The sequence below is a fragment of the Flavobacterium hercynium genome (assembly GCF_002217285.1).
GTDB classification, from domain to species: Bacteria; Bacteroidota; Bacteroidia; order Flavobacteriales; family Flavobacteriaceae; genus Flavobacterium; species Flavobacterium hercynium.
In genome coordinates, this window is record NZ_MUGW01000050.1 from 1 (window position 1) to 57,671 (window position 57,671).

The 57,671-nt window shown below is 33.8% G+C and carries 40 protein-coding genes and 1 other RNA gene (1 of these 41 running past the window's edge); 26 read left to right on the forward strand and 15 right to left on the reverse strand.

Annotated features, from left to right (window positions below):
- Nucleotides 1–136: 136 nt before the first annotated feature.
- From B0A66_RS19230 to tsaD, 4 genes are read right to left on the reverse strand one after another with little or no spacing between them, the layout of a single operon-like run.
- A complete protein-coding gene (locus B0A66_RS19230) occupies nt 137–634 on the reverse strand; it encodes a TrmH family RNA methyltransferase (RefSeq protein WP_089051489.1) in 498 nt (165 codons plus the stop codon).
- A gap of 10 nt (nt 635–644) precedes the next feature.
- Nucleotides 645–1,283: a DUF4159 domain-containing protein gene (locus B0A66_RS19235; RefSeq protein ID WP_089051490.1), complete on the reverse strand. Its 639-nt coding sequence runs from the start codon at nt 1,281–1,283 to the stop codon at nt 645–647.
- Nucleotides 1,284–1,304: 21 nt separating this feature from the next.
- Nucleotides 1,305–2,015, reverse strand: a complete 711-nt coding sequence (locus B0A66_RS19240) for a 16S rRNA (uracil(1498)-N(3))-methyltransferase (protein WP_089051491.1) — start codon at nt 2,013–2,015, stop codon at nt 1,305–1,307.
- Between the two features lie 2 nt (nt 2,016–2,017).
- The gene (tsaD, locus tag B0A66_RS19245) at nt 2,018–3,040 is read right to left on the reverse strand and encodes a tRNA (adenosine(37)-N6)-threonylcarbamoyltransferase complex transferase subunit TsaD (RefSeq protein WP_089051492.1); all 1,023 of its coding nucleotides are present in this window, start codon (nt 3,038–3,040) and stop codon (nt 2,018–2,020) included.
- A 206-nt stretch (nt 3,041–3,246) separates the two neighbouring features.
- Between tsaD and B0A66_RS19250 the strand changes: the two genes are divergently transcribed.
- The 5 genes from B0A66_RS19250 to B0A66_RS19270 all read left to right on the forward strand — a co-directional run bounded on the left by B0A66_RS19250 (nt 3,247) and on the right by B0A66_RS19270 (nt 11,507).
- On the forward strand, nt 3,247–7,749 hold the full coding sequence (locus B0A66_RS19250; protein ID WP_244283549.1) for a translocation/assembly module TamB domain-containing protein: 4,503 nt from the start codon (nt 3,247–3,249) through the stop codon (nt 7,747–7,749).
- A 309-nt stretch (nt 7,750–8,058) separates the two neighbouring features.
- On the forward strand, nt 8,059–9,045 hold the full coding sequence (gene pfkA, locus B0A66_RS19255; protein ID WP_089051493.1) for a 6-phosphofructokinase: 987 nt from the start codon (nt 8,059–8,061) through the stop codon (nt 9,043–9,045).
- An 88-nt stretch (nt 9,046–9,133) separates the two neighbouring features.
- A complete protein-coding gene (gene gap, locus B0A66_RS19260) occupies nt 9,134–10,138 on the forward strand; it encodes a type I glyceraldehyde-3-phosphate dehydrogenase (protein WP_065450328.1) in 1,005 nt (334 codons plus the stop codon).
- A gap of 134 nt (nt 10,139–10,272) precedes the next feature.
- Nucleotides 10,273–11,124: an N-acetylglucosamine kinase gene (locus B0A66_RS19265; RefSeq protein ID WP_089051494.1), complete on the forward strand. Its 852-nt coding sequence runs from the start codon at nt 10,273–10,275 to the stop codon at nt 11,122–11,124.
- An 8-nt stretch (nt 11,125–11,132) separates the two neighbouring features.
- Nucleotides 11,133–11,507 carry a methylglyoxal synthase gene (locus B0A66_RS19270; RefSeq protein WP_089051495.1) on the forward strand — a complete coding sequence of 125 codons (375 nt, stop codon included), beginning with the start codon at nt 11,133–11,135 and terminating at the stop codon, nt 11,505–11,507.
- 177 nt (nt 11,508–11,684) lie between these two features.
- On the opposite strand, the gene B0A66_RS19275 is transcribed toward B0A66_RS19270, so the two are convergent.
- Both B0A66_RS19275 and B0A66_RS19280 read right to left on the reverse strand, forming a co-directional pair.
- Nucleotides 11,685–12,065, reverse strand: a complete 381-nt coding sequence (locus B0A66_RS19275; RefSeq protein ID WP_089051496.1) for a RidA family protein — start codon at nt 12,063–12,065, stop codon at nt 11,685–11,687.
- A 115-nt stretch (nt 12,066–12,180) separates the two neighbouring features.
- The gene (locus tag B0A66_RS19280) at nt 12,181–14,925 is read right to left on the reverse strand and encodes a putative LPS assembly protein LptD (RefSeq protein ID WP_089051497.1); all 2,745 of its coding nucleotides are present in this window, start codon (nt 14,923–14,925) and stop codon (nt 12,181–12,183) included.
- Nucleotides 14,926–14,974: 49 nt separating this feature from the next.
- Between B0A66_RS19280 and B0A66_RS19285 the strand changes: the two genes are divergently transcribed.
- The 7 genes from B0A66_RS19285 to B0A66_RS19315 all read left to right on the forward strand — a co-directional run bounded on the left by B0A66_RS19285 (nt 14,975) and on the right by B0A66_RS19315 (nt 22,177).
- Nucleotides 14,975–16,093: an N-acetylmuramoyl-L-alanine amidase family protein gene (locus B0A66_RS19285; protein WP_089051498.1), complete on the forward strand. Its 1,119-nt coding sequence runs from the start codon at nt 14,975–14,977 to the stop codon at nt 16,091–16,093.
- 51 nt (nt 16,094–16,144) lie between these two features.
- A complete protein-coding gene (locus B0A66_RS19290) occupies nt 16,145–17,107 on the forward strand; it encodes an MlaD family protein (RefSeq protein ID WP_089051499.1) in 963 nt (320 codons plus the stop codon).
- A 6-nt stretch (nt 17,108–17,113) separates the two neighbouring features.
- On the forward strand, nt 17,114–18,448 hold the full coding sequence (locus tag B0A66_RS19295; RefSeq protein ID WP_089051500.1) for a (Fe-S)-binding protein: 1,335 nt from the start codon (nt 17,114–17,116) through the stop codon (nt 18,446–18,448).
- Between the two features lie 418 nt (nt 18,449–18,866).
- Nucleotides 18,867–19,658 carry a (Fe-S)-binding protein gene (locus tag B0A66_RS19300; protein ID WP_089051501.1) on the forward strand — a complete coding sequence of 264 codons (792 nt, stop codon included), beginning with the start codon at nt 18,867–18,869 and terminating at the stop codon, nt 19,656–19,658.
- Between the two features lie 132 nt (nt 19,659–19,790).
- Nucleotides 19,791–20,273 carry an ABC transporter ATPase gene (locus B0A66_RS19305; protein ID WP_089051502.1) on the forward strand — a complete coding sequence of 161 codons (483 nt, stop codon included), beginning with the start codon at nt 19,791–19,793 and terminating at the stop codon, nt 20,271–20,273.
- Nucleotides 20,274–20,588: 315 nt separating this feature from the next.
- Complete coding sequence (gene bshA / locus B0A66_RS19310; protein WP_089051503.1) at nt 20,589–21,725, forward strand: N-acetyl-alpha-D-glucosaminyl L-malate synthase BshA; 1,137 nt, start codon at nt 20,589–20,591, stop codon at nt 21,723–21,725.
- Between the two features lie 26 nt (nt 21,726–21,751).
- On the forward strand, nt 21,752–22,177 hold the full coding sequence (locus B0A66_RS19315) for a protease complex subunit PrcB family protein (protein WP_089051504.1): 426 nt from the start codon (nt 21,752–21,754) through the stop codon (nt 22,175–22,177).
- A gap of 81 nt (nt 22,178–22,258) precedes the next feature.
- Here the strand turns inward: B0A66_RS19315 and B0A66_RS19320 are convergent, their stop codons facing one another.
- Nucleotides 22,259–22,756 (reverse strand): hypothetical protein, encoded by a 498-nt coding sequence (locus B0A66_RS19320; protein WP_089051505.1) that lies wholly within the window; start codon nt 22,754–22,756, stop codon nt 22,259–22,261.
- Nucleotides 22,757–22,917: 161 nt separating this feature from the next.
- Nucleotides 22,918–23,742, reverse strand: a complete 825-nt coding sequence (locus tag B0A66_RS19325) for a UDP-2,3-diacylglucosamine diphosphatase (protein ID WP_089051506.1) — start codon at nt 23,740–23,742, stop codon at nt 22,918–22,920.
- Between the two features lie 188 nt (nt 23,743–23,930).
- Between B0A66_RS19325 and aroC the strand changes: the two genes are divergently transcribed.
- The 3 genes from aroC (at nt 23,931) to B0A66_RS19340 (ending at nt 28,639) form a co-directional block, all read left to right on the forward strand.
- The gene (gene aroC / locus B0A66_RS19330; protein ID WP_089051507.1) at nt 23,931–24,989 is read left to right on the forward strand and encodes a chorismate synthase; all 1,059 of its coding nucleotides are present in this window, start codon (nt 23,931–23,933) and stop codon (nt 24,987–24,989) included.
- A gap of 55 nt (nt 24,990–25,044) precedes the next feature.
- Nucleotides 25,045–26,334 (forward strand): dicarboxylate/amino acid:cation symporter, encoded by a 1,290-nt coding sequence (locus B0A66_RS19335; RefSeq protein ID WP_089051508.1) that lies wholly within the window; start codon nt 25,045–25,047, stop codon nt 26,332–26,334.
- 166 nt (nt 26,335–26,500) lie between these two features.
- Nucleotides 26,501–28,639 (forward strand): response regulator, encoded by a 2,139-nt coding sequence (locus B0A66_RS19340; protein WP_244283551.1) that lies wholly within the window; start codon nt 26,501–26,503, stop codon nt 28,637–28,639.
- On the opposite strand, the gene B0A66_RS19345 is transcribed toward B0A66_RS19340, so the two are convergent.
- Both B0A66_RS19345 and B0A66_RS19350 read right to left on the reverse strand, forming a co-directional pair.
- The gene (locus B0A66_RS19345; protein WP_089051510.1) at nt 28,636–29,886 is read right to left on the reverse strand and encodes a DEAD/DEAH box helicase; all 1,251 of its coding nucleotides are present in this window, start codon (nt 29,884–29,886) and stop codon (nt 28,636–28,638) included. The genes B0A66_RS19340 and B0A66_RS19345 overlap by 4 nt on opposite strands.
- 136 nt (nt 29,887–30,022) lie before the next feature.
- Complete coding sequence (locus B0A66_RS19350; protein ID WP_089051511.1) at nt 30,023–31,060, reverse strand: formimidoylglutamase; 1,038 nt, start codon at nt 31,058–31,060, stop codon at nt 30,023–30,025.
- A 96-nt stretch (nt 31,061–31,156) separates the two neighbouring features.
- On the opposite strand from B0A66_RS19350, the gene B0A66_RS19355 reads away from it, so the two are divergent.
- On the forward strand, nt 31,157–32,035 hold the full coding sequence (locus B0A66_RS19355; RefSeq protein WP_089051512.1) for a hypothetical protein: 879 nt from the start codon (nt 31,157–31,159) through the stop codon (nt 32,033–32,035).
- A gap of 52 nt (nt 32,036–32,087) precedes the next feature.
- Here B0A66_RS19355 and hutI read toward each other — a convergent pair whose 3' ends face one another.
- Together hutI and B0A66_RS19365 are read right to left on the reverse strand one after the other, a co-directional pair.
- The gene (gene hutI, locus B0A66_RS19360) at nt 32,088–33,326 is read right to left on the reverse strand and encodes an imidazolonepropionase (protein WP_089051513.1); all 1,239 of its coding nucleotides are present in this window, start codon (nt 33,324–33,326) and stop codon (nt 32,088–32,090) included.
- Between the two features lie 89 nt (nt 33,327–33,415).
- Complete coding sequence (locus B0A66_RS19365; protein WP_089051514.1) at nt 33,416–34,468, reverse strand: glutaminyl-peptide cyclotransferase; 1,053 nt, start codon at nt 34,466–34,468, stop codon at nt 33,416–33,418.
- An 88-nt stretch (nt 34,469–34,556) separates the two neighbouring features.
- On the opposite strand from B0A66_RS19365, the gene ffs reads away from it, so the two are divergent.
- From ffs to fsa, 3 genes are all read left to right on the forward strand, one after another.
- Nucleotides 34,557–34,654, forward strand: an RNA gene (ffs, locus tag B0A66_RS19370) — signal recognition particle sRNA small type.
- Nucleotides 34,655–34,939: 285 nt separating this feature from the next.
- A complete protein-coding gene (locus tag B0A66_RS19375; protein WP_089051515.1) occupies nt 34,940–35,743 on the forward strand; it encodes an SDR family oxidoreductase in 804 nt (267 codons plus the stop codon).
- 134 nt (nt 35,744–35,877) lie between these two features.
- Nucleotides 35,878–36,534, forward strand: coding sequence for a fructose-6-phosphate aldolase (gene fsa, locus B0A66_RS19380; RefSeq protein ID WP_089051516.1), 657 nt, complete (start codon nt 35,878–35,880; stop codon nt 36,532–36,534).
- Nucleotides 36,535–36,665: 131 nt separating this feature from the next.
- Here the strand turns inward: fsa and B0A66_RS19385 are convergent, their stop codons facing one another.
- From B0A66_RS19385 to B0A66_RS19395, 3 genes are all read right to left on the reverse strand, one after another.
- The gene (locus B0A66_RS19385) at nt 36,666–38,102 is read right to left on the reverse strand and encodes an MFS transporter (protein ID WP_089051517.1); all 1,437 of its coding nucleotides are present in this window, start codon (nt 38,100–38,102) and stop codon (nt 36,666–36,668) included.
- A gap of 174 nt (nt 38,103–38,276) precedes the next feature.
- Entirely contained in the window at nt 38,277–38,978 is a 702-nt protein-coding gene (locus tag B0A66_RS19390) for a LytR/AlgR family response regulator transcription factor (protein WP_089051518.1), read from the reverse strand.
- On the reverse strand, nt 38,968–40,020 hold the full coding sequence (locus B0A66_RS19395) for a sensor histidine kinase (protein ID WP_089051519.1): 1,053 nt from the start codon (nt 40,018–40,020) through the stop codon (nt 38,968–38,970). The genes B0A66_RS19390 and B0A66_RS19395 overlap by 11 nt, the downstream gene beginning before the upstream one ends.
- A gap of 263 nt (nt 40,021–40,283) precedes the next feature.
- Between B0A66_RS19395 and B0A66_RS19400 the strand changes: the two genes are divergently transcribed.
- The 7 genes from B0A66_RS19400 to B0A66_RS19430 all read left to right on the forward strand — a co-directional run.
- Nucleotides 40,284–43,301, forward strand: coding sequence for a SusC/RagA family TonB-linked outer membrane protein (locus tag B0A66_RS19400; protein WP_089051520.1), 3,018 nt, complete (start codon nt 40,284–40,286; stop codon nt 43,299–43,301).
- Nucleotides 43,302–43,311: 10 nt separating this feature from the next.
- Nucleotides 43,312–44,892, forward strand: a complete 1,581-nt coding sequence (locus B0A66_RS19405) for a RagB/SusD family nutrient uptake outer membrane protein (protein ID WP_089051521.1) — start codon at nt 43,312–43,314, stop codon at nt 44,890–44,892.
- Nucleotides 44,893–45,003: 111 nt separating this feature from the next.
- Nucleotides 45,004–46,941: a glucosamine-6-phosphate deaminase gene (nagB, locus tag B0A66_RS19410; RefSeq protein ID WP_089051522.1), complete on the forward strand. Its 1,938-nt coding sequence runs from the start codon at nt 45,004–45,006 to the stop codon at nt 46,939–46,941.
- 158 nt (nt 46,942–47,099) lie between these two features.
- Entirely contained in the window at nt 47,100–49,166 is a 2,067-nt protein-coding gene (locus B0A66_RS19415) for a beta-N-acetylhexosaminidase (RefSeq protein WP_089051523.1), read from the forward strand.
- Nucleotides 49,167–49,701: 535 nt separating this feature from the next.
- Entirely contained in the window at nt 49,702–54,420 is a 4,719-nt protein-coding gene (gene chiA / locus B0A66_RS19420) for a T9SS-translocated chitinase ChiA (RefSeq protein ID WP_089051524.1), read from the forward strand.
- A 496-nt stretch (nt 54,421–54,916) separates the two neighbouring features.
- The gene (locus B0A66_RS19425; protein WP_089051525.1) at nt 54,917–55,687 is read left to right on the forward strand and encodes a TlpA family protein disulfide reductase; all 771 of its coding nucleotides are present in this window, start codon (nt 54,917–54,919) and stop codon (nt 55,685–55,687) included.
- Between the two features lie 672 nt (nt 55,688–56,359).
- Nucleotides 56,360–57,671, forward strand: the 5' portion of a protein-coding gene (locus B0A66_RS19430) for an ABC-F family ATP-binding cassette domain-containing protein (protein ID WP_089051526.1). It continues 308 nt past the right edge of the window; the window shows 1,312 of its 1,620 coding nt (coding positions 1–1,312); its start codon is at nt 56,360–56,362; its stop codon lies beyond the right edge, outside the window.

Here is a 57,671-nt window from a genome sequence, read left to right on the forward strand (position 1 = left end):
TTCTTACAATTGAATATTTCGGACTTTAATTTTGATTCAATATATGGTTTTTCTTAAATTATTTTTTACGATGTAAGCTAAGTTGTAAAAAATATGTTAAAACATTGTAAAGTGTCACGTAAATTTACGTAAGAAATTAAGAGGATGTTAACTCGTATAAAGCAATACTTGCAGCTTGTACGACATTCATACTGCTATTTTTTCCAAACATATCGATGTGAACAATCTGATGTGAAATTTTAAGAAGCTCTTCTGAAATGCCATCAATTTCGCTTCCTATCAAAAGTGCTATTTTTTTATCGTTTGGTATAGTAACTTCTTTCAGAGGTTTGCTATTGCTTGTTATCTCTAACGCAATAATTTCGAAATTATTTTGAAGTAGGTATTCGGCAAGATCATTTGTTTTTTCTATCGTTGAATGTGGTACATGCAAATGTGTGCTCCTCGACGTTTTATTTATTTTCCGTGGCGTTAATGGAATATCTTTACCTAAAAAAAAAATATTTTCTACACCAAAAGCCTCACTAATTCTAAAAATGGAACCTATGTTTTGCTGAAAATAAATATTGTCGCAAACAACAGTTATCGGAAATGTTTTTCGCTGAAACTGATTTTCTTCGTGAGTAAGCTGCACTGTTTAAATTTTAATTGGTAAAAATATAGTTGATAATGTTAGCACCCATTTTTAAGGCTTTATCTCTCGCAACAAGTGGATCGTTGTGCACTTCTGCATCTTCCCATCCATCACCTAAATCACATTCGTAGGTATAAAGTAAAACGAGTTTGTTTTCAATGAAAATTCCAAAAGCCTGAGCGCGTGTTCCATCATGTTCGTGAATTTTTGGTAATCCGTTAGGGAACGAAAATGGTTTTTGGAAGATAGGATGATTGGCAGGAATTTCGACTAAATTATTATTAGGAAATATCTTTTTGATCTCTTTTCGGATGTACTGATCCATTCCGTAATTATCATCAATGTGCAAAAAGCCGCCACCATTTAAATAATTTCTAAGATTACTTACATCAGCATCGCTAAAAACAACATTTCCGTGTCCGGTCATGTGTACAAACGGATACGAAAGCAAATCAGGATTACTTGGTTCTACAGTTGATGGTTTTGCTTTTATTCGCGTGTTAATTGTCGAATTGCAATAGCGTATTAAATTGGGTAATGAAGTAGGATTTGCATACCAATCGCCTCCGCCACTATATTTTAGCAAAGCAATTTCCTGTGAAAATGAAGAAAGAGAAACGAGTAATAGTAAGTAAAATATTCTTTTCATAACAGTCTAGAATTCGTTTAATTAGATGTTTTCGTTAAAAAACACAACACTGTGACAACCAACCAAGGCAGCAGTTTCTGTACGCAAACGCGTATTTCCTAATGTTACCGCTTTGTAATTTTGCTCTAAAGCCAGTGCAATTTCTTTTTCAGAAAAATCACCTTCAGGTCCAATTAGTAATGTAACATCCTCATTGGGTTTTAGCATCTCTTTTAATGTTTTTTTGTCGGTTTCTTCGCAATGCGCAATCAATTGTAAACCTTCATTTTGCTGTTTAATAAATTCTTTAAACGAAATGGGATCATTCAGTTTTGGCAGAAACGTTTCATTAGATTGTTTCATTGCAGAAAGTATGATCTTTTCAAAACGTTCTTTGTTGATTACTTTTCGCTCTGAGCGATCGCATATAATTGGCGTTATCTCCTGAATACCAATTTCAGTAGCTTTTTCCAGAAACCATTCAAAACGATCATTCATTTTGGTTGGCGCTACAGCTAAGTGCAGGTGAAATTTAGGTTTGTCAGCTTTTGTTATGGACAGAATCTGTACGGTACATTTATTATCAGAAGCCAATGTGATTTCGGTTTCAAACAAAAGACCGGATCCGTTCGTAACGTGCAGGATATCAGAGTCTTTTTTTCGTAAAACTTTTATAATATGACGGCTTTCTTCTTTGTCAAAAGAAAAGCTTTCGGTAGTTTCGTTAATATCGGGATTGTAAAATAATTGCATAATTAAAATTGAATTCTTGCTTTAGAAACTACTGATGCGTTTTCAAATCGGCTTGATAAATATTTTTGATAACCTACAATTCCAATCATTGCAGCATTATCTGTTGTGTATTCAAATTTCGGAACAAAAGTTTTCCATCCGTATTTGCCCTCACTTTCTTTTAATCGGGTTCTAATTCCTGAATTGGCAGAAACACCGCCACCAATTGCAATTTGATTAATTCCCGTCTCTTTTACCGCTAATTTTAATTTATCCATTAAAATTTCGATGATTGTATATTGAATAGAAGCGCAAATATCATTTAGATTTTCTTCGATGAAATTTGGATTCTCTGCTTTTTTCTTCTGAATAAAATATAAAATGGCTGTTTTTAGTCCCGAAAAACTAAAATCCAATCCGGGTACTTTTGGTTTTGTAAATGCAAAAGCCTTTGGATTTCCTAATTGTGCATATTTGTCTATCAAAGGGCCTCCGGGATAAGGAAGTCCGAGAATTTTAGCACTCTTGTCAAAGGCTTCACCCACAGCGTCATCGGTTGTTTCGCCAATAATTTCCATATCAAAAAAACCATTGACCTTAACGATTTGTGTGTGTCCGCCACTAATCGTAAGGGCTAAGAAAGGAAACTCAGGTTTGTCAAATCCTTCTTCGTCTATAAAATGAGCCAGAATATGCGCATGCATGTGATTTACAGCAATTAACGGAATTTTCAATGCCAATGCCAATGATTTGCTAAAAGAACTGCCGACTAATAATGATCCCATTAAGCCCGGACCTTGCGTAAAGGCAATAGCAGTTAGTTGATCTTTTTGTACATTTGCTTTGCGTAGTGCAGCATCAATAACGGGAACAATATTTTGCTGATGCGCTCTGGAGGCTAATTCAGGAACTACACCACCATATTGATTGTGAATTAACTGATTGGCTACAACATTTGAGAGTACTTTGTCGTTATGTAAAACCGCGGCTGCAGTATCATCGCAGGAACTTTCGATGGCAAGAATAAAAACCTCTGAATTTTGCATATAAAGGCACGAATTTTGAATTATATTTGACAAATAAAATTTTAAATTTTCTTTGTTTGTATGGAGGAGCCAAAATTAAAGAATTTTTATCAAAAACAGCAGTTCTTTGTCTGTTCAAACTAAATTTAAACTAAACTAAAATTAAAGCAGCTATCAAAAAAGTAAAAAAAATAATATCCAGAACCCTAATTGGGTTAATTTTACTTTTGCTGGCAATTGCTATTACGCTGTCACTACCTATTGTACAGACAAAAATCGCAAAATATATTACGGAAACTTTAAATACAGATTTTAAAACTGATATTACCGTAGATAAAGTAGCAATCAATATTTTTGGTGGAGTCAAACTAAAAAAAGTATTGATTTTAGATCACCATAAAAAGACTTTAATTTATTCTGACATTATAGCAACGGATATTTTAAGCATAAAAAGATTATTAGATGGTGATTTAATTTTTGGTGATATCCGTTTAACGGGTGTTGTTTTTAATTTGCGAACCTATAAAGAAGAGGATGAGAATAATATCAATAAATTTATTGCTTTGTTTGACTCTGATCAGCCTTCAAAAACCAATAAACATTTTTTATTAACAGCTAAAAACGCTTACATTGATAAAGGTGCTTTTTCTGTTGTAGATGAAAATAAAAAGACACAGCAGTTTCTGGACTTTAAAAATCTTAATGCTTACATCAGTGATTTTAAATTATATGGGCCTGAGGTAAATACAATAATACACAGGTTTTCTTTTTTAGATCACAGAGGACTTTATGTTTCAAATCTGGCTGGAAAATTTAGTTACACTAAAAAACAGATTAAGCTCGAAGACTTAGCGATTAAAACCAAAAGATCATCACTTTATGGAAAAGCAATTTTAAATTATAAAGTAGAAGACTTTTTGGATTTTACTGATAAAGTGAAGTTTGATGTTGTACTGGATTCAGCTTCGATTGCATCAAATGATATTCGTTATTTCTACGACGGATTAGGTAAGAATCAGCACTTTAAAATTAAAACAAAACTAAAAGGAACACTTAATAACCTGAATCTAAGATCGCTTAGGTTAAGTGATACAAATGGTTCCAGAATTATAGGAAATATCAATTTTAAAAATCTTTTAGGAAGCGAAGAGCAAAAGTTTTCTATGGAAGGAAAGTTTGACAGATTGATTTCAAGCTATGATAATATGGTCGCTATTTTGCCTGGTGTTTTAGGTAAAAGCCTTCCGAAACAACTTCAAAGAGTAGGTAAGTTTAATATTATTGGTAAAACAAAAGTATCAACGACCGCTTTGGATGCTAATTTTAAAATGATAACAGATCTGGGAGACGGTGAGGTTGATCTCCAGATGGATAATATGGATTTCATTGATAAAGCTTCGTATTCCGGAAATATTGTTTTAAATAATTTTGACGTTGGAGCCTTATTAAGCAGAAAAGATCTCGGCAGAACGAGTCTGAATTTAAATGTTGATGGTGTTGGTTTTACAGAAAAATATTTGAACACTATTGTCAGAGGAGGTATTTCAAAATTAGATTACAATAAATATACGTATCACAATATTGTAGTGAATGGTAATTTTAAGCTGCCATATTATAAAGGAGAATTGGCAATAAATGATCCTAATTTAAAGCTAACATTTGACGGTTTAGTTGATTTAAGTAAACGTGAAAGCCGATATGATTTCCATATTAATGTTGAAAATGCCGATTTACGAAAGCTTAAATTTTTAAAAGATTCCATTTCAATTTTTAAAGGTGACGCTGTTGTTCAGTTAACCGGAAATTCTATTGAAAACCTGCAAGGGAATATTTTTATTAAAGATGCTGTTTATCAAAATCCAAAATCTACGTATGCATTTGATTTGTTAACGGTTAGTTCTGAGTTTGATGCAGATAAATTACGTACCATCACCATAAATTCAAATGATGTTGTGAATGGTAAGATTGTCGGAAAGTTTCAGTTTGCTCAGTTAGACAAATTGGTAATGAATTCTATTGGAAGTCTTTATACGAATTACAAACCATACAAATTAAAGAAAGGACAGTTTTTACGCTTTAACTTTAATGTGTATGATAAGGTAGTCGAAATGTTATATCCTGAAATTAACATTGATTCGAGTACTGTGGTACGCGGAAAAATTGACTCTGATTTGCAGGAATTTAAATTTGGATTCAGATCAAAGAAAATTACAGCAGCAAATAATACTTTTGATAATATCCGAATTAGTGTAGATAATAAGAATCCGCTTTATAATGCTTATGTTGAACTTGATAGTATAAAAACACCGTATTATAAGATTCGTGATTTTAATTTAATTAACGTAACCTCAAAAGATACGTTGTTTGTTCGTTCAGAATTTAAAGGTGGTGAAAAAGGTCAGGATTATTATAATCTCGATTTGTACCATACCATTGATAAAAATAAGAATAACGTTGTGGGTATCAAGAAATCGGAAATGAAGTTTAAAGACTACTTGTGGTACTTAAACGAAGAAGCCGGTAAGGACAACCAAATTATTTTCGATAAAAACTTCAAAAACTTCACAATCGATAATATTGTTTTATCACACGAAGAACAAAAAATCGATTTGAATGGTATTTTAAAAGGAAGTGATTATAAAGATATCGTTCTTAATTTCGAAGACGTAGATATTAATAAAATAACGCCGCTAAACACCTCTTTTGTGTTCAATGGTAACTTAAACGGAAGTGTAAATTACAAGCAGAATAAAGATGTTTTTCAGCCAACGGCGTCTATTGTAATCGATCATCTTAACCTGAATAAAATAGATTTAGGAACGCTTAATTTTGATATTGCTGGAGATGAAAGTTTTAAAAAGTTTACGGTAAATTCATCGATACAAAATGGTTTTACAGAATCTTTTAGAGCAAATGGAACATTTGCGGTAGAAAATAAGGAAACAGTTTTGGATATGAGTGTAAAACTCGAAGGATTTAATCTTGCTACTTTGGGAACCATTGGAGGTGACGTATTATCTAATATTCGAGGAACAGTTTCCGGAAATGCAGCTGTAGTTGGTAATCTGAAAAAACCGGAGATAAACGGTCGTCTTTATGTAGAAAAAGCCGGAATGACAATTCCTTACCTTAATGTAGATTATGAACTTAGTGATCGTACAGTTATTGATTTAACGAATGAAAAATTCTTGTTTAGAAACAATCAGTTAACAGATACTAAGTTTGCAACCAAAGGATTGCTGAACGGAAGCATTGAGCATAATAATTTTACAGATTGGAAATTAGACTTAACAATTACCTCTAAGCGATTATTAGCTCTTGATACGAAAGATAGTGATGATGCTGCTTATTTTGGTACAGCATTCATTAATGGAACAGCAAGTATTAAAGGACCAACATCTGGATTGTTTATCAAAGTAGATGCAAAATCGGAAAAAGGGACACAAGTCAAAATACCTATTAATAATGCTCAGGATGTTGGCGAAAGCAGCTGGATACATTTTGTAACGCCAACAGAAAAGTACAATTTAGCAAATGGTATTGCCGAGAGAAACATAGATTATAAAGGACTCGAATTAGAGTTTGATTTTGATATTACACCTGATGCCGAGGTTGAAGTAATTCTGGATAGAAACTCGGGTCATGGTATGAAAGGTAAAGGTTACGGGTCATTGTTGTTTAAGATCAATACTTTAGGTAAATTTAATATGTGGGGGGATTTCCAGGCTTATGAAGGAACATATAACTTTAAGTATGGTGGACTTGTAGATAAGAAATTTGCAGTAAAAAAAGGAGGATCTATCATTTGGGAAGGAAACCCTATGAAAGCGCAATTGAATCTTGAAGCCGTTTACCGAACATCTGCGAATCCATCAGTATTATTAAACAATTCGTCATTTAATAAAAAAGTACCGGTAGAAGTTGTAATTGGATTAAGAGGAGATTTGACAAGCCCGGATCCTAATTTTGATATTCAGTTTCCGTCTGTAAGTAGTGTTTTAAAATCGGAGATACAATACAAGCTTGATGATAAAGATATTCGTCAGACTCAGGCATTGTATTTATTGTCAACAGGTTCATTTATGAGTCAGGATGGTTTTAGTCAGGGTGATTTATCAGGAACTTTTGCTGAAACAGCAGCAAGTTTATTAGGAGGTATCATTAAGTCTGACAATGATAAGTTTAATATTAATTTGAACTACATTTCAGCAGATAGAAGAATTGGACAAGAAGCAGATGGTCAATTTGTGGCTAATATTACATCTCAGGTAAACGAAAGAATAACAATCAATGGTAAGGTTGGGGTTCCTGTCGGCGGTGTAACTCAGGCCGGAGTTGTGGGAGATATTGAAGCGCTTTACAGGGTAAATGAAGACGGAACGATGAACCTTCGTTTATTTAATAAAGAGAACGACATTAATTATATAGGACAGGGAATAGGATATACACAAGGTGTAGGTATTTCGTATGAAGTAGATTTTGATACTTTTAGCGAGCTGGTGAATAAAATCTTCAAAAATAATAAGATAGAACGATCGCTAAAAAGTTCTTCTAATGATGTACAGGATTCTTATCTAAATCCGGATTTTATTAATTTCACAAATAAAAAAGCGGCAGAAAAGGAGAAAAAAGATAATGAGAAGGAGAATAAGAAAAAATCAGAGAAAGAAGAGCAGGAAAAAGCCAAACAACAAAACAATCAGGGCTTAATTCCTGATAATGATTACTAGCATAAACGTTGAAAAACTGTTAACTTTATAAAAACCATTTTTTAAATGGTTTTTTTTATGCTAATTTTAGAGAAATATACGTTTTTCAAAAATCCCGGAATTTATTCAATTTTATAACACTTCATTTAGCTATTGTTAATTTTAAATATTTAATCAAAAAAAGTACGTTTTATTATTTTAAATGAATTTTTTAAGGAATAAAAACTTATTAACGAAAACGTTTGAATTTAACATTTTTTATTAATTTAGTACAAACATAACCTGAAAAGTGGTGAATGTTTGTTAGATTTACACTTTAATACTTAAATAATGCCAAAAACAATAAAAAAAGTTGGTGTTCTTACTTCAGGAGGAGACTCACCAGGAATGAATGCCGCAATACGATCAGTTGTTCGAACATGCGCTTACCACAATATAGAATGCATCGGAATTTATAGAGGGTATCAGGGAATGATCGAAGGAGATTTCAAAGAAATGGGACCTCGAAGCGTAAATAATATTGTAAACAAAGGTGGAACGATCCTTAAATCGGCGCGTTCAGTTGAGTTTAGAACCCCGGAAGGTAGAAAAAAAGCACATGAAAACCTTTTAAAAGCAGGAGTAGATGCTCTTGTAGTAATTGGTGGAGATGGTAGTTTTACCGGAGGATTAATTTTTAATTCAGAATTCGGTTTCCCGGTAATGGGAATTCCAGGTACAATTGATAATGATATTTTCGGTACTAGTCATACTTTAGGATATGATACAGCCTTGAATACTGTCGTAGATTGTATAGATAAAATTAGAGATACTGCAAGTTCACACAACCGTCTATTCTTTGTAGAGGTTATGGGTAGAGATGCAGGACATATAGCACTTAATGCCGGAATTGGAGCAGGAGCAGAAGAAATTCTTATTCCTGAAGAAGATTTAGGTTTAGACAGATTATTAGATTCTCTTCAAAAAAGTAAAGCTTCAGGAAAATCATCAAGTATAGTTGTTATTGCTGAAGGAGATAAAATTGGTAAAAACGTATTCGAACTAAAAGATTATGTTGAAGCTAATTTACCAGAGTACGACGTAAGAGTATCAGTATTAGGGCACATGCAGCGTGGTGGCTCTCCATCGTGTTTTGATCGTGTACTGGCAAGCCGTTTAGGTGTAAAAGCAGTAGAATCTTTAATCGAAGGTAAGTCAAACTATATGGTTGGACTACAAGCAGATAAAGTGGCATTAACTCCTCTGGAACAAGCAATTAAAGGAAAATCTGAAATAGATAGAGAATTGTTGCGTGTATCTGATATAATGTCAACATAAAATAAAAGTGTAGAAAAGAAAAAAGTTTATTGTGAGGAAATTAGACTTTAAAATAGTGTAATAAAAACAAAAGCAAAAATCAAGAAAAATGTCAAAAGTAAAATTAGGAATAAACGGATTCGGACGTATCGGAAGAATCGTTTTTAGAGAAACTTTCAATAGAGATAATGTAGAAGTAGTTGCAATTAACGATTTGTTAGATGTTGATCACTTAGCTTACTTATTAAAATATGATTCAGTTCACGGACGTTTTAACGGTACTGTTGAAGTAAAAGAAGGAAAACTTTATGTAAACGGAAGAAATATCCGTATCACTGCAGAAAGAAATCCAGCTGATTTAAAATGGAACGAAGTTGATGTTGATGTAGTAGCAGAATGTACTGGTATTTTTACAACAATCGAAACTGCAAATGAGCACATTAAAGGTGGTGCTAAAAAAGTAATCATTTCTGCTCCGTCTGCAGATGCTCCAATGTTTGTAATGGGAGTAAACCACGAATCAGCAAAAGCTACTGATTTAGTAGTTTCTAATGCTTCATGTACTACAAACTGTTTAGCTCCTTTAGCTAAAGTTATTCACGATAATTTCGAAATTGTTGAAGGTTTAATGACTACTGTTCATGCTACAACTTCAACTCAAATGACAGCTGATGGTCCTTCTAGAAAAGACTGGAGAGGTGGACGTGCTGCAAGCATCAACATCATCCCATCTTCAACTGGAGCTGCTAAAGCTGTTGGAAAAGTAATTCCTGCTTTAAATGGAAAATTAACTGGAATGTCTTTCCGTGTTCCTACTGCTGACGTTTCTGTAGTAGATTTAACAGTAAAAGTAGCTAAAGAAACTTCTTACGAAGAAATTATGGCTGTTTTGAAAAAAGCTTCAGAAAACGAATTGAAAGGTATTTTAGGATATACTGAAGATGCTGTTGTTTCTCAAGATTTTATCTCTGATAAAAGAACTTCAATTGTTGATGCAACTGCAGGAATTGGTTTAAACTCAACTTTCTTCAAATTAGTATCTTGGTATGATAATGAGTACGGATACTCAAGCAAATTGATCGATTTATCTGTGCATATCGCAGGTTTAAAATAATAGCTTATAATTTGCGAAATCCCGTTGCCGGTTAAGTGTAACGGGATTTTCTTATTTTGTTTGGCCTATAATTAATCTATAAAAGTTTATTTTTGGATTAATTTTAGAAAAAACTAATCCAAAAACTAAATAAAATGAAATTAATAGTTGATAGTGGGTCTACTAAAGCCGATTGGATTGCAATTGATGATAATGGAAAAGTATTATTCACAACACAAACACTAGGATTAAATCCTGAAATTCTTGACGGTCCTGAAATCGTTTCACGATTAAACGATCGTTTTGATATCCTGCAAAATAAAAAAAATGCTACACATTTGTTCTTTTACGGAGCCGGATGTGGAACTGAAAGAATGCAGACTGCACTTTCTCAAATTTTTCAGGAATACTTTAGCAATGCAATTGTTGAAGTTCACGAAGATACTTATGCAGCGGTATATGCTACAACTCCAAAAGGAGAATCGGCAATCGTTAGTATTTTAGGAACAGGTTCTAATTGCAGCTATTTTGATGGAAAAGTATTGCATCAAAAAGTACAATCTCTTGGTTATATTGCCATGGATGATTGCAGCGGAAATGTTTTTGGTAAAGAATTGATTAGAAAATACTACTTCAATAAAATGCCACAAGAACTAGCGGTTGAATTTGAAAAAGAATACAACCTGGATGCTGATTTTATCAAGAATAAATTATACAAAGAACCAAACCCTAATGCGTATTTAGCGACTTTTGCAAAGTTCTTAATTAAACATAAAGATTCAGAATTTTGTAGAAAGATTATATTCAAAGGGATGAAGTCTTTTGTTAAAAATTATATCAAACAGTTTGATAATTGTCAGGAAGTGCCAGTTCATTTCGTAGGTTCAATTGCATTTTACCTTAAAGATGAATTACAGGAAACTTTTGATAAATACGAACTTAAATTAGGAAATGTTTTAAGAAGACCAATTGATGGTTTGATTGCGTACCATGTTGCTAATCAATAAGTAAATATATGGAAATAGCTATAATTGCTCACGATGGAAAGAAGGCAGATATGCTTCAGTTTTTAAATAAAAACAAAGAACTTCTTATTAGGGAAAACATAAAACTAATCGCAACAGGAACTACAGGAAGCAAGGCAATAGAAGCCGGTTTTGAAGTAAAAAGAATGTTATCAGGACCATTGGGTGGTGATGCTCAGATTGCTGCTCGTGTAGCAGTTGGAGAAACGCAGATGGTGTTCTTTTTTAAAGATCCTTTAGCCAGTCACGCTCATGAAGTAGATATAAACATGCTAATTCGCGTTTGCGACGTTCATAATGTACCGTTAGCCACTAATGAGGCTTCAGCACAATTGTTATTAAATGCCATTGCATTACAATTATAGAAAAATACCACAAGTTTTTAAATTATTCAAAGAACCGTTTCAATTGCTGAAGCGGTTTTTTTTATGCTAATCCATTGATAAGGAGAAGAAAAACAACAGATAATTGTTTTTATAAAAAGGAAGTGTACTAAATATGCCGTTGTTTTTCTACAAAGCAACGGCATATCATTTTATTTTTTATTGTACTGCAATTACAGATATTTCTACATTTACATTTTTTGGCAGGCAAGCTACCTGAACAGTTTCACGGGCTGGTGCTGTTTTTTCGTCAAAGTATGATCCGTAAACAGTATTGATAGCGCCAAAGTTATTCATATCCATGATGAAAATGGTTGCTTTTACCACGTTTTCAAAAGTCATATTTGCAGCCTCTAAAATAGCAGCAATGTTTTGCATTACCTGATGTGTTTCATCATTAATATTTTCGGTAACAAGTTCTCCGGAAGTTGGATTAATTGCTATTTGTCCTGATGCATAAAGAGTATTTCCTGATAATATAGCCTGATTGTAAGGTCCGATTGGAGCCGGAGCTTTGTCGGTAAAAATGATTTTTTTCATAATAATTGTTTTTTAAAAATGCTAAAATAGATATTTACAGCTGTTGAAGAATGTATGATAGTCACACATAAATACTCTTAACAGCTGCAAAGATTTTAATCTAATTTACGATTATTTATCGATTAGAAGTACTTCTTTTGTTCCATTTAATGTCGCTAAGCATACCGGATTTAATTCCAATAAAGAAATTCCAGTTAGAGTTAACACCAAGTGGTGTGTAGTTAAATGCCATTCTCCAGCTTAACAAATCTCTTTCAAAACGAAATTGAGTAAATGTAACCCCTTTTTGTACAAAGTCGTAACCGGTAGAAACACCACCTTTCCATTTTGGAGTAATATCGGTGTTTACGGAAATCATAATAGAATTTCCTGATATTTTGTTTTCGCGATTTACGTTAGAGTAGGTTAGCGAATAGGCAAGCGTCATATCCCATGGAATCTTTGAATTAAAGAACTCTGTAATGACATTTTCGCTCTCGTCATCTTCACTGTTAAACTGACTGTTTCTGGTGTCATTCAAGTCGGTATTGGTACCGAATAAATCATCATTTCGACCACCATTCCGTTCGCTTTGCTGGTTTTTAGTTTCTTTTGTTCCCTTATTCGAGATCGAATAGTTCATTGTTACGTTAGCACTTGTCATTCTGAATAAACTTCCGCCGTTTTCAATATTGTACATATTCATACGTGTTCCGGAATTATCTATAGCATAAGGATCTAAAGTAGCGCCAAAGTTCATATTCATTTTGTTGTCAAAGAATTGAGTTCCACCGCTCACAACGACAGGTGACCATGCTAAAGTTTCTTTACCATTTGCATTGAAATTATAGGAGGTAGCAAAATTTAAATTGTTTAACAGCATTATTTTTTTAGGCTCCGTTTTTGTACTGTCGCGATCTCTTACTTTAGCTTCAAATGTATTGCTTAAAGAGAAGCCAACGACGTTGGAGTTCTCTTTGCTTGGTACGCCGTAAATACCACCCTCAAAACGCGTGTATTGTGTCGTTATTCTGCCTGAAGCATCTGTTCCGTATGTGTCGTAATATCTTTCAAAACTTGGCGTGTATGCGTACGTAATCGAAGGTCGCATGACGTGACGAATAGATTGTATTTTTTTATCGGCACCAAGATTAAAAGTACCATAAATGGTAGTTCCTAAATTCGTGCTGAAATTGTATGTTCTAAAAGCATCAAAGCCATTTATCGTTGTAGTCTGAACACTGCTTAAATCGTTATTATATTCTTTTTCTACCGTTTTAGTAACCCATGTTTCCTGAAAGTTTGTTGAAGCACCGGCGCTAAAATATTTAAATAGTTTGAAGTTTGTACTAATTGGAATAGAGTGTTGCATTCCTATTTGAGCATCTTTGAACATTTGAGGTTTAAAGAATAAAGAGTCAGTTGTTGTAAAACTGTTTTTACCGCTCAGATTATATTGTAAATTGATGTTTTTAATGAATCCTTTTTTCACACCATCTTTTCCAACAAACGGATAGACACGATCAATACTCGCCTGCAACGATGGAAGGGTCATGTTAATTTGTTCTGTTTGTGTATTTTGAGAGTGTGTTGCTGTAAGCGATACTCTGGCTTGCGGAACAGTGTTGAAAGTTTTGTTATAAGAGATCGACGAACTCAACGTATTGTTCAAATTAGAACCTACGTTCGCCTGATTAATAGATTGTTTGAAGTATTTACTGCTACCCATGTTCACAGACGCAGAAAAAGTCGAATTAGGATTCGATTTAGTGTCCTTAGCATGCGACCACTGAATGTTGTAAATGTTTTGTCTCGAGTAATCCGGATAACCTCTCTCGCTGTTGATTAAGTTTTTGTATCGAACATTTATGTTTCCTCTGTATTTGTATCTTTTGGCATACGAAGATTCAAAACGCATAGCATAACTACCGTTGGTGTAGTAATCTGCTAGGGCCGTAAGGTCATAATTGTCGCTTAATGCAAAATAATAACCTAAGTTTTGAAGAGAGAATCCACGCGTGTTAGAGTCGTTATAACTAGGAAGAATAATTCCTGATACGCTTTTTTCCTGACTCATTGGGAAATAAGCAAAAGGCAATGCCAAAGGTGTTGGCACATCAGCAATAACCATGTTGGTTAAACCTGTAATTACTTTTTTTCCGGGAATAAATTTTACCTTATTTGTTTGAAAGTAATATTCCGGATTGTCAATATCTTTTGAAGTAGTAAATCGCGCACCTTTAAGAAAATAAACAGAGTCATTTTCTTTTTTGGTCACGGCAGCTTTTATTTTAAACTCTCCTTGTTCCGTTCTTGAATTGTAAATTAAAGCTTTTTGAGTTTTAAAATTAAATCGAATGGAATCGGGCTGAACTTCACTTGCGCCTTGTTTAAAATTAGGATATTGCGTTAGAGTTCCGGTAGAATCTTTTATTCTTCCGGCATAAACTTCGTCTTTTTCATAATCAAGAACGATAATTCCTGACTTAAGTTCGACATCTTTATAATACAACTCACCTTCATTATAAAGTGTGATTTTTTTATTTTTCTGATCAATTTTAGCGTAATCCTTTGCTCTGTATTTTACTTTTCCGTCCAGAAAAGCTTTTTTTGGCTTAACGCTATCAACTTTTACAGTGTCAGCAGGTATAATTTCCGGTATAATCTCAGGTTTATCTGTTTGTTTTACAGTTTTTAACGGAGTTTTCTTTGATTTTATTTCCTGCGAATATATTTCACCACAACCAAAGGTTAGGAAAAATGATATTAAAACGATATTAAATAAGTTTGTATGCAAAGGTATAAATGCTATTTTTGTAAAAGTATGGCGTGTTTTTTGACATGTCAAACTTACATATAATTTTTTGGCAAAAATAATCAATTATAAAAATTATAGTAGTTGCATTTTATTAAAATTAACTTTTATATTTATGAATATATTTAACAAAACTAAATTTACTTTTAGTTTTTTTCTTATGCTAACATTTTTTTGCTCCTATAGTCAGACTAATGTTTTTAAAGTAACTCTTGATGCAGGACATGGTGATCATGATTTTGGTGCAGTTTACAGCGGTAGAATAGAAAAGAATATTGCTTTGGCTATTGTTTTAAAAGTTGGAAAAATTTTGGAAGCAAGTCCAAATGTTGATGTAATTTATACTCGTAAGACAGATGTTTTTATAGATCTTGTCGAGAGAGCAAACATTGCCAACAGAGCAAACTCAAATATTTTTGTTTCTATACATTGTAATGCAAACAAAAATACTGCAGCAGACGGAACAGAAACTTATGTTATGGGTTTAAGTAAAGTAGCATCAAACCTTGAAGCGGCGAAGAAAGAGAACTCGGTTATTACTTTGGAGAAAGATTATAAACGAAAATATGAAGGTTTTGATCCTAACTCTCCTGAATCATTAATAGGGATGACACTTATGCAGGAGGAATATCTGGACAACAGTATTTCGCTTGCTACCTATATTGAGCATAATTTTGAAAAGTTAGGTAAAAAATTGCGTCAGGGAGGTGTAAAACAAGCTCCTTTTATGGTATTGCATAAAGCTTATATGCCAAGAGTTTTGGTGGAAACTGGTTTTATATCAAACCCGACAGAAGGGAATATTTTGAATTCTGAAGAAGGACAAAATGATGTTGCAAAAGCTATTGCCGAAGCAATTCTTAGCTATAAAAGAGAATATTTTGGTTCCGGAACTCCGGATATGTCAGATGTAAGACCAGCAAAAGATACGTCGACACCCACCAAACCAAAAACCGCCACAGTAGTTAAAAACAGTCCAAAGGGAACTTTCTTTAAAGTACAACTTTTAGCAAGTGTTAATAATACATCATTAAATCCTAAAAACTTTAAAGGACTAAAAAATATATCAGTGCTATTTGAAAACAATATATATAAGTATTTCTACGAGGAAACTTCTGACTACAATGCAGCACAAAAATATTTGCAAGAGGCTAAAAGTAAAGGGTATAACAATGCTTTTTTGATTGCTTTTAAAGATGGGGAAAAAATAAGTATTCAGGACGCAATCAAATAATTAACCACAAGTTCGAATATTTATATTAATTTTGTACAAACACTTAGAATTTTGAAAATAACAAGAGAAATTAAAACGGCTATTTTAGTCATCGCTTCAATTCTATTATTTATTTGGGGCTACAGTTTTTTAAAAGGGAGAGACCTTTTTACAAATTATAAAACGTTATATGTTGAATATGATAATGTTGAAGGCTTAGCAGCTTCAGCTCCGGTTACTTTAAACGGACTAGTTATAGGTAAAGTAACTAAAATTTCGATCAATGAAACTACAGGAAAATTATTAATAGAATTACAGTTAAAAACTGATTTCTTAATTTCTAAAACCAGTAAAGCATCTTTGTATTCTCCAGGAGTAATTTCCGGAAAGCAAATTGCAATCCTGCCTAATTTTGCTGATAAGGAAGAAGCCGTTGATGGTCAGACATTAGAAGCTGACGTACAGCTAGGCTTAACAGATAGGTTAGGAACTCAAATTCAGCCTCTTCAACAAAAACTTGATAAGTTATTAGGTGATGTTGATGTTTTGGTATTAGGAGTAAACAATGTTCTGGATAAAAAAGGTCAGGAAGATCTTAAGTATTCTTTGGAAAACTTAAATCATACCCTGAAACAATTTCATCAGGCTTCAAAAACTTTAAATTCAATTTTAGATGCAAACAAAGGACAAATTAATGGAGTTGTAACGAACTTTAATAAGATGTCTAATAATTTTTCTAAAATATCGGATTCTTTAAATAAAGCTGATTTAGGTAAAACAGTACGAAACCTAAACCAGACTTTAGCTAAAGTTGATGGTATTATGTCGAATTTAAACTCAGGAAAAGGTACAGCCGGTAAATTGCTAAACGATGATGCTTTGTATAATAACTTATCTAAGACTTCAAAAGAATTAGAATTATTGTTACAAGACGTTCGTCTTTATCCAACACGTTATGTAAATGTTTCTCTTTTTGGAAAGAAAAACAAGCCATACGTTGCACCGAAAGACTCAACTTCAACTACGAAAAAATAATTAAGTATGAGCTATTTAGATAATATTTTATTCGCAATCCTTCTTATAGTTGGTTTTGGTTTTTTTGCAAAGAGTGTAAAAAAGATCATCCGAAACATTAACTTAGGAGTAGACGTAGATAGAAAAGATAATTCTAAAGCGCGTTGGTCAAATATGGCCATGATTGCTCTTGGGCAGTCAAAAATGGTAAAACGTCCTGTAGCGGGAGTGCTGCATATCGTTGTTTACCTTGGATTTATCATTATTAATATCGAATTACTTGAAATTATTATTGATGGTTTATTCGGTACACACAGAGTATTTGCTTTTTTAGGAACAGCTTATGATGTATTAATAGGTTCTTTTGAAATATTAGCACTTTTAGTTTTAGTAGCAGTATCCGTTTTTTGGATCAGAAGAAATGTTATTAAACTAAAACGATTCATTAATAAAGATTTGACAGGATTTCCTAAAAGTGATGCGAATTACATCTTGTATTTCGAGATGGTATTAATGACTTTGTTCTTATTAATGAACGCATCTGATTTGCATTTACAGAATGTTCCCGGTGGATTCTCACATTTTCATAAAGCAGGAAGTTTTCCTGTGAGCCAGTTTATTGCTCCTATTTTTAATGGATTGTCGAATGAATTGGTAATGGTATTGTCTGAAATTTTTTGGTGGTTGCATATAGCAGGTATTTTAGTGTTTATGAACTATTTATATTTCTCAAAACACTTGCATATCCTTTTGGCTTTTCCAAATACGTATTTTGCTAATTTAAATCCACAAGGAAAGTTTGATAATCTGGCGTCTGTTACAAAAGAGGTAAAATTGATGATGGATCCAAATGCTGATCCTTTTGCAGCGGCACCTGTTGATGAAAATGCTGCTCCAAGTAAATTTGGTGCAAGTGATGTCCAGGATTTAAACTGGGTACAGCTTTTAAATGCTTACACTTGTACAGAATGTGGTCGTTGTACTTCTGCATGTCCGGCAAATCAAACAGGAAAAAAATTGTCTCCTCGTAAGATTATGATGGATACAAGAGACCGTTTACAAGAAGTGGGAAATAATATAGATGCTAATAAAGGTGTTTTTGTTCCGGATAACAAATCGTTGTTAAATGATTATATAACTCCGGAAGAATTATGGGCTTGTACATCATGTAATGCTTGTGTAGAAGAATGTCCTGTAAATATTAGTCCGTTATCTATTATCATAGATATGAGACGTTATTTGGTAATGGAACAAAGTGCGGCTCCAATGTCATTGAACGCTATGATGACCAATATTGAGAACAACAGTGCACCTTGGCAATACAATCAGCAAGACCGATTGAATTGGAAAAACGAAAACTAGTTTTGTTTTTGAATCGCTGTAACTGTTTAATCGTTTATTTGTTTAATCGATAAAACACTGAACTGTTACTGTTAAATTGTTTACTTTTTTGTAATTATAAACATTATCTAATTAACGATTAAACGATTTACCAAATAAGCGGTTCAGCTAATTTAACGATTAAACGATTTATCAAATCAACAGTTAAACAAATAAGCGGTTCGTCAAATAAACGATTAAACGATTTACCAAATCAACAGTTAAACAAATAAACGGTTCGTCAGATTAACAATTAAACGATTTATCAAATTGACGGTTTAACAAATAAGCGATTCAACAAATAAACGATTCAACAAAATAAGCGCTTCGTCAAATTAACGATTAAACGATTTACCAAATTGACGATTCACCAAATAAACGATTAAACAATAATAAAAAGATGTCAGAAAGTTTAGTAGTACCAACAATGGCAGAAATGCTAGCCGAAGGAAAACAACCAGAAGTTTTGTTTTGGGTAGGTTGCGCAGGAAGTTTTGATGATAGAGCAAAAAAAATTACAAAAGCATTTGTACGTATCTTAAATCGTACTAACGTTTCTTTTGCGGTTTTAGGGACAGAAGAAGGTTGTACTGGTGACCCTGCTAAAAGAGCTGGAAACGAATTTTTGTTTCAAATGCAGGCCATGATGAATATCGAGGTTTTGAATGCATACGAAGCAAAGAAAATTGTAACTGCTTGTCCACATTGTTTTAATACGTTAAAAAATGAATATCCTGAATTAGGAGGTCAATATGACGTAATTCACCATACGGAGTTTTTAAAGTCCTTAATGGATGACGGAAGACTTACTGTAGAAGGAGGTCAGTTTAAAGGAAAGAAAATTACTTTTCACGATCCTTGTTATTTAGGAAGAGCAAATAAAGTTTACGAAGCGCCAAGAGATTTAATTGAGAAATTAGATGTTGAATTAGTCGAAATGAAGCGCTCGAAAGCAAACGGACTTTGTTGTGGAGCAGGTGGAGCACAAATGTTTAAGGATGCTGAACCGGGAAACAAAGAAGTCAATGTATTACGTACAGAAGACGCACTTGAAGTGAAACCGGATATTATTGCAGCTGGTTGTCCGTTTTGTAATACGATGTTAACTGATGGTATCAAACATCAGGAAAAAGAAGGACAAGTTAAAGTAATGGACATTGCTGAGTTAATCGCTAATGCACAGGATCTTTAGTTTTTTTTAAGTTGCTAAGGTTCTGAGGTACTAAGGTACTTAGCTTTTATAACTTGAAACAGAAAAACGTGAAACTTGAAACCTTCAAAAATCTACAATCTAAAATCTACAATCTAAAATCTAAAATTAAAAATGTATATACCTTTCGAAAATTTACCTGGTGAATCCAGAATTTGGATTTATCAATCAAACAGAAAGTTTTCTGAGGAAGAATTTTCTGAAATTGAAACTGACCTTAAAGCTTTCGTAGAAGAATGGGCAGCACACGGAACAAGTTTAGAAGCATCATTTGAGTTAAAATACAATCGATTTATAATTTTAGCCGTAAATCAGGAAGTTCAGGCTGCAACTGGATGTTCTATTGACAGTTCGGTTGAATTTATTCAGGGACTTGAAAAAAAGTACAATGTTGATTTGCTTGATAAAATGAACGTTACCTTTAAGCTTGGAGAGCATATCGCACACAAACCATTAATTGATTTTAAAAAAATGGTTAAAGATAAATCCGTTTCTGAAAACACGATTGTTTTTAATAATCTGGTTAACAATATAGAAGAATACAACGAGTCTTGGGAAGTTCCTGCTGCTGATAGCTGGCACAGTAGATTTTTCTAAGAGGTATAGTATCTAAGAAATATATAACAAGGCATGAAATTTTGATTTCGTGCCTTTTTTTGTTTTGAAAACGAGACCTCTAATTTAGCCCCGATAGAAGCGGTATCCTTTTTCTGTCCGCTAATGCGGAAAGAAAAAGATTTAGCGGATAGCGGGACGAATGGTTCTTTTGAAAATGAATTTTCTGCTTCTGAAAAGCTTTAAGGGATCTAACAATCTAATAATACAGCTAAATAAATATTTGCAAAAATCTAACATTCTAAAACTTCAATTAGACGCTATTTTTGAGTATTTTCGTAGAATTAAATTTAATACATGAAAATAGCAATAGTTTGTTATCCAACTTTTGGTGGTAGTGGTGTGGTTGCTACAGAACTTGGTCTTGAATTAGCCAGACGCGGACACGAAATACACTTTATAACCTATAGTCAGCCCGTGAGACTGGCACTTTTGAATCCTAATGTTCATTATCACGAAGTAAACGTTCCTGAATATCCTCTTTTTCATTATCAGCCGTATGAATTGGCATTGTCAAGTAAATTGGTTGATATGGTAAAACTGTATAAAATCGAAGTACTGCACGTGCATTATGCTATTCCGCATGCGTATGCAGGCTATATGGCGAAGCAAATGCTGAAGAATGAAGGAATTAATCTTCCAATGATTACGACGCTTCACGGAACAGATATTACGTTGGTGGGAAATCATCCGTTTTATAAACCGGCAGTAACTTTTAGCATTAATAAATCGGATTACGTAACTTCGGTTTCGCAGAGTTTAAAAGACGATACTTTAAAATTATTTAAAATCAAGAATAAAATTAAAGTTATTCCGAATTTTATTGAGGTAGATAAAGTCAAAAAAGACCCGCTTGCTCCTTGTCATCGTTATGTTATGGCAAAAGAAAATGAGCGCATCGTTACACATATTAGTAACTTTAGAAAAGTAAAACGAATTCCGGATATCATTAAGATTTTCTATAATATTCAAAAAGAAATGCCTGCCAAATTAATGATGGTGGGGGATGGTCCAGAAAAAGAAAAGGCCGAAGCGCTTTGTATGGAACTTGGAATTTACGATAAAGTGATCTTTTTTGGAAACAGTAATGAAATTGACAAGATTTTGTGCCTAACAGATTTGTTTTTGCTTCCGTCTGAAACAGAAAGTTTTGGTTTGGCAGCATTGGAAGCAATGTCAAGTGGAGTTCCTGTAATTTCGAGTAATTCAGGTGGTTTGCCTGAAGTGAATTTTGATGGTATCTCAGGGTATTTAAGTAATGTAGGTGATGTAGATGAGATGGCTGCAAATGCGATTAAAATCTTAAAAGATGATGAAGTTTTGAATCAGTTTAAGGCAAATGCGCTGGAAGTTGCCAAGAAATTTGACATCAAAAACATATTGCCTAAATACGAAGCTTTGTATCAAAAAGCGATAGATGATTATAAAAATTAGCAGTTTTAACCTTTAAAAAATATAGAATGAAAAAAGTAATTTCGGTTTTAGCAGTTTTTGCTTTAGTTTCTTGCGGAGCAAAAAAAACTACAGAATCTTCAACAGCATTGTACGAAGTTTTAACTACACAGTCGAGCGGTGGGGGAAATATCAGGTTTTTTGAAATTTTGACGGAACCAAATGAAATCAAGATGCTTCAGAATGATCCGCTTTTAGCTGATAAAGTTAAAGAAGGTGATAGCAGTAAATCTAATTTTGTTATTTTGAACATGGGAGAGAAAAACACGAGTGGATATGCTATTGAAGTTGAAAAAGTAGAAGAAACAGATAAAAACATCATTATCACGGTAAAAGAAATTAGTCCGGCTAAAGATGCAATGGTGATGCAGATGATTAGCTATCCCTACACAGTTGTAAAAGTGAATTCTAAGAAAGAAATCGTAGTTAAGTAATAGTCTTAATTTAAGTGTGAATAAAAAAAACCTGTCGCAATAACGACAGGTTTCTTTTTACAATTATTTTTTATTTTTTGTTTAGAATTTAAACTTAACTCCTAAACCAACATCGAATCCAAAGTTATCATTATCGTAATATCCTGAACCAATTTCAGGTCTAACATCTAATGATAATAAAATTGGCACGTTGTCAAATCCGTATTCAATACCTACATCTCCGGCTGCGAAAACATAAGTTCCGCTATCTCTATAGTTTGAGTTGTTAAAACGATAATCATAGTCCCAGGCAGCTAAACCACCACCGACACCAGCATACCAGTTAAAGCCACCATCAATATTCCAAACCCATTGATAAAGTGCAACTCCTTTGATAGCATCAACATCGCGGCTGTTTCTCCATCCTAAATCAAACTCAAGTCTGTTATTTTTAAATAAACCTCTTTGGTATGATATTTCTCCACCAAATCCGTTATTATCTCCTAAACGCAAACCAAGTGCATTTTTAGCAATTTCTTGTGATTGAGCTGTAAATGCTAATCCTAGTAGCATTATGGCTGATAAAATAATTTTCTTCATATAAATGGTTATTAATTTTTTTCAAAAGTACAATTGATGTTATTCCTTAACGTACAGGATTTTAAAAAATTGTTGCATAATTCACATTTCAGATGAAACAGAATTGATGCGATTTTGAAATATAACCTTTGTATGAAAGCGCTAAGTGTGGTTTTTAGCGCTTATTTTTGTTTGATGATGGAGTTGATTAAATGATTGCTTAAAATGTCTTCCATTTCAAAAAGATTTTCTTCTTCTGTAAAATTTGATTCTGAGTATGAATATAATTTCCAGCGTTTTTTATGGTATTCTAAAGCAGTCAGGTTTTCGATCCAGTCACCTGAATTTAAATATAAGGTTGATCCGTATTTGTTTTCTTTTTCAATTATTTTAGGTTCGTGAATATGACCGCAAATAACGTAATCGTATTTTTTTTCGATAGCAAGATCAGTAGCAGTGGTTTCAAAATCAGATATAAATTTGACTGCTTTCTTTACACTAGCTTTTATTTTTTTAGAAAACGAATAAGGTTCGCGACCCAATTTAGATAAAACCCAATTGATAAAACGATTCAAAAGAATAAGATAATCGTAACCTAAACCACCTAATTTCGCAATCCATTTGGAGTGTTGAACAGAAGCGTCAAATACATCTCCGTGAAAAATCCAGGCTTTTTTACCGTCAAGTTCTAAAATTAGTTTGTCGACCAAAGCAAAATTCCCCATATTCATATCACTGAATTTTCTCAGAATTTCATCGTGGTTACCTGTTATGTAATACACTTTTGTCCCTTTAGAAGCCATTCCGATTATTTTTTGAATAACCCTTAAATGATTTTTAGGAAAGTAGGATTTTCTAAATTGCCAAGCGTCTATAATGTCACCATTTAAGACTAGTGTTTTGGGCTTTATACTTGATAAATAGTTGTTTAGTTCTTTGGCGTGACTACCATAAGTTCCCAAATGAACATCTGAGATAATAACCAGTTCAACATTTCTTTTTTTCAATTTTTCCTGATTTGAAGTTTTACAAATAAAAGAAACTTAATGAGGACATGTTTTATTAAAAGGTTATTAAATCGCACACAATTTTAATAAATTGTGATTTTTAATCTGATTAATCTTTATTTAATATTAACAATTTTAAATTTTTTAATTTAATTCATAAAACTTACATTTGCTCAAAACAAAATAAAATGGCAGGAAATAGCTTCGGCACCTTATATAAAGTTACAACATTTGGAGAATCTCACGGCGAAGCGTTAGGAGGAATAATAGATGGATGTCCATCAGGAATAGAGCTTGACTTAGAAGCGATTGAAGTTGAGATGTCCCGCAGAAAGCCCGGACAGTCAGCAATTGTAACTCAAAGAAAAGAACCGGACAGTGTTCAGTTTTTATCCGGTATATTTGAAGGTAAAACTACAGGAACTCCAATTGGTTTTATTATACCCAATACAAATCAGAAATCGGATGATTATTCGCATATAAAAGACAATTACAGACCAAGTCACGCGGATTATGTTTACGATCAAAAATATGGTTTTCGTGATTACCGTGGAGGAGGAAGAAGTTCTGCACGTGAAACAGCAAGCAGAGTAGTAGCAGGAGCTATTGCAAAGCAAATGTTGCCCGAAATAAAAATTAATGCTTATGTTTCGTCTGTGGGACATATTCATTTAGATACACCTTATCAGGATTTAGATTTTTCGAAAATAGAAAGTAACCCTGTTCGTTGTCCGGATGAAAAATCGGCAGCAATTATGGAAGAATATATTCGTGAGATCCGCAAACAAGGCGATACCGTTGGCGGTGTTGTTTCCTGCGTGATTCAAAACGTTCCGGTAGGATTAGGTGAGCCTGTGTTTGATAAATTACACGCTGAATTAGGAAAAGCTATGCTCTCTATTAATGCTGTAAAAGGTTTTGAATACGGAAGCGGTTTTTCAGGTTCAGAAATGAAAGGAAGTGAACACAACGATTTATACAATAGTGACGGAACTACAAAGACAAATCTTTCCGGAGGAATTCAGGGAGGAATAAGTAACGGAATGGATATTTATTTTAGAGTTGCTTTTAAACCCGTTGCAACGATTATGCAGACACAAGATTCATTAGATAATAAAGGTAACATTACCCCAATGACAGGAAAAGGACGTCATGATCCTTGTGTTGTACCTCGCGCAGTGCCAATTGTTGAAGCAATGGCAGCGATTGTTTTGGCAGATTTTTATCTGATCAACAAAACATATTAATAAAAGGTAAGACAGTGAGGGTCTTATATTTTAATTATAAATAAAAAATAAATTAATGCAAGTAACAGAAACCAAAAAAAAATCATTTCTTTCAGGATTAACGGGACAAATTTTAATTGCTATGGTGCTGGGAGCGACTTTAGGAATTATATTGCATAATTCTCTTTCGCCTGAATCAGCAGTATCTTTTAGTAATAAAATTAAAATGCTTGCTACCGTCTTTATTAGGCTGGTGCAAATGATTATTTCTCCGTTAGTTTTTACAACTCTAGTGGTTGGAATTGCTAAATTAGGAGATATAAAAACCGTTGGTAGAATCGGAGGAAAGGCACTTGGATGGTTTTTTACTGCTTCCTTTATATCATTACTAATTGGTTTGTTTTATGTAAACCTTTTAGAGCCTGGTGTAGGATTGAAATTGGATGATGTTGATATGGCATCAGCATCTGAAGTAACTGGAAAAACTGCTTCTTTGACTTTTGAAAATTTTGTTGAGCATATCGTTCCTAAAAGTATTTTTGAGGCAATGGCAACGAATGAAATTTTACAAATCGTAATATTTTCTATCTTTTTCGGATTAGCTGCTGCATCTCTTGGAAGCTCTGTAAAGCCAGTGATAAATGCTTTAGATAAAATGTCGCATATCGTTTTGAAAATGGTAAATTATGTGATGAACTTCGCTCCAATTGGAGTTTTTGGAGCTATTGCAGGAGTGTTTGCTATACGAGATGCTCAGGAATTGGTCATTACTTACTTCAAGTTTTTCGGATCATTTTTAGTTGGAATAAGTACTTTGTGGGTAGTTTTAATTGTGGTAGGTTATATTTTCCTGAAAGGAAGAATGACTGAATTATTAAAACGTATCGTTGGACCATTAGCGATTGCTTTTGGAACAACAAGCAGCGAAGCTGTTTTTCCTAAACTAACAGAAGAATTAGAAAATTTTGGTGTAAAAGACAAAATCGTTTCATTTATGTTGCCACTTGGTTATTCATTTAATCTGGACGGAAGTATGATGTACATGACTTTTGCGAGTATTTTTATAGCACAGTTCTACGGTGTACATTTGGATTTGGGAACACAAATGGCAATGTTGTTGGTTTTAATGCTTACAAGTAAGGGAATAGCGGGTGTACCAAGAGCAAGTTTGGTAGTCGTAGCTGCAACCTGTGGTATGTTTGATATTCCAATCGAAGGAATTGCTTTGATTTTACCAATTGATCACTTTTGTGATATGTTTAGAAGTGCTACGAATGTATTAGGAAATGCTTTAGCAACCTCAGTAGTAGGACAATGGGAAAACGGGAAAGATCTTGAAACTCCATCTGAAGTTAATTTGGAGTAAATTTTTAAAATAAATAAACTTATAATTTTTATAAGTTTTCATCTAAAAAACTAAAAAGCTGTATTTAATACAGCTTTTTTTATTTTTAAGCGTATATTTGATGAAATAAAGCCGATTTATGCCCCAAATGCGGATTTTTTTATTTCTACTCCTATCGCTTGTTAGTATGACTAACGCTGCTATGGCGCAATCTGAAGCTATTTCAGATGCTAAAATTAATGCACTTGTAAAACAGGCATGGTCAGAATACAAAGTTTCTAATTTTGAGAAGTCCCTGCTTACTTCCAGAGTAGCTTTAAACTATGCTACAACCCTAAAGAACGATCAGTTAATAGCGAAATCTTATAAAGTTATCGCAGTTAATTTTAATGAACTATCAGAATTTGATAAAGCCATTTTTTTCTATCATAAAAGTTTATTTTATGCCAATAAAATAGACAATGATTCTTTGAAGTATAGCTTATATAACAATTTAGGAAATGTCTATTGTTTCGAAAAAAAACAAATTAAAATAGGAATTGGATACTACAAGAAATCTATTGCCTATGGTTTGAAAATTAACGATTTGAACCAAGTGTATTTTACTAATGTAAATATTGCCTGGGCCTATTTTGATTGTGGAAATTTTGATGATGGTTATTCGTATTTGAAATTTGTAAACAATAATGAAAAAAAGTATGGTGATGCTTCTACAGAGATTGTAGTGAATATGTTGAACGGTATGTATGCTGCTTATAAAGAAGATAATGATGTCGCCGCCAATCATTTTTTAGAAGCAATAAAGATAGGGAAAAATAGCGAGGAACAATCGGATTTGTCATACGCACATTTAGAATATTCTAAGTTTTTGACCAAAAGTAAAAGGTATAAAGAAGCGTATGAAAATCTTTTGGAATTTAATAAAATTACGGAAGAACTATACAATCTCGAAAAATTAAAAAAAGCGTCACTTGCCGGGTTTAATCTGGAACTTGACGAATATAAAAGACAGATTGATAAAATTGAAAATGAAAAGATATCACAATATCAAAGTTTGAAAAAATCCCGGGTTATCGTTATATTATTTATACTGATTTCATTTGTTTTGATATTATTGATTATCACGTTAATTAAAAATATCGGTTTTAAGAAAAAACACAATTTAGAGCTTTTAAAAGCAAAAGAAATTGCAGAGCAAGCCTCGCTTATCAAAACGCAATTTATTTCGACTATAAGTCATGAATTGCGTACACCGCTGTATGGTGTGGTGGGTATAACGAATATGTTGCTCGAAGAACATAAAGAATTATCGAATAGTTTGCATTTAAGTTCATTGAAGTTTTCGGCAAGATATTTACTAACGCTTGTAAACGATATTCTTCAGATTAATAAAATCGAAGAAAATAAGGTAGAACTGGAGAACATGACTTTTAATATTTCTGATGAAATAGCAATGATCAAAAATTCTCTGTCGTTTTTATCTCAAAATAATAATAATAGAATTGAGGTTTATATCGATCCTAAAATTCCGGAATACTTAATTGGTGATAAGTTGAGACTTGCACAAATCCTGATGAATTTAGTTAGTAATGCATTAAAATTCACTAAAAACGGAGAAGTAAATATTTCTATTAATTTGAACAGCATTAAAGGAAAATTATATTTTCTGGAGTTTCATGTCAAGGATAATGGAGTGGGAATTGCTGTTGACGATCAAAGTAAAATTTTTGAGAAATTTGTTCAGGTTGGCAGAAGAGATGAGGATTATCAGGGAACTGGATTAGGTTTAAGTATTGTAAAGCGTCTGTTAGGGCTTTTTGGATCTACGATAAAATTAGAAAGTGATATTGGCAAAGGAACCGTTTTTACTTTTATGATTCCTTTTGAGCATGATCCTGTTAAAACTAAAACGATTATTGAAGAAATTGAAGTTGATTTAACATCAGATGAAGTCTATAAAATTTTAATTGTAGAGGATAACGTTATTAATCAATTGGTTACAAGAAAAATAATTGAGAAAAATAATTATGTGTGTGAAGTTGTAGACGACGGTTTTGCAGCTTTGGAACTCTTGACTGCTGTTGAATTTGATCTGATATTAATGGATATCAATATGCCATTAATGAACGGATTTGAAACTACACAAAGAATTCGTCAATTAGGAATAGATACGCCAATTGTTGCTTTAACGGCTTTTGATAAGGATGAAATAAAGGACGAAGCAATGTCCTCTGGTATGAACGATATCATAATTAAACCTTTTGAGCCAGTACAGTTGTTTAAAATTATGAATTACTTAATTTGTGAAACAAAAAACGTTGGTTAATACCAACGTTTTTTGTTTTGTTTAGAAGCACTTGATTTTCTTGATTTGTGAGCACCACCGCTTCGGTTTGAATTTTTAGGTTTCTCTTCCGTTGCTTCAGGGCTGCCTGCGTGCCATTGATAAGGATGGTCTGCAATCGTTTTTACGTCAACCTTGATTAGTTTTTGAATGTCTTTCCAATACGGATGTTCGTCTTTGCTGCAAAATGAAATCGCAATTCCGCCATTTCCGGCACGACCTGTTCTACCAATTCGGTGTACGTAAGTTTCCGGGATATTTGGTAAATCAAAATTGATTACAAAAGGCAATTGATCGATATCAATTCCTCTTGCTGCAATATCTGTAGCGACTAAAACGCCCACTTCTTTATTTTTAAAAGCATCAAGAACACGTTGTCTTGCATTTTGTGATTTGTCTCCGTGAATAGCTTCTGCAGGAATATCTTTTTTACGAAGTGCTTTTACAACATTGTCGGCTCCGTGCTTTGTTCTTGAGAACACAAGGACGTTAGATAAGTTTTCATTTTTGATTAAATGATAAAGCAAATTTCTTTTTTCTGTTTTTTCTACAAAGTAAATACGTTGTTCTACATTTTCAGCAGTTGAAGAAACTGGTGAAACTTCTACTTTTTCAGGATCTCTTAAAAACATTTCGGCCAATTCACGAATTGCGATTGGCATCGTAGCAGAAAATAATAAAGTCTGCCTGTTTTTAGGCGTTAACTTAACGATCTTTTTTACATCGTTTATAAATCCCATGTCCAGCATTTGATCTGCTTCGTCAAGAACCAAAGTATGCAGATGATCAAGATCAAGAAATCCTTGTTTTTGTAAATCTAATAGTCTTCCTGGGGTTGCTACTAAAATATCAACTCCTTGCTTTAACGTGTCAACTTGTGGATTTTGTGATACTCCACCAAAGATTGTCAATTGTGTTAAGTTGGTATATTTTGCGTACGTATCAAAGCTTTGTCCAATTTGAACAGCTAATTCACGAGTTGGCGTAACGATAAGAGCGCGAATTTGTTTCGCTTTTTTTGATGAACCTACGATTCGGTGCAATTGGTGAATAATCGGAATTGCAAATGCAGCCGTTTTTCCGGTACCTGTTTGAGCGCAACCAATTAAATCTCTTCCTGAAAGAACGATCGGAATAGATTGTTCCTGAATAGGAGTAGGGTTTAGGTAGCCTTCTTCAAATACGGCTCTTTGTATACTTTTTGAAAGTGATAAATCTTCGAATAACATATCTTAAATATTAAGAATTTTAGTTTTAGTCACTAAAATTCTGCACAAAGATAGGTTTATTCGGTTAATCGTTTTTCGGAATCGCTGTTTATTTGGTTAACAGCTTAATTTTCTTCTTAGTTATTGGGATTGCGTATTAAATTTTTTCGTTATTGGCTTTTATGAAATCAGTTATTAAATAGCCAATTAATTTGCCGATTAAATGATTGTTTGGTGATCCGTCCAGATCTGGTGCACCTTCGCAGATGTGTAAGTAAGCAGCATTTCTGTGCTGACCGAAAAACGATACGAACTGACGTAATTCTTCTATTGAAAAACCACTAATTGTCATGGCACTGCTGGCAATATTAGGAATGGCATCTAAGTCAATTTCGATTCCAAAAGCATCCGTTTTGATAAATTCTAATGCAGCAACCATTTCTCTGTAAAAATCCTTCTCTTTGCGAATGTTTACGCTGTCGTAAGTATTATAGCGAACGCGGTCTTCTAATTTTTTGATAATATCAAGAACACTTTTAGAAGTATAATTTTCGTGTAAACCAAAAATGAAATATTTTTTTAAGAAACCTTCTTCGTAAGCGTAGGAGAATCCATTACCACTATGACGGCCTTCCAGAATTCTAAAATCAGAATGAGCATCAAAATTAACGGCATTTACAGGTTTACCTTTTGCCAAGGCTGATCCTTTGATGTTCCCGTAGGCATTATTATGACCTCCGCCGATGATTATGGGTGTTTTTCCGGCTTTAATAATGCTAAATACAGTATGAGATACTTCTTTGTCTATTTTTTCGACTAGCTGGCTTAATTTGGATCGATCGTCGATATCATTAAAATCAAGATTTTCAACATCGCGCATTTCTTCTGCTACATTTATCTGACCTAAAACAATAATCTGACTTCCTTTTGAAAACCTGTTGTGCTGAATGTTTGCGATACTTTTTATAGCACTTTCCCAGGCAGAAGCAGCTCCGGGTCTTCCGTAATTAGCGCGTACGCCAATATCTTCCGGAATTCCTAATAATACATACTTCGCTTCGCTCTCTTTGATGAACTCAATTTTGTCAGCATCCTTTGGGATGATGATCATTTTTTCTCCAAATTTTATTTCACCACTTCTATGATTTGTTACCTTGGCTAAATCATTAATAGTAAAAGGGATTAGTTTTTCCATAAAAAAAAATATTGCTCAAAAATAATATAATTTACTAAGTTACGTTATAACGATTATATTAATTCTTAAATTTGTTTTAAAGAAAAATCATTAAATATGGAAAACCCAGAGAAAAACAATTCAAGTCTAAAAGCGGTAATCGCAGTTTTAGCAGTCCTACTAATTGGTAGCTTAGTGTATATTTTTAAATTATCATCTGATACAGATGTAGTTAAGACAGAGCTTACGACGACTCTAACAGAAAAAGAATCTGTTATGAAAGATTTGCAAGAATTGAAAGCAACTTACGATGCTGCAATTGCTGAGAATACGTCTATGTCTGATGAGTTAATTCAGGAGAGAGATAAGGTTGTAGCTTTGATGGATGATTTAAATAAATCTAAAGGAGATGTAACTAAATACAGAAATCAAGTGCAAGGGATGCAAGCTAAAATGAAAACTTTAGTTGCTGAAAACGATGAGTTGAAAAAACAAAACGGTGTTTTGACAGTTCAGAGAGATAGTACAATTGTTGTTTTGGGAGAGTCTAAAAAATTCAATGAAGTTTTAGTTGGTCAAAACGAAGAGTTGGCTAAAACTGTTGAAAAAGGTGCTAAATTAACAATTTTGAATACTAAAACTGCAGCTTACAAATTAAGAAGCTCAGGAAAACAAATTGAAACAGATAAAGCGAGCCGTGCTGATATTTTGAAAATTAGCTTCACGATTGCTGAAAATCAAATTGCTAAATCAGGAGACAAAACGTATTATGTACAGGTTATCGATGCTAAAAACAATGTTTTAGGTGATAAAAAGACTGAAAGTTTTGGTGATAACACTTTAACTTACAGCTTTAAAACTACTGTACAGTATGAAAACAAAACTGTAAATGTTACTGAAGATTTGAAAGGTAAAGAGTTCGCAAAAGGAACTTACTTTATCAATGTTTTCGATAACGATGAGTTAGTTTCTAAAACTAGTTTTTCTTTAAGATAAGAAAGCAATGATTTTGTTCTATAAAAAAGAGGCGTTTTAAACGCCTCTTTTTTTATGCTAAAATTTTTCCTTCTATAAAAACACTTTCGATTAGGTTACTTCCAAATGCATACGGTATTTGATAGTAAGATGAAATAGGTTTTGTCAGGATTAAATTGGCTTTTTTGCCTTTTGTAATACTTCCATGTGTTTCTGAAATTCCCATTGCGTAAGCGCCATTAATAGTGGCAGCATTTATGGCTTCTTCCGGAGTCATTTTCATTTTGATACAAGCAGTTGCTACCACAAAATTCATATTTCCTGATGGAGTAGAACCTGGATTGAAATCAGTGGCTAAAGCTAAAGGTAAACCGGCTTTTATCATTTCTCGGGCTGGTGTGTATGGAATGCTCAAAAAATAAGAACAGGAAGGTAATGCAACCGGCATCGTTTCGGTGTTTTTTAATGCTTCAATGTCTTCCGGGTTCATAATTTCAAGATGATCCACAGAAAGGGCTTTAAATTTAATTCCGGCTTGTATTCCGCCAATAGAATTAAACTGATTGACGTGAATTTTCGGGATTAAACCATGTTCGATTCCTGCCTCCATTATTTTTTCTGTTTCTTCTACTGAAAAATAGCCCGTTTCGCAGAAAACATCAATATAATCTGCTAATTGATTTTGGGCAATCTGCGGAATCATTTTTGTTATAATTTCATCAATATATCCTGCTTTGTTTTCTTTGTAATGAACAGGGAAGGCATGAGCGCCTAGAAATGTTGCTTTTATGGAAATAGGATAGTTTTCTGCCAGTTTTTTAATGACATTCAGCATTTTTAACTCGCCTTCTATTGTAAGTCCGTAACCTGATTTTATTTCAACAGCTCCTGTTCCTAAATGCATTACTTCTTCTAAACGAATTTTAGATTGCTTGTAGATTTCTTCTTCTGAAGTTTCGTTGAGTTTTTTAGCCGAATTTAGGATTCCACCACCACGATTCGCGATTTCTTCATACGAGAAACCATTAATTCTGTCTACAAATTCCTGTTCGCGATTTCCTGCATACACAATATGAGTATGACTGTCGCACCAGGATGGAAGTACGACTCTTCCGGTTGCATCTATAACTTTGTCAGCTTTGATGTCCGGAAGGTTTTCCATTGTTCCGAAATCTTCGATAATACTGTCATTCAGAATCAGAAAAGCATTTTTTATCGTGGGAAGAATTGCCATTTCTGCTCCTGAAACTTTGTCAATGGAAGTTTCACGAACCTGAAGTAATTCTTTTATGTTTGTAATTAATGTTATCATTGTTGATAGTATTGTAAAACCCGAATTTCACAGACATTATTAATTGCTTCTTAATGTCTGTGAAATTCGGGTTTTGTTTATTTTGTTTTTTATTCTGAAACTGATATTTCAAACATTTTGTTCCAGTTTTTACCTGTTACAAAAATGGTTTTAGTTTTAGGGTTGTAAGCAATCCCGTTTAAAACGTCGTCTGTTTTTACACCAGTCATTAGTTTACGTAAACCTGACATGTCTAAAATTCCTTCAACAGCTCCGGAATCCGGATTTACAATAGCGATAGCATCTTTGAACCAAACGTTGGTATAGATTTTTCCGTTAATCCATTCCAGTTCATTAATAGCTTTAATTTTTGATGTTCCTGAATAAACATTTACATAGTCGATCATTTTTTGAGTAGCAGGATCAACTTTCCAGATTTTCTCTGTTCCGTCTGTTTGGTAAATGTATTTGCCATCATTTGTCATTCCCCAACCTTCAATTTCTTTTTCGTAGTTAAAAGTTTTTTCCAGTTTTAATGTTTTGGCATCGTAGATAAAACCTACTTTGTTTTGATACGTCAATTGAAACAATTTGTCGTTTATAAAAGTAATTCCTTCTCCAAAGTATTTTTTGTCAAGATCAATCTGCTTGTAGATTTTACCTGTTTTATAATCGTATTTTTTTATGAAAGAAGCGCCTTCTTGTCCTGTACTTTCGTATAAAGTGTCTTTGTAAAATTCCAAACCTTCTGTAAATGCTTTAGCATCGTGTTCGTAGGTGTTTACGACTTTATATTTGAAAGGTTTAGGCGTAACGTTAGAAACTAATTCGATTCGTTTTGTAGCATCAGAAGAATTAGATCCGTAATAAACGGTAGCTTTTATATATTGGTATCCTAATTTTTGATCTTTTAATGGAAAATTGAATTTTTGAGCTCCTTTTTGACTTCCCACTTTTTTATCGTTTACGAAGTAGACAATGCTGTCAATTTCCTTCGAATTTGGGTTCAAAATAGCGATCGAAACAGCTTCTTCTTGTAAAAAATGAGCCTGAAAAGCAGAATCATCGATGTTAAACAAAGAATTTTCACCTTTTTTTGTGTCTCCACATCCAATTAATGTGATTCCTAATAAAATGATGCTTAGGAAGTTATATTTTTTCATAGTTTAAAATTTGAATAAGCCAATATACGACGATAATTTTATAGCAACAAAGGTCTTGCAAAAATATAAAAAGATTGTATATTTGCATCGGCAAGTCCTACACGACCAGCTCCTGCAGACTCCCCCAGGATGGGAACATAGCAAGGGTACGTGGTTGAGCGGTGCGATGTAGGTCGCTTGCCATTTTTTATTTTATCGAATTCTTTTTAGAATTAATACAAAAGTGGTCTTCCTTAGGGGAGATTTTTTTATTTTTGAACGTTTGGAAACAGTTTTGAATTATGAATTGTGAATTATGAGTTTTGAATTGAACTTAATTTATATTTTCTATTCTTTTATTTATATGAACTAATTTACTTTGTTATACATAGCGTCGATTAATTATAAATGAGCGCAAAGTATATAAATTCACAATTCATAATTTATAATTCACAACTCACAACTTACAATTCACAATTTATATAAAAAACCATGAGTAAAGTCGTTTTAATTACCGGAGGATCATCAGGAATTGGAAAATCTATTGGAGAGTTTCTGCACAATAAAGGTTTTGTAGTATATGGAACGAGCAGAAATCCGGATCGGGTGGTGAATTCTGTTTTTCCGCTTGTGGCCTTGGATGTTAGAAATGCGGAATCTATTCATGCGGCTGTAGCAAAAATTATTGCAACTTCCGGACGTCTTGATGTTGTTATTAATAATGCCGGAGTTGGAATTACGGGTCCGTTGGAAGAAATTCCGATGGAGGAAATCAAGAATAATTTTGAAACAAATCTTTTTGGCCCTATTGAAGTAATGAAAGCGGTTTTGCCACAAATGCGTGAGCAAAAATCGGGACTTATTATTAATATTACTTCGATTGCAGCTTATATGGGCTTGCCATACAGAAGTGTTTATTCTGCTTCTAAAGGAGCTTTGGAGCTTATTACCGAAGCTTTGAGAATGGAAGTGAAATCTTTTGGAATTGATATAACAAACGTAGCTCCCGGTGATTTTGCAACAAATATTGCTTCCGGACGCTATCATGCGCCGGTTGTAAGTGGCTCAGCTTATGAAAAAGTATACGGTGATACGCTTGCTACGATGAATGAACATGTTGATGCAGGAAGTAATCCAAATGAAATGGCAGAGGCAGTATATAAAATCATGCAGGCGAAGAGTCCAAAGGTGCATTATAAAGTTGGTGTTTTTATGCAGAAATTTTCTATTGTTTTGAAGCGCGCACTTCCGGATAAAATGTATGAAAAGATGTTAATGAATCATTATAAATTGTAATTTTGCGCAGGATTTGCGTTAGGGATAGAAACGGTATCCTTTTATTTTTTTTCTTTAGAAAAATAAAAGATTTAGTGAATAGCCCGACACTTGTGGAACGCCCAAATTAAGAACACAATTAAATAAATATAATTATGAAATTTTTTATTGACACAGCTAATTTAGCTCAGATTAAAGAAGCACAGGCTTTAGGTGTTTTAGATGGTGTAACGACTAACCCATCATTGATGGCAAAAGAAGGTATTACCGGAAAAGATAACATCCTGAAGCATTATGTAGATATTTGTAATCTTGTTGAAGGAGATGTTAGTGCTGAAGTAAATGCGTTGGATTATGATGGAATGATCAAAGAAGGTGAGGAACTAGCGGAATTACATGAGCAAATTGTAGTTAAGTTACCAATGACTAAAGAAGGTGTAATGGCTGCAAAATATTTTTCTGATAAAGGAATTAAAACAAATGTAACGCTTGTTTTTTCTGCTGGTCAGGCTTTATTGGCTGCAAAAGCTGGTGCAACTTACGTTTCTCCGTTTATTGGTCGTCTTGATGATGTTTCTACTGATGGTTTAAACCTTATCCAGGAAATTAGAGAAATCTATGATAATTACGGATATGAAACTCAAATTTTAGCAGCTTCTGTGCGTCATACAATGCATATTGTAAATTGTGCTAAAATTGGTGCTGATGTTATGACCGGACCTCTTTCTGCAATCTACGGATTATTGAAACATCCTTTGACTGATATTGGATTAGCGCAGTTTGTTGCTGATTTCGAAAAAGGAAATAAATAATATATACTTACGATATTTTAAGAACACCATTTTTAATAAAAGATGGTGTTTTTTTTATGCCTTGTTTTAAATAAAAAATGTCCCGTTTTACATGAAAACGGGACATTTTTATTTGGTTGTATTTTGGTTTTTTAATGACCTCCTGAAAGTTTTTTGTCAAAACTGATTCCTTGTTTTTTAAGGATTCCGCTTACGCTCCAAGCATAAAATACTAAGTAAGCAAAACATAATACACCTACGATATAACTTGCTTGAATACCAATAGATTCAGATACAAATCCTTGTACCCAGCTGATAACTCCACCACCCATGATCATCATGATAAGGAAGCTGCTTCCCTGGCTTGTGTTTTTGCCTAATCCGCTTACTGCTAATGTAAAGATACATGGCCAAAGCGTACTACAGAATAAACCAACACTTGTGAAGGCATAAACGCTTACCATACCGCTTGTAGACATTCCGATAACTAAAGCTATGATTCCTAATGCTGAAAATATTAATAACATTCTCGCTGGATTTCCTTTACTCGCGATATCTGCTGCAATTAATACTAAAATTATTAATCCGTAGATATAGAATGGTGTTAAATCGTGTTTTGCAATAGCATTAACGGCAAGAAATACTCCAAATGCTAAATATGGTGCTACGAAACGTAATATTTGTTGTAAGCTTGCTTTTTGTGTAAAAGCTTCTACAGCTCCTGTCCAACGTCCGATCATTAAACTAGCCCAGTATAATGAAATATATGGTGCAACTTCGTGCGTTAGAAAGCCTAATTTGCTTTCCATGTATGCAGGTAGGTTACTTGCTGTAGATACTTCAACTCCTACGTAAAGGAAAATGGCGATCATTCCCATTACTAATTGTGGATATTGTAAAGCTGATTTTTTTGCTGTTGAACCATCCGTTACCACTTCTTCCTCAATTAAAGCGGGTTTGTCTGGTAATGAAGAGAATTTTAGTAGAATAGCAACTAATAAAAAGGCTAATCCTAAAATTAAATAAGGTGTTTTTACACTTTCGATGCTTAATGTTGATCCTCCTGTGCTAGATCCGAAGATAGCAAAAGATACAATAAGTGGTCCGATTGTAGTTCCTAAATTATTGATTCCTCCTGCTAATGTAAGACGTTGTGATCCTGTTGAAATTGGACCTAAAGCAATAGCTAAAGGGTTAGCCACAGTTTGTTGTAACGAAAAACCAAGCGCAACAATAAATAATCCGGATAACATTAAAGGAAAAGATCCTGTATTTGCTGCCGGATAAAACAATAATGTTCCTAGTGCAGAAATAAGTAAACCCAGAGAGAGACCGTTTTTGTATCCTATCTTGTTCACTAAATCTTCTTTTATTAAAAAAGAGATTCCCATGTAGATTAGCGATCCTACTGTATACGCAATATAAAAAGCGAGAGATACTAATTGACTTTCTCCTTGCGATAGATTAAATGCTGTTTTAAATACAGGAATCAGGATGTCGTTACTTGCAGCAACAAATCCCCAAAAGAAGAATACGATGACAAGAGGGATAAACTGTCCCCACTTCGTTTGTACATTTTCTGAACTCATAATTGTGATAAGGTTAATTTTAAATTTGTTTTTTGAAGACAGTAAATATATTTGTTAACTGTATTAAAAAAAAATAAAATGCCACAAATAATGTTAAAATTAAATAAACGACACGATTTTTTCAACAATGTGTTAATTTTAACCGAGTTAGAAAACGAAAAATAGAATTAAATTTTATTCAAGAATTTTATTTTTTACTTCTTTACTGTAATTTCTGCCTATTGGTATAGTGTAAGATTGTATTTGAATACGGTTTCCTTCTATAGATTTTACTTTATTAAGTGCAATCACGTATGATTTATGAATTCTAAGGAAGCGATCTGCCGGTAATTCGTCTGATAATGATGTTAAAGATTTGTGTGTAATGTAGGTTTTATCAGGTGTTACGACTTTTATGTATTCTTTCATTCCTTCTACAAAAAGAATTTCTTCAATATTAATCTTCATCATCTTTTTATCTACTTTGATAAAAATATGAGAATCACCTTTTGTGGTTTCTACTTTAATATTGTTTTTTAAATTATACTCTGTTGTAATTTTATTGATGCACTTTATAAATCGCGGAAGCGGAATTGGTTTGACCAAATAATCTAAAACATCAAGATCGTAGCTTTCTGCTGCAAACTCTCTAAAAGCTGTTGTAATAATAATTTTGGTTTTGTTTTCGACCAGGCTAATTAATTCAAATCCGGTCATCATAGGCATATTTATGTCTAGAAAGACAGCATCGACAGTTGTACTGTTTATGTAATCAAGCGCTTCTAAAGAATTATTGAATGTGGCAATAACTTCAAAGTCGGTAAAATTGGTAAAGTAATTTTGCAAAACTTTGATAGCCAAAGGCTCATCATCAATCAACACGCATCTAATTTTCATTATGAATAGGTATTTGCAAACGGATTATATAGTAATTTAGTTTCGTTTTGTATTTTAAGCTGAAATCGTTTTTGTAAATTAACTTCAATCTCTTTTTGGTGTTGACTAATCCAATACCACTTTTTGGATTTAGATTTTGTGAAAGTACAAAATTATTTAAGATTTCAAAATGTAACATTTTATTGTCGGTAACTTTACAGTTTATTTTGATTTTTAGATTACGATTGTTTATTCCGCCATGTTTGAAAGCGTTTTCAACTAATGAAATAAAAATGAGTGGCGGCACAACTATATCTTCAATATCAGATTCCAGATTTATGGTAACTTCTACATTTTCAAAACGTAATTTTTCGATTTCAATATAATTTTGAATGTAGTCGATTTCTTTTATGAGCGGAACAAATTTGGTTCCTTTTACATCGTACAGCACATACTCCATTAGATTCGATAATTTAATAATTACATCCGGAACCTTATTAGAGGATTCTAATGATAATGCATATAAGTTATTTAAGGTGTTGAAGAAAAAATGTGGCTGTATTTGATTCTCGAGATATTTCAGTTTTATTTTAAATTGATTTTCTCTTAAAGATCTGTTTCGTTCTCTTTCTCGCAACCATGTCAAAGTAAGGTATACGGAAGATGCCATTGCTAACACGTACAATTCTCCGATACAAACGGCTACAATATGATTTATCTCAAAAGAATGGTATTCACGATTAGCTTCCGGCCAGATGTTTTCGGATATGATATAATAGGTTAAGGCCGTTTTTAATAAATAAACGCCAAATAAGCTTAGAATTAATGCAAAGGTGTATTGAATGTATTTCTGCTTTAAGACCAATTTAGGTACCAAAACGAAAAGATTAAAATAAACCAAGGGAATGTGAAGTGAAAATTCTACTAAGTTCGATTTAAAGGAATAAGGGTAATCATTAAAATAAGCGCCCCATCTTAAAAAGTTTAGTGTAAAGTAACCGCCCCAAAACCAGATATGATTTTGAAGTTTGATGTCGAATTTTAGTTTTTTAATTTCGTTCAACTGTGAGTAAGGTTAAGGCCGGATTAGTTTTGAATTATTTTTTTGCAACTTTAAACAATTAGATGGTAAAACACAATTTTTTTGAATAAAGTTTTATAAAAATCTAAAAACAGTTTACTATATTTTTTTGAAAACGTTTTCGTGTAACGCATTATTGATTGTTTTATGTCGTTGGTTTAAATTTTAGAACCGTTTGTATAAATTATTTTTTTTAACAATACGTTAAGAATAAATTTACATCATAACTAACAAAATAAATAAACATGAAAAAAATTTTCTTAATCTTTATGATTGTTTTTACGACGCAAGTTTCTCTTGCTCAGTCTAAGAACATCAAAGGTCTGATTACAGATGCTGATGGGATGCCGTTACCAGGGGCATCTGTTGCTGTACAAGGAGGTCCAAAAGGTTCTACAACCGATTTTGACGGACTGTATGTAATTGAAGCACAAAAAGGACAAACATTAATTTTTACTTATGTAGGTCTTGAAACACAAAAAATAGTTGTTGGAGATGATGCTACAATTAATGTAAAAATGCAGCAAGCAGCATCGAATTCACTTAACGAAGTTGTTGTAACTTCATTAGGTATCAAGAAAACCAGAAAATCTTTGACTTATTCAGCGCAGGAGTTGAAAGGTGAAGAATTAACAAGAGTAAGAGATGCCAACGTTATTAATACAATTGCTGGTAAAATTGCCGGTGTTGCCGTAACTAAAAGTTCTGGTGGTACAGGTGGATCTACAAAAGTAGTAATTCGTGGAAACTCATCTGTTTCTAATAGCCAGCCATTATATGTTATTGATGGTATTCCGATGTTAAATTCAGGTGCAGGTCAGCCAAATGATGCATTTGGTAGTTTAGCAGGAGGTAACCGTGATGGAGGAGATGTTATTTCATTAGTAAATCCAGATGATTATGAAGGAATGACAGTTCTTAAAGGTGCTGCCGCTTCTGTATTATACGGTTCACAAGGAGCTAATGGTGTTATTTTGCTTTCATCTAAAAAAGCTAAAGCAGGAAAAGCTAATATTACAGCTTCTTCTGTTACTACTTTTGAACAAGCTGCTTACATGCCAAAATTTCAAACAGATTATATTGCTGCTCCGGGAGCAGATGAATCTTGGGGTGCAGCCGGAAAATCTAAAGATCATGTAAAAGACTTTTTTAACACAGGAACTACACAAATTACTTCTGTGGGGTACTCATTAGGTTCTGATAATTCTTCTACTGCATTTTCTTATGCAAATACTACAGCTTCAGGTATTATTCCTGGAAATGGTTTAAAGAAAAACAACTTTGGTATTCGTCAGACTGCTAAGTTTTTTGAAGATAAATTATCTTTTGCAGCTAACGCAAATTACACAAGCCAAAAAATTAATAACAAACCAGTAAATGGATTTTACTTTAATCCAATCACAGGAGTATATTTAATGCCAAGAGGAAATGACTTTAACGAGTACAAAAACAATTTCGAAACTTTTGACGAAACTAGAAATTTAATGGCGCAAAACTGGATGACAAATAGAGATATTATGCAAAATCCATATTGGGCAATTAACAGAAATAAATCTGAAGATAAAAATGATTTCTTCAATGGAGCTTTATCTCTTTCTTATAAAGCAACAAATTGGTTAACAATAGCTTCTCGTTACAGCTATAACAGAATAAGCAATTCGTTCGATAAGAAAATATATGCTACAACGCAAGGAACTCTTTCGCACATGAATGGTCGTTACATTAATGAAGAATCATTAAGTACACAGCGTTATGCAGATTTAATTGCTACAATTAATACTAAAATTGGAGAAAATTTTAATTTTAATGCTAACGTTGGAACAAGTATAACAAATACATTAACAAATCAAAAAACAATTTTAGATTCAGGAATTAGCTCTGGATTGAGATACGCAAACTGGTTTACATTGTCCAATTTCGTTAATAATTCAGGAAACTACCAGACAATTGACGCTAGAAGAGAAGTGCAATCTGTTTTTGCAACAACAACTTTTGGTTATAAAGATATGTTATTCTTAGATTTAGCAGGAAGAAATGACTGGTCTTCTACAGTAGCAGAATCATACTTTTATCCATCTGTTGGGGTAACTGCTTTGATTAGTGAAATGACGACTTTACCAGAATGGATTAATTTCGCAAAAGTTCGTGGTACTTATGCTCAAGTAGGAAATGATGTTTATCCTTTTGTTACTTCTCCAACATTTTATTTTACTCCTAATGTTACTGACCCTAAACCAAATGCTGGTCCTAAGGAAGGAACTGTTTTAAAACCTGAATTAAAATCAGAGTTTGAATTTGGTACAGAATGGAGAATGTTTAATAATAGATTAGGTTTCGAGATTTCATATTATAATTCAGAAACTAAAAATCAATATTTACAAGTTCTTGCACCAAAAGCAAATAAAGAGGGAGTTGTTTATTACGGTTTTAATGCAGGAAGTATTGCTAACGAAGGTTTTGAAGCAGTGTTGAATGCAGGTATTGTAAGAGCACAGAAGTTTTCTTGGGATGCATCGGTTAACTTTTCAAAAAATAAGAATACAGTAAAAGAGCTTCCTGATAATATTGGGAAAAGAGTTACTTTGACAGAATCTGGAGTAAATAGCTATAGATATTCTTTGATTGAAGGTAGACCTTATGGTGTGATTGAAGGTTATAATATCAAAAGAGATGCTCAGGGAAGAATGTTATTGAATGATGATGGAACAATTCAAAGAACAGATTTTGAAGAGATTGGTAATTCTAATCCTGACTTCATGCTTGGTTTCTCAAACTCATTTAAATTTGGAGCTTTCTTTGCTAATATCTTAATTGATGGTCGTTTTGGTGGTAATGTTATGAGTTTAACAGAAGCTCAAAATGATTCTTTCGGAGTTTCTAAAGCTTCAGGAGATGCAAGAAATGCTGGTGGTGTTGTTGTAAATGCAGTTAAACCTGATGGAACAGCAGTTGCTACGATGGATGCTCAATCATACTACACACAAGTAGGTGGAAGAGCAGGAATTACAGGAGAGTATGTTTATGACGCTACTAATGTTAGTCTTAGAGAGGTTACTATCGGATACAACTTCAATCCAAAAGCAGTACCATTTATTCAAACAGCAAGTATTTCATTAATTGCCAGAAACTTATTCTTTATTTATAAAGATGCTCCTTTCGATCCAAATATTGCATTAAGTACAGGTCAGGGCTTACAAGGGGTTGACATTTATGGTTTACCATCTACAAGAAGTATCGGTCTTAATTTAAATGTAACTTTCTAATTCTAAAAACATGAAACTAAATAAAATAACAAAAGCAACAATCTGTATGTTAGTACTCGCGACAGTGGGTTGTACAGGTGATTTTGAGGAAATTAATACTAATCCAAATGGATTTACACCAGTAGAATTAGAGCAGGATTTTAATCATGTGAAACTTGGATTTGCTCCGATGTTTAATAATATTCTTGTATTAAATCCGGATTGGGTTTATCAATTGCAACAAGGTTTAAATTCAGATATTTGGTCAGGATATATGGCTACACCTACAGGTTTTGAAGGTGGAATAAATAATTCAACCTATTTTTTAATGGATAACTGGAATGGATTTATCTGGGATTATGGTTATCAAAATGTAATGTTTAATGCTTATGATATTGCGAATAAAGCAAAGGGTAAATATGATCAGTTTTATTCGTTGTCTTTAATTCTAAAAGTTGAGGGCATGCATAGAATTACGGATACTTTTGGTCCTATCATTTATTCTCAGTTTGGTACATCAGATACTACAATTGGTTATGACTCACAAGAAGAAGTTTACAATCAGATGTTTAAAGAATTAGATGTTGCAGTAGCTGATTTAACAACGAGAGTAGACGCAAATGAAGAATCAACTTTTGCTTCAACAGATTTATCAGATTACAAAGGTGATTACAAAGCGTGGGTAAAATTCGCAAATACTTTGCGTTTAAGATTAGCAATGCGTATTGTAAAAGTGAATCCTGCATTAGCAAAAACAGAGGCTGAAAAAGCTGTAGCACACAAATTTGGAGTTTTTACAGCAAATGCAGATTTATTTAAAGTTATTTCTCCAGTTTACACTAATCCAATTGCAACTATTAGTGGTTCTTGGTTAGACATTCGTATGTCAGCTGATATGGAATCTATTATGGGTGGATATGCTGATCCAAGATTAGCAACTTATTTTGATACGTCAAAACAATTTCCTGATCAATATAAAGGAGTTCGTACGGGTATTGAAATTGCAGCTAAGTCTGATCACCAGGATTTTTCAGGTATTGGCGCAGTAGCTCGTTCAAGAGAGATTGTTTTATTTACAACTGCAGAGGCTTACTTTTTGAGAGCTGAAGGTGCATTGAGAGGTTGGAATATGGGTGGAACAGCCCAAGAGTTTTATGAAAAAGGTATTGCTGCTTCTTTTGAACAACGTGGTGCTTCTGGTGCTGCTAATTATATTGCAGACAACATTAAAACGCCTAAAGCTTATGTAGATCCTAGTTTTACAGTAAATAATTCACCGGCAGTAAATAATGTAACAATTGCTTGGGATGCTGCTGGTACAAATGAATTAAAACTGCAAAAAATTATTACTCAAAAATGGATTGCCGGTTTCCCTGAAGGTCAGGAAGCTTGGTCTGATTATAGAAGAACAGGTTATCCTAAACTTTTCCCGGTACTTAAAAACTACAGTGCAGGAACCATTACAACAGAGTTAGGAGTACGAAGAGTTAATTTCGTTCAATCTGAAAAAGCAACGAATGTTGGTGGAGTTGCTACAGGAGTTGCTAAACTAGGTGGGCCAGATAATGGCGGAACAAGAGTTTGGTGGGATACTACTGCGCCTAACTTCTAATCCAAAAACAAAAAGATAAAGAAATAAGTTTGGTTGTTAAATGGTATAAGTAACGTGAGTTGCTTATACCATTTTAAAAAATCATCTAGAAAAACGCCTAAAAAGAAAAAAATGAAAAGTGCTCTAGAAATAAAACCTGATATCAGCTATAAAAGTGCCGGAAAGTTTGAAGAAACCCGATATGAGAAAATCCATAACGAAATCTTCAAAAGTTCAGCAGAAGCTTCCGTAATTGTAGCGCAGGAAATCGCTCAATTAATTAGATCTAAACAAGAAAAAAATAAATCTTGTGTATTAGGTTTGGCAACAGGTTCTTCTCCTATAAAGGTATATGCTGAATTAGTGAGAATGCACAAAGAAGAAGGATTGAGTTTTAGCAATGTTATTACTTTTAATCTGGATGAATATTATCCGATGACAAAAGAAAATAATCAGAGCTATCATTATTTCATGCATCAGCATCTTTTTAATCATATTGATATAAAACCGGAAAACGTTAATATTCCGGATGGTACAATCGCTATTGATGAATTAAATCAATATTGTATTGATTATGAAATGAATATTAAAAACGCAGGAGGATTAGATTTTCAATTATTAGGAATTGGCCGTACAGGTCACGTAGGTTTTAATGAACCGGGATCGCACATCAATTCAGGAACCAGAATCATTACACTGGATCACATTACAAGAGTAGATGCATCATCAGATTTTAATGGTATAGACAATGTTCCTAAAAGAGCTATTACCATGGGAGTATCTACCATTATGCGATCTAAAAGAATCGTATTGATGGCTTGGGGACAAAACAAAGCAGAGATTATAAAAAGAACCGTTCAGGGCGATATTAGTTCTGAAGTTCCGGCTACATTTCTTCAAAATCACCCTAATGCTACTTTCGTATTAGACCAATCAGCGGCCTCAGAATTAACACGTTTTAAAACACCTTGGCTAGTTGGAGAATGTATTTGGACACAAGAATTAAAAAGTAAAGCTATTGTTTGGTTGTGCCAAAAAACAAAACAATCTATTTTAAAACTTACAGACCGTGATTACAATAACAACGGTATGTCTGATCTTTTGGCATTAGAAGGTTCTGCTTATGATTTGAATATAAACATGTTCAATGTATTACAGCATACCATTACAGGTTGGCCGGGTGGAAAACCAAATACAGACGATTCACATCGTCCTGAAAGAGCCAATCCTGCTAAAAAACGAGTGATTCTGTTTAGTCCACATCCTGATGATGATGTGATTTCTATGGGAGGAACTTTTTCAAAATTGATAAAACAAGGTCATGATGTACATGTTGTATATCAAACCTCTGGAAATATAGCCGTTACAGATGATGAAGCATTAAAATTTGCTGAAGTTTGTAGTGATTTTGTGAGTGATGAAGGTGTAAAAATTAATTTTAAATCGGTTATCGACTTCCTGAACAGCAAATCAGAAAATCAAATCGATTCTTTAGAAGTTCGAAAATTAAAAGGACTTATAAGAAGAAGAGAATCCTATGCTGCAACAAGATACATTGGATTGAAAGATGAAAATACACATTTCTTAGATCTTCCATTTTATGAAACAGGACAAGTAAAGAAAAATCCTTTGGGTCCTGAAGATATTGCTATTGTCAAAGATATTATTGAGCAAATAAAACCACATCAGGTTTTTGCTGCCGGTGATCTTGCTGATCCGCATGGTACTCATGAAGTTTGTCTGAATGCTATTTTTGCAGCAATGGGCGAATTAAAATCGAAATCGTACATGGATGATTGTTGGCTATGGCTGTACCGCGGAGCTTGGCACGAATGGGATATTCATGAAATAGACATGGCCGTTCCGCTTTCTCCATCAGAAGTATTATTAAAACGTCATGCGATTTTATATCACCAGTCTCAAAAAGACAGAGTGATGTTTCAGGGAAATGATTCAAGAGAATTCTGGGTAAGAGCAGAAGACCGTAATAAAAATACAGCCATCTTATATGATGATTTAGGTTTGGCTGAATATGAAGCAATTGAAGCCTTTAAACGCTTTGATTATTAGCAGTTGTTTTTTTAAAAGATTCGGGTGAGAGCGAATCAACCTTACAAAATTCAGAATGATCTCTTACTGAGTAGCGAGGTTCAATACGAGCTTTCTGAATTTTGTTCTTATGTATTTATTAATGTTATCTCCAGATAACATCTTTCAAAAAAAATTAAATGAAATATATATTAGTTTTATTATTTACAGGTCTAATTGCTAGTGCTCAATCTCCTAAAGAGCAGCTAAATCTTATGCCCTGGCCTCAAAGTGTTGCTGTAAACGAAGGAAATTTTACTTTAAGCAAAAATTTTGAAGTAAATATCACCGGAAATCCAAACCCAAGAATTTTTGGCGGGGTTACTCGTTTCTTACGCCGCTTAGATGGTAGAACCGGTATTTTTTTCAAACAGGGATTTATTGCAAAATTGAATGAAGTTCCAAATGCTGAATTACAAATAAATTGTACCAAAAGCGGTAAAATTGGACTTTACGAAGACGAAAGTTATCATCTGGAAATAACAAAAAACAAAATTACATTAAACGCAACCAGCGATTTAGGTGCACTACACGGACTTGAAACGCTTTTGCAAATGTTACAAAATAACAGTACATCATTTTATTTCCCGGCTTCAAAAATAGCTGATTTTCCAAGATTTACCTGGAGAGGTTTAATGATTGACGCTGCAAGACATTTTCAGCCAATTGATGTTATCAAAAGAAATCTTGACGGATTGGCAGCGATGAAGATGAATGTTTTTCACTGGCATCTTGTTGATGATCAGGGATGGAGAATCGAAATGAAAAAACATCCGAAACTGATCGAATTAGCATCAGACGGAATGTATTATACACAAGAGGAAATAAAAAATATCGTAAAATATGCTGATGAGCGCGGTATTTTGATTGTTCCGGAAATAGATGTTCCAGGTCATGGATCAGCAATACTTACGGCATATCCTGAAATAGGAAGTAAGGTGATTACACTGACAGGAGGAACTTCGGAAAAAAATATTCAGGGAACCGCAATTGCGACCTATGGAATTGAAAGAAATGCAGGTATTTTTTCACCCACATTAGATCCTTCAAATCCTAAAACGTATCAATTATTAAGTGAATTATTTGATGAGGTGTGCCCATTATTTCCCGGGTCTTATTTTCATATCGGGGGAGATGAAAACGAAGGGAAAGATTGGGACGCAAATCCTAAAATTCAGGAATTTAAAAAGAAAAACAAGTTAGCAACCAATCATGAATTGCAAACTTACTTTACCATGCAGTTAATCCCGATGCTTAAGAAACACGGAAAGCAATTGATGGGATGGGAAGAAATTATGACCAAAAATATGTCTAAAGATGCCATCATTCATTCCTGGAGAGGGCCAAATGAAGGTGTTGTAGCAGGACAATCGTTGATAGATGCAGTAAAAAAAGGATATAAAACAGTATTGTCAAATGGATACTATATTGATTTGATGTATCCTATTGAAAGTCATTACCTAAATGACCCAATGCCAAAAGGAGCTAATTTATCAGCAGAAGAAAAAGCCAGAATACTAGGTGGGGAAGCACCAATGTGGACAGAACTTGCATCGCCGTTAACAATAGATTCAAGAATTTGGCCAAGAACAGCAGCCATTGCAGAGCGACTTTGGTCGGCAGAAAATATTACTGATGTTGCCAATATGCGCAAGCGTCTTGAAGTAGTTTCTTTTAGATTAGAAGAATTGGGATTAACACATATAAGTTATAAAGCTGTTATTCTTAGAAATGTAGCCAATAATCAAAATACAGCAGCATTGGAAGAATTTTCGAATGTGTGCGAACCATTAAAAGGATACACAAGAAACATTGGAGGAACAGAATATCAGATGTATTCTCCTTTGACACTTTTTGCTGATGCCTGTACGCCGGATGCAAAAGATTCTTTATTGTTTGATGAAGCAGTAAAACAATATTTAGCAAACAAATCAATTGAGAATAAGGCAAATGTAAGCCAGTTTTTAAACAAGTGGATTACTTTAAACAAGGATTTGATTGCATTAAGTACTAAGGCACCATTAGTACAATCTCTTTTGCCGTTAGCGAAAAAACTAAGTAATGCATCAGAACAAATATTGAATGTATTAGATAATAAATCGAATATAAAAACAAGTGAGTTAAAAGAGCTCGTAGAACAATGCAACACCAAAGTCCACGCTGATGTTGAATTGTCCGTATACGAAAGCTTAAAGAAATTAATATAAAGAATTTGGTTTGAATTAGTATTTATTGATTTTTAGTTACCATGATTATTGCAGAATTTGATTGTCTCTGCCAAATAAAGTTGGCAGAGATAATTATCATTTTTGAATAAAAACGGAGCTAAAAAATAAGAATATCAGATCAAAAAGAGAGAAGAAATAACAAAAAAAAATAACCAACAAATACCACATAAAATATTTAACAACACTTAAAACCAAATTAAGAGAATATCCAAAAACATGACAAAAAAGAAGTATTAAGATTGATGAATCAATTTCCCCAAATTTATCATTTTGTATTTAGAATTAATTTTTTAAAAAAGAATTACATATAAATATTATGCAGTACTATTTACTAATCCTTATGGTAGGAAATCGGTAGTAATATTTGTAGAAGTAATATGAATTGATTTCTATGAGTTGCAAATTTTTTGTTTGCCATTTATAGAAAAGCTGTTGTCGTAATTATCTACTGCTTTGCAGTAAGTATGCGCGATAATTGAAACATTCACTTTCTATTAACCAATAATTATTAATTATGAAACATTATTACAGATTACTCTTTTTGTTATTGTTTCCCTTACTTGCGTTAGCTCAACCGGCTCACGGAAAAAAAGTAGTAGGGTATTATGCGCAATGGTCTATTTATGCCCGGGATTATAATGTTCCGAAAATTGATGGAAATAAATTGACGCATTTGAATTATTCTTTTTATGGGACAACTTTTGATCCTGCCCATCCGGAGAATACAAAATTATTATGTTTGGATACCTATGCTGATTTTGAGCATATGGAAGGCGGAATTCCTTGGGATGCTCCGGTAAAAGGAAACTTTTATGACTTAATGAAGTTAAAAGAAAAGTATCCACATTTAAAAATTCTTATTTCAGTAGGAGGATGGACAAAAGGTCAGGATCTTTCTCCAATTGCAGCAAGTCCTGTTGCAAGAGCTGCTTTAGCTGCTGATATGGTAAACTTCATTACCAAATATCCTTTTATCGATGGATTTGATATCGATTGGGAATATCCGCTATCAGGAGGAACAGACGGTACTGAAATCGTAAACGGATCTCCGGTTCCTCCACAAAAATACAGTCCGGATGACAATAAAAACCTAGTTTATTTATTAAAAGCGATGCGTCAGGCAATGCCGAACAAATTGGTTACTATTGCAGCGGGAAATAACGTTAGAAAAGTTAAAGACCAATATCTGGGACCAAATAACAGATCGCAATACGGAATGTCAGAGGATATTTCGACTTATTGCGATTACATTACCTATTTTGGGTATGATCTTGGAGGAAACTGGTACGATAAAACATGCTACAACGCGCCACTTTATGCAAGCGGAAATACCAATGACCCGCTTTACGGAGCAACACAATCAGAATCACTGGACGAATTGACGAGTCAGTTTTTGAATGTAGTTGGAATTCCTGCAAACAAACTAATAATGGGATTACCTTTCTACGGAAAGAAATTCGATAATGTCGCCAACAACGGCACAAACCCTAATTTTCCAGGATTATTTGTAGCAGCACCAAGATATGTAGTTCCGGGTTGTACCAATCCACAAAATCCAATCGGAACGTGGGACGGTTCAGGCGCTTGCGAACGTTCCGGAAGTATCGAAATTTGCGATTTAGTAGGGAATCCGGTAACAAATTCTCATGCTTATCTAGATCCCAATACCATGTTGGTAACTTCAACAGCTGCATCTGCAGGATGGGCAAGATATTTTGATAACACCACAAAAGTTCCTTATTTGTACAATTCAACCTTAAAGCAGTTTATCAGCTATGAAGATAAACAATCCATAGATTTAAAAGTACAATACATCAAATCCAAAAATCTTGGTGGAGGTATGATCTGGGAACTTTCTCAGGATACAAGAGGTTCAGTTGCAAATGCATTACTAAATCAAGTAGATACATCTTTTGGAAGCATTGCTCCGGGAACAGTAAGTATTGCAGGATCAGTAAAAAACGGAACCACTTTAGTTACAGACGTAACAGTAGAATTGCGTAATGCAGCCAATGTAGTATTGCAAACAGTAGTTTCTACATCCGGAAATTATACATTCAACAATTTAACAGCTGGACAAAATTATAAGTTAACCGCATTAAAAGCGACCTATACATTTACTCCAGTAAATTTAACCAATGTTACAACCAATCAAACAGGTGTTGTAATTTTAGGAACTCAGCCAACATACACTGTTAGCGGAACAGTTCTAAACGGATCAACAGCAGTTTCCGGCGTTACAGTTTCCGCAACATCAGGGGCAACAGTTCTAACAGCCGTTTCTAATGCTAGTGGAGCTTACAGTGTAGCAGGTCTGACAGCAGGTATTAATTTTACAGTTACAGCTGCAAAAACAGGATTCTCTTACACGCCGGCTTCGACAGTGTACAATGCAATCGATGCGAACAAAACATTGAATTTCACACAAGGTGCTCCAGTAGTTAATTATACCATTAGCGGAACAGTTTTGAACAATGCAACTGCAGTTTCAGGTGTTGTGGTAACAGCTTCTTCAACAGGAGGTAATTTTACAGGAACAACAAACGCTAGCGGAGCATATACAATCAGTGTACCTTCTGGCGGAAACTATACCGTAACGGCTGCTTTGACAGGACAGACGTTTACACCAGCTTCAACTGTCTATACCAATTTAGTTGCCAATAAAACATTAAACTTTACTCAGGATACTGTTGTAATTGGAACTTATAAAATTAGCGGAACCGTTAAAAACGGATCTAATCCTGTAGCTGGAGCTAAAGTAGAACTGGTTTTACCTTGGACAGATAACACACACAATTGGAAAAGTGTTTTGGCAACAACAGACGCACAAGGAAAATACAGTTTCGATAACTCCGTTGTAGCAGGTTACAATCAGGTTTTAAGTTTAAAATTGAATTCATGGGAAAATGGGGAAGTAGCTTATTACCCAAATAATCTGGCCAACTTTGCAGTTCCTGCAAACCCAACGGTTTATAATTTTAATACAACATCTACAGCAAGACTTGCAGCAAGCACAAATCTAATCAGCGGAACCGTTAAAAACGGATCGAATCCTGTATCTGGAGCAAAAGTAGAATTGGTTTTACCTTGGACAGATAATACACACAACTGGAAAAGCGTTCTTGCAACAACAGATGCACAAGGAAATTACAGTTTCGATAATTCAGTAGTGACTGGTTATACACAAGTTTTAAGTTTGAAATTGAATTCATGGCAAAATGGCGAAACAGCTTATTATCCAAATAACCTGGCCAACTTTGCAGTACCAACATCACCGCAGGTTTATAACTTCAATACAAACACCGTTTCACCGCCTCAGGTTACTATTACAAGTCCATCATTGGCAACTGTAGCCATTGCTCCGGGAACAGCCATTCAGCTTAAAGCAACGGCAAGTGCAGACGCTAGCTTAACGATTTCATCAGTTGTATTCAACATCAACGGACAAAATATCACAGCAGCACTTTCAGGATCAGAATATGTAGCAAACTGGACTCCGGTTGTAGCAGATTTCAACAAAAATTACACGTTGAAAGCAACTGTAACAGCTTCAAACGGTATAACTGCCGAAAATACAAAAGCGTTCTATTTACAATGTTCAGGAGCAACATGCCCTAATTCATTGCCGGTAATTGCATGGGTTACACCAGCAACAACGTCAATTAATCAGCCAGCAGGATTTCAGGCTGTTCCCGTTAGTGTAAACGTTACAGATTCAGACGGTACTATTTCAACCGTTTCAATCAGCATCGACGGAACTTCTTTTACTATGACAAAAGGAACCGGAAGCGCTTACAATTATACTTTTACTCCAAATGCCTATAAAGGGTATGCAATTGTAGTAACGGCGACAGATAACGCAGGTGGAGTAAAAACTTTCAACCAATCGTTAACTATCACGAATTCGACATCAACATTTAATCCGTTGCCAGCCAAAGTAATTGTAGGTTACGCACACGGATGGGACAATGCCAGCGCACCATTTTTATACTTTAATCAATTAGGAGATAAAAAATTCAATGTAGTTGTATATTCTTTCATCGAAACTCAAAACAGAGACGGTTACACACCAATTTTGGTAGTAAACGAGCCAAGATATATGACAAACGGAGTCTTTAATCCTCAATTACTTAAAAATGATATTAAGTTTTTAAGAGACAAAGGTATTCCTGTAATCGTATCTATTGGAGGACAAAATGGTCACGTAGAACTACAAACTGTAGCACAAAAGAACATTTTTGTAAACGGATTAAAAGCCATTGTAGATCAGTATAGTTTTGATGGAGTAGATATTGATTTCGAAGGAGGATCAATGAATTTTGGTGCAGGAGCCTTAAAAGATTTCTCTTATTCAGCAATTTCAGCCTATCCAAAACTAAAAAATATTGTAGATGCCTTCAAAGAACTAAAAGCAAGCTACGGAAGCGGATTCATCCTTACTTCAGCACCAGAAACATTCTATGTTCAAGTAGGATATTCAGTATACTCAGACGGAGCAGGTTCGTTCCTTCCTGTAATTCACAATTTACGTAATGAGTTAGACCTTCTAATGGTACAATTGTACAACACAGGATCCGTTCTTGGATTAGATAATGCAGCTTATTCTCAGGCAACACCAGACTTTTTAGTTTCCATGTCAGACATATTAATGAAAGGATTTAACGTTGCTTCAACAGGATTTTATTTCCCGCCATTGCCACAATCAAAAATTGTGATCGCTATTCCGGCTTGTGCAGGAGCAGCTCCGGCAGGAGGATATTTAACTCCCGAAAAAGGAATTCAGGCATTCAACTATTTAAGATTCGGAACCACTTTCTCAGGAAGAGCGTACACTTTAAAAGGCGGACCTTATCCAAACATGAGAGGAGTTATGACATGGTCAATCAACTGGGATGCAGCATGCGGAACAGGTTACCAATTCTCGAATGCTTATGCAGCTTATTTTGCTTCACAATCAGCAAAAATGCTCGCACTTGATAAGATCGAAGCAAAGGGAACTACTTTAGTTTACTTTGACAACAATACTTTAAAAGTAACAAGTGATACTGATGAAGTTGCTCAGGTAGATGTTTTCAACACCATTGGGCAATCATTAGTAAACCACAGAAACATTCAAAACAATAAAGAAATCCAGCTTCAAAACCAAAACTTCTCAACAAAACAATTGTTTGTTGTCATAGTTACAGACAAAGCCGGAAACAGAAAATCATACAAAGTAACCAACTTCTTTTAATGGAGTTATGATGAATAAAGAAAACTGAAATAAAAAAATGAGACGGTTAAAATTGAGTTTGGTTATTTAATTTTTTAATCTGATTTTTATTTCTAAAATGCGCCAAATTCAGCTGATTTGTTATTTGGTTTTCAGTTGAAGGAAGCGCATTATAAGCCTGGCAATTTTTATTGCCAGGTTTTTTGTTTTTATAAAATGATGTATTGTTTTTAGGAGCTATTTCCTGCTATCCGCTTGTATCTTTTCCTTGCTAAAGAAGCAAGAAAAAGGATACCACTTCTATCAGGGCTAGGGAACTTGTTTTCATAAAGAAATTAATAAGTTTCATTTAATTCGATATAAGAAGCATTCAGTAAGCCAGTAGAAAAAATCCGTACAAATCCGTGTTTTAGCAAAGCGAATCAGCCCCATCAGCGTACCCTTTCCCTACAATTATACCCTAATTTTTAAACTATTTTAAGTACTTTTGAATTTCAGCAATCGTATTAAAAATATCATGCAAAAATCAATTATAATAATAGCATTTATAATCTTCACCTCAGGTTTCGCACAATCCAACAAAGAAACCCTGGAAGTTAATCCCAATCAAATTCAAAAATCATATACCGATTGGTCTGCATATCAAAGCAAAAACATAATGCTTTCAGTAGATTTTACAGCATTAGATGTTAACTCAAAAGAAATTACCAAAGAATCATTTCTGGATCAGTTAGCAAACGGAAACTTCATTCCAATTCGATTAAAATCTGCTCCAGCAATTTACACATATAAGTTATTCAAAATTCTGCCCAAATCAGACACCAGTATAAAAGCAAGCATGAATCAGATTGCTTTCGACGCTTATAAAAACTATAAGATGGAAGGAAGTTTATTTCCAAAATTCTCATTTAAAGATTTAAACGATAATCTGATTTCTAACGAAACCATGAAAGGAAAAATCATCGTTATAAAATGCTGGTACATTCACTGCGCACCTTGCATAAGAGAATTTCCTCAGGTAAACAAGCTGGCAGAAGAATACAAAGACCGAAAAGACATTGTTTTTATAAGCCTTGCCGAAGATGCTCCGGATAAATTAAAAATATTCTTAGCAAAGAAACCTTTAAAATACGCCGTAGTTCCAAACATGAAAGAATATATGAATCAAGCCTTAGAACTTAATTCATTCCCAACACATTTTATTCTTAATAAAGAAGGCAAAATCGCAAAAGTACTATCTAATTTCGAAAGTTTAGAAGTCGCCTTAGCAAAAGAAAGCAGGTTGTAAGTGGTAAGATGTAATAAGTTAATATGTAAAAAGGTAAAAGTAAGAAGTTAAATATTACTGAAGAGAATAAGACATTATACCTCTTACATTGAAAAAAAAATCCACACATTACTAATTTTCTTTGCGTCTCTGTGTCTTTGCGTGAAAGCATTCTTAATAAAGAAGGCAAAATTGCAAAAGTATGATTCAATTTCGAAAGTTTAGAAGTCGCTTTAGCGAAAGAAAGCAGGTTGTAAGTGGTAAGATGTAATAAGTTAAGATGTAATAAGTTAAGATGTAAAAAGGTCAAAGTCAGAAGTTAAATATTACTGAAGAGAATAAGACATTATACCTCTTGCATTGAAAAAAAATCCACACATTACTAATTTTCTTTGCGTCTTTGCGTCTTTGCGTGAAAACATTCTTAATAAAGAAGGCAAAATCGCAAAAGTACTATCTAATTTCGAAAGTTTAGAAGTCGCCTTAGCAAAAGAAAGCAGGTTGTAAGTGGTAAGATGTAAAAAGTAAGATGTAAAAAGTGAATTGTAAAAGGTGAGATGTAAATTAATTTTCTTTGCGCCTCCGCGTCTTTGCGTGAAAAATCTTGCTGGTACAAAAACTTAGCGACTTTACACCTTTGCAACTCTGAACCTTTTTCCGTACTTTTGCACAAAATTAATTAAAAAGACATTCATGTTAACAGTCAATAATTTATCAGTTCAATTTGGCAAACGTATTTTGTTCGACGAAGTAAATACAACTTTCACACACGGAAATATTTACGGAGTTATTGGAGCCAATGGTGCTGGAAAATCAACTTTTCTAAAAATCATTTCAGGAGACATCGATCCAACTTCTGGTCACATTCATTTAGAACCGGGAAAACGTATGTCGGTTTTAAACCAAAATCACAACATGTTCGATGAGCATACTGTTTTGGAAACCGTTTTGATGGGAAATAAAGTTTTGTACGCTGTTAAAAAAGAAATGGATGAACTTTATTTAGACTATAACGATAAAAACGCAGACAGAATTGGAGAACTTCAGGTTCAGTTCGAAGAAATGAACGGATGGAATGCAGATTCAGACGCCGCTTCGATGTTGTCTAACTTAGGAATTACAGAAGAACATCATTATACATTAATGGGCGATTTAGAGGGAAAAATCAAAGTTCGTGTGCTTTTGGCGCAGGCTTTATTTGGAAATCCTGATTTGCTTATTATGGATGAGCCTACCAACGACCTGGATTTTGAAACCATCGCTTGGTTAGAGAACTTCTTAGCCAATTATGAAAACACTGTAATTGTAGTATCACACGACCGTCACTTTTTAGATTCGGTTTGTACACATATTTCAGATATCGATTTTGGAAAAATAAACCATTATTCAGGAAACTATACGTTCTGGTACGAGTCTAGCCAATTAGCGGCAAAACAACGTGCACAACAGAATAAAAAAGCAGAAGAAAAGAAACAGGAATTAGAAGAATTTATTCGTCGTTTTAGCGCCAACGTTGCAAAATCAAAACAAGCAACGTCTCGTAAAAAAATGATCTCTAAATTGAATATTTCAGATATCAAACCTTCAAGCCGTCGTTATCCTGCCATTATTTTCGATCAGGATCGTGAAGCAGGAGATCAAATTTTGAATGTAGAAAATTTAGAAGCTTCTGTAGATGGAGATCTATTATTTAAAGGTGTAAACCTGAATATGGCAAAAGGTGATAAAATCGTTCTTTTCTCAAAAGATTCACGTGCTACAACAGCTTTCTACGAAATCTTAAACAGTCAGCAAACTGCAGATGCAGGAACTTTCGACTGGGGAATTACAACGAATCAGGCATATTTACCAGCAGAAAACCATTCTTTCTTTGAAAACGATTTAACATTAGTAGATTGGTTACGTCAATACGCTAAAACAGAAGAAGAGCGTGATGAGGTATTTATTAGAGGATTCTTAGGGAAAATGATTTTCTCAGGAGAAGAAGCACTAAAAACAAGCCGTG

Coding starts and splice junctions, on each gene's coding strand:
- B0A66_RS19235 (WP_089051490.1), bottom strand. CDS start 1,283: ATGAAAAGAATATTTTACTTACTATTACTCGTTTCTCTTTCTTCATTT.
- B0A66_RS19240 (WP_089051491.1), bottom strand. CDS start 2,015: ATGCAATTATTTTACAATCCCGATATTAACGAAACTACCGAAAGCTTT.
- tsaD (WP_089051492.1), bottom strand. CDS start 3,040: ATGCAAAATTCAGAGGTTTTTATTCTTGCCATCGAAAGTTCCTGCGAT.
- pfkA (WP_089051493.1), top strand. CDS start 8,059: ATGCCAAAAACAATAAAAAAAGTTGGTGTTCTTACTTCAGGAGGAGAC.
- gap (WP_065450328.1), top strand. CDS start 9,134: ATGTCAAAAGTAAAATTAGGAATAAACGGATTCGGACGTATCGGAAGA.
- B0A66_RS19265 (WP_089051494.1), top strand. CDS start 10,273: ATGAAATTAATAGTTGATAGTGGGTCTACTAAAGCCGATTGGATTGCA.
- B0A66_RS19270 (WP_089051495.1), top strand. CDS start 11,133: ATGGAAATAGCTATAATTGCTCACGATGGAAAGAAGGCAGATATGCTT.
- B0A66_RS19275 (WP_089051496.1), bottom strand. CDS start 12,065: ATGAAAAAAATCATTTTTACCGACAAAGCTCCGGCTCCAATCGGACCT.
- B0A66_RS19285 (WP_089051498.1), top strand. CDS start 14,975: ATGAATATATTTAACAAAACTAAATTTACTTTTAGTTTTTTTCTTATG.
- B0A66_RS19295 (WP_089051500.1), top strand. CDS start 17,114: ATGAGCTATTTAGATAATATTTTATTCGCAATCCTTCTTATAGTTGGT.
- B0A66_RS19300 (WP_089051501.1), top strand. CDS start 18,867: ATGTCAGAAAGTTTAGTAGTACCAACAATGGCAGAAATGCTAGCCGAA.
- B0A66_RS19305 (WP_089051502.1), top strand. CDS start 19,791: ATGTATATACCTTTCGAAAATTTACCTGGTGAATCCAGAATTTGGATT.
- bshA (WP_089051503.1), top strand. CDS start 20,589: ATGAAAATAGCAATAGTTTGTTATCCAACTTTTGGTGGTAGTGGTGTG.
- B0A66_RS19315 (WP_089051504.1), top strand. CDS start 21,752: ATGAAAAAAGTAATTTCGGTTTTAGCAGTTTTTGCTTTAGTTTCTTGC.
- B0A66_RS19320 (WP_089051505.1), bottom strand. CDS start 22,756: ATGAAGAAAATTATTTTATCAGCCATAATGCTACTAGGATTAGCATTT.
- aroC (WP_089051507.1), top strand. CDS start 23,931: ATGGCAGGAAATAGCTTCGGCACCTTATATAAAGTTACAACATTTGGA.
- B0A66_RS19335 (WP_089051508.1), top strand. CDS start 25,045: ATGCAAGTAACAGAAACCAAAAAAAAATCATTTCTTTCAGGATTAACG.
- B0A66_RS19340 (WP_244283551.1), top strand. CDS start 26,501: ATGACTAACGCTGCTATGGCGCAATCTGAAGCTATTTCAGATGCTAAA.
- B0A66_RS19345 (WP_089051510.1), bottom strand. CDS start 29,886: ATGTTATTCGAAGATTTATCACTTTCAAAAAGTATACAAAGAGCCGTA.
- B0A66_RS19350 (WP_089051511.1), bottom strand. CDS start 31,060: ATGGAAAAACTAATCCCTTTTACTATTAATGATTTAGCCAAGGTAACA.
- B0A66_RS19355 (WP_089051512.1), top strand. CDS start 31,157: ATGGAAAACCCAGAGAAAAACAATTCAAGTCTAAAAGCGGTAATCGCA.
- hutI (WP_089051513.1), bottom strand. CDS start 33,326: ATGATAACATTAATTACAAACATAAAAGAATTACTTCAGGTTCGTGAA.
- B0A66_RS19365 (WP_089051514.1), bottom strand. CDS start 34,468: ATGAAAAAATATAACTTCCTAAGCATCATTTTATTAGGAATCACATTA.
- B0A66_RS19375 (WP_089051515.1), top strand. CDS start 34,940: ATGAGTAAAGTCGTTTTAATTACCGGAGGATCATCAGGAATTGGAAAA.
- fsa (WP_089051516.1), top strand. CDS start 35,878: ATGAAATTTTTTATTGACACAGCTAATTTAGCTCAGATTAAAGAAGCA.
- B0A66_RS19385 (WP_089051517.1), bottom strand. CDS start 38,102: ATGAGTTCAGAAAATGTACAAACGAAGTGGGGACAGTTTATCCCTCTT.
- B0A66_RS19390 (WP_089051518.1), bottom strand. CDS start 38,978: ATGAAAATTAGATGCGTGTTGATTGATGATGAGCCTTTGGCTATCAAA.
- B0A66_RS19400 (WP_089051520.1), top strand. CDS start 40,284: ATGAAAAAAATTTTCTTAATCTTTATGATTGTTTTTACGACGCAAGTT.
- B0A66_RS19405 (WP_089051521.1), top strand. CDS start 43,312: ATGAAACTAAATAAAATAACAAAAGCAACAATCTGTATGTTAGTACTC.
- nagB (WP_089051522.1), top strand. CDS start 45,004: ATGAAAAGTGCTCTAGAAATAAAACCTGATATCAGCTATAAAAGTGCC.
- B0A66_RS19415 (WP_089051523.1), top strand. CDS start 47,100: ATGAAATATATATTAGTTTTATTATTTACAGGTCTAATTGCTAGTGCT.
- chiA (WP_089051524.1), top strand. CDS start 49,702: ATGAAACATTATTACAGATTACTCTTTTTGTTATTGTTTCCCTTACTT.
- B0A66_RS19425 (WP_089051525.1), top strand. CDS start 54,917: ATGCAAAAATCAATTATAATAATAGCATTTATAATCTTCACCTCAGGT.